Here is a 54,147-nt window from a genome sequence, read left to right on the forward strand (position 1 = left end):
GCTACCGAAACAAGCCCACCGCACCAGCCGCCCCGGCCCACGCCGGCATCAACCACAAAACCAACCAGCTGTCACAAACAGCTTGATTCATTCCGAACGGCCACTGACCTGGGGTAAATACCACCGTGAACGGGACGCTAAGGTGACCGGCGCCGTAGTTGCCCCCTGTTCGTGAATGTCCTGCGGTTGATCCTCACCGTCTGGCATTGACCCTGGCTCTAGCCAAAGGGACTGCCGCGGTCGCACGATGGCCCCGGTAGTTTCTCTAGACGACTGCTAGCCGGGCGTCTCGTTCTGCTCTCTTTGGGCCAGCCGCTGGAGTTGCCAACTGTGCACGTCGGGGAGCCAATCCAATGTGGCCGATGGACCGACCCGCGGGTCGTCGGGATCACTGCCGTCTCGCAGGGCCTGCACGTACGCGCGATCCTGTTTGAATCGTGCTCGTAGCTGCTCAGCTCCGCCGACAGAGCCGTGACCGGGGATGACGGCATCAACGTCGTCGGCCACGCTCTCGAGCAGCCCCAAGGTGGCGAGGTAGTCCTCGATCGGATTCGCGGCCTCTAGGTCGAGGAACGGCATCAGGATGTTAGAAAGCATGTCGCCGGCGACAAGGACGCCGCGCTCCTCGATCAACAGCGCCGCATGGCCTGGGGCATGGGCCTGGTGCTCGATGATCCGGACTTTGGGGCCATCCCAAGGAATCTGCGCAGCTTCGGCGGGCAGACCGGTAATGAGACCGAGCAGATCCATCGGGATCTCCTCGGCGTACTCCGGCGGGAGCCCCACGGCTATGCGGGCCTTCCAGTCCGCGTTCGACAGCAGATCCTGGATAGAGGCCGCGCAGCGGGCTGTACCGTAACGGGGCGCCGCACCGAGCTCGGCGTGCCAGAGCAAGTGATCCCAATGAGGATGCGTCGAGAAGCCTGCCACAACGGTCTGGCCCAACTCGCGAAGGTCGTTCGCGAGGGCCGCCATTTCATCGCCCGTTATACCGGGGTCGATGAGCAACACACCGTCCCGGCCCTGCACGACAACGGAATTACTCTGGATGAACTCGCTCTCGTGAACTAGAACACCCTCAGCGACTTCGTTCAGCATGAAATGCCTTCCGCTTGTGGGTTGCAACCGCTTGTCGAGACTGTAGTACTTGGCGGTGGCAGATTGCCAACAGTATGGGCGAAGCGGGTGAGCCGCGGTCGGGGTGCCCAGGTCGAGGCGTTCGGCGATCGGCGATCGGTGGACCGTGATCGTGCTCCGCGACATCGTCTTCGGAGGACCGTCGATATTTCCGAGGGATGCGGGCCGGCTCAGCGGAGGGGATCGCCTCAAATGTCGACGACGGCGGTAGGTGATGGCCTATCGGACAGCCTTATGGCCTGGGGCCCAAGCAACACAGGCTATTTGGGCCGATCCGGGTGTCAGTCTTTCTTCAGTTCCTGGGCGAGCATTACGAGGATTCCGCTGGGTCCGCGGAGATACGTGAGTTTGTAGACGTCACCGTAGGTCGCCACGCCGCGTAGCGGAGTACATCCGTGCTTCGCAGCTATCTCAAGGGCTTTGTCGATGTCGTCAACGGAGAAGGCCACGCGGTGCATTCCGATGTCGTTCGGACGAGTTGGGTTCGTCTCGATCGCTTCGGGGTGGATGTATTCGAAGAGTTCCAGTCGACCCTGACCATCCGGGGTTTGGAGCATCGCAATTTTCGCGTGGTTGCCATCAAGCCCGACGGCAGTGTCGGCCCACTCGCCGCTGACCGTATCACGGCCGACGACCGTGAGCCCGAGGTCGGTGAAAAAGGCGATTGTTGCTTCGAGGTCGCGAACGGCGATACCGACGTTCTCAAGTTTGATGGCCATGCGTTCAAGCTACCAAGGCGGACCGATTAGCTCCAGTGGCGAGCCGGGACTCGACTGAACAAGCTCCGGGAGCATTGGGGGCTCACTGAGGCAGCTTGAATTCACGGCGACTTACGTCGCAGGCGGGCCGTCCGCCGAACCCTCTGTGGCACGGTCCGCTTGGAGATCCCCCACAGGGCAGAAGCGCCCTCACAGGGCAGAAGCGCTGGTCCGCATGAGCCAATCTTTCACTAGCGCGGCAGTAAGATCCGGGCGCTCGAGATGAGCATTATGGCCAGCGGCGTCGAGCACCGCGTAGGTGCCCCGGACATAGTGGTTGCGGAGTTTCCACCCGTCCTCGTAGCCAGTTACATGGTCCTGACGCCCAAAAAGGTGCAACGAGGGCGCCTCGAAGGGGGCAGGATGCGCGACCTCCGGTTCTACGGAGAGCGCGTACTCCGCTGCAACGCGATCGAGAATGGTTTGGTTCGCTGTGCGAAGACCAGGAAGTGCATATCGGGTGAATGCCTCGAGCGTGGCCTCGCTCTGGACGACGGTCATCTCTTCGTAGTCATCCCTCACCTGTCCAGCCAAAGCCAGGACGGCGAGGTCCTCTCGGACAACCTGCCGGCGGGGAAGGCACCGCGCCCCATGGGTCGGCTCGTACACACCCGCAAGAGTAGCCAGGCCAAGGACCTGATCTCGAAGCTCGTGAGCAACGCACCGGGCAATCATGCCTCCGAAGGAGTTGCCGATCAGCGCGAAGGGCCGGTCTCCAAGATACGCATGGATGTCGTTCAGAGCCCCCTGCGCGACGTGGTCCGTGCTGGTGACGTTGATGTCAGCATTCCCCGCGGCCCACGGTAGGTCGATATAGATCCGTTGCCATCCGCACTCATCAATGGCGTCCTCCAACGGCAGCATGATCCGATGATCTACACCGAATCCGTGGATTACGACGAGCGGAACTCCTTCTCCTAAGATTTGAGCAATCACAAACCAGAGCCTACAGGCCCAGTTAGAGCCTTCAGCGTTCGCGTGGGGCGCGCATCGGTCCCGCCCATAAGCCGGTCAGCGAAGTAACCCTCCCCGGACGGTTTTCCATTGGACTGACTCGCGCCGCGCTGAAGGGCTGCGCGAACATCTAGCCTCGGGAAGACGAAATGGCTACCAAACGGCCTATACAGATACGAACACCAAGACTGCTGCATCCCAATTCCTTAGACCGGCATGGACCGATCGACGCTAGGCTGGGATTATGGGGCATTGGGGATTAGATAGGCAGCGCTCGGCTACATGGACAGGAGTAGCCGGATGCCTGCTCTTGGTGGGCTACGCAGTTGCCGGCGCGTTACAGGTTCTAGTGTGGAACCCTCTGGCTGCTGTCCCAGGCGCCACGCTGGCCGAAATCCACACAGCTATGGATAAGGCGAATGAATCACTTGCCGCGCCGACGGTTCTTGTATGGGCAGCCATTGGAACATCTCTAGCGGCAGCAGTTCTGATTGCTGCACTGAAGCATTCCATCTCAGGAAAAACCACGGCAGCCCTCAACCTATTGCTGCTCGTGTTAGCGGCTCCGTCACATTGGATGGCGTCCTTTGCCGCCGGGATGGGGCTCGCTGATGCCTTTGAAATATCGGGCGGGGATTACGCGCCCTGGGGCAAGGTTCTCTATATCGTCAGCGCCATGTCGTTGGTAGCACTGCTCGCGGTTGTCGTTCGAAGGGACCCCACCCCACACGCGCCAGCCGTCTGATGTTCCCGTCGCATTGCTTCCTACGCATTTGGGAGCGCCGCAGAGAGTGTCCATTGCCTGTGATAGGGACGTCGGGTTAGAGGAACCCTTACCGGGCGGAAGGTGGCGGTCCTGCTCATGGGTCCAATATTGCGGAGTCGCATGCGACCAAGATATATCTACCCGCCAAAGACGGCTGGTAAGGATTAGAGCGACACATCACGGGACGATGGTGATTCACGCCTAGGCGGACTCGTTTCGATCCCAAGTCGAAGGACTCAGTAGTACGAATTCTCGTCTGCGCGTAGCTTTATTTCATGGGGAAGCTTGTAGCGCTGGCGCAGGTAGGCCTTTTGGTGTCTGTTCTTGGAAGCGGGTGCAGCCTGATACCAGGGCCTGGCCCTGTACCAAGCGGTGGCGCCGCACCAAGCGGTGATCCTGTACCGGGCGGTGGCGCCGAAACGTGCGTTGAATGGGTCCGATTCGAGACCCCTCAAGACCAATACGACAAGGCCGGCGTGGTGCTCATTGGAAAGTCTGTAAGCCGGGCCGGTGAGACCAGCATTTACGGTTACAAGGCCACGACCCACCTTGTTGAAGTCGAGCAGGTACTCAAAGGGGACCCCCGAGATGGGAACCTCCGCGTCTCCTCCATGCCCCCGACCTGCACTGGAGGCGAGACCTACCCCGACGGCGATCCGCTCGATCCCAATCAGAGAGTCATCATTTTTGCGACCAGGCAGGGCGGCGACTGGTTCACCATGACGCCCTCCCAAGGAGTCTTGCCTTTCCCACAGGGCACAGAGCTTCCCTTCCACTAGTGCGGGTCCGGCCGAGTGGCCATTGGACTCGGATCACTGCCTTCGCCGGCCAGGACCGAACCCCTACCGGGACGAATCCTGGTCCTCCGACGAGTGGTAGTGGTCGCTCAGAGGATAGCGACCTTCATCGGGCAGCCAACCGGTCGTCCATGAGTTGACGAAGAATCGGTTTCCTTATGAAACCGGCGCTGCGTGGGTTGCGGATCGGCCAAAGGGGGCCGCCAGAAGGCCGTTTACTCAACGAAAGCGGGTCTCAACTTTTGGGCTTCACGGGGTGCCCGCATTTGTGGAATAGTGCCATCAATAGCCTTGGGGGTAGAACTGATGAAGCGCAGACGTTTTCTGGACATCGCAGTTGCCATTTTTCTTATGGCAGTTCCGCTCACTGGATGCGCGGGGCAGGAACCAGGACTCGAAAACCTACAATCGTTTGGTTCCATTGATGAGGCCTACGCGGCCGTCGATGACATCGTGGACTGCGACTCCAAACCCGTTGGCGATCCGGTAGTCCCTATGGGCGATGGGGTTCCACTCACTTCGGCGCGGAGACTCTGCTCCGAAAATGTTCAGATAGACCTCTACCCTAATCAGGACGCTCTTGAAGAGAGTTATCAAACGTGGGCCGCCTCAAGACAGGGAAAAATCCCGCTCGTTCGCGGCAGTAACTGGATGGTTGTTGACCTCAGCCAAATCGCGACTGGCCAGCAGTCAACGTTGAACATCGAACGCTTGGCCGAGAAACTGAACGGCGTGTACGCCGTTGTCGGCGCATAGTTGGATGCAACCCCAGGATGCGCCCGGCGGCAAGAGTTTGGTTCGGATAGCGCACAGCGGAGTTCATACATGGCAGTTGTCCGTTGCCACATGGTGACGGGGAGCGCCGCCCGGAGCTCGTCGTCGGCACGGTAGCCGTCAATGAAGGACGCTAGTGCCCGCGCCGCCTCAAATGGGTTCGCCGATGCGTCGTTTAGCGTGAATGCCTGTGCGGCGTAGGCGAGGTCCCATAGGCGCGTGCTCGGTGCGGCCGCGTCTCAGTCGATGAATACCCATCGGTCTCCGATGAGGAGATTCCACCGGGGCCAGGTCGTTGTGGCAGATCAGATCGGCTCTGGGAGCCGGAATGTGTGTGATCCAAGTTGAATCGGAGTCTGGCCCGTAGGCTGCACTGGCGTCGTGAATGGCGCGCACCAGGCGGCCGACCCGGGACAGCTCGGAGAGTGACAGTGGGCGCGAGTCCATGGCAAGGCACCTGGGGACAAACTCTGTCACTTGTCGGCCTGGGTGTCCTGTCCATAGACAACAGGCACATCAACGCCGGCGTCGCGCATGGCCCTCATGTACGCGAGCACACTTGGTGTAGCGGCCGTCCACGGTTTGCGGACCGTCGATCCGACGCGCACCACACCATCGGTGGCGTTGCCCCTAGTCAGGAGGATTTCTTCCATCCCACAAACCTAGCGCTCACGCCCGGGCACTCCGAAGAGCGATCCCGCACTGGCGGTCGCCCTCGGAGCGGGGTGGGTCGTCGGGTTCAGCTATGTCGTCGCGGACACCGCCGGTCTCATTCCCGTCGAGGTGGAGATCGCGGTCCTCCCGGCGCTCATGGGCGCCGTCTTCCTGATCGCCCTCGTCATCGGGAAGATCAGATACCGATGAGGAACCGCATCGCGGATCTCCGATCCGAACATGCCTGGACCCAGGCCGATGTGGCACAGCGTGTGGGCGTTTCCCGGCAGACGATCAACGCAATCGAGACTGGAAAGTTCGATCCGAGCCTTCCTGTAGCCTTCCGACTCGCCCGGCTATTCGAGCTGAAGATCGAGGAGATATTCCTCGACGAGCAGTGAGACGCATCCCAATCCCGGCGAGACAATGCTGCGCCTGCTGGTCAGCACAGGTGATCAATGCAGAGGTTGCAGTCCCCCGGGCTGGCCAATCTGGAGACTTTGCACTCTTATGTCGAACCGCCTTTCTTCGGCCGGCGAGGGTTCGGCTCTCGTCCAGTCGATAGCTATTCAAGAGCGTTGTAGCATTTAGTTGCGAAGGCCCGCCTGTCCCCCATAGGCGGGCCTTCGTTGTCCCTAGGACCTGATCTCCCATGAATCACGCTCAGCCGTTTACACACCTGATGATCTGCCGCCACTCGCCCGAAATTTCAGCCACCCCCTGCCATTGCAGGAGTCGGTGCAGACGGAAGTGATGGACTACGCCTTATGACACTAAATCGAAACCCGCTGGTTGATTCGTTCCTTGAGTCGCTGGACCATCCATTGAAGCCCGTGATCGAGCGCCTGCGGTTGGCTGTCCTCGACGCGGATGATGCGATATCGGAGCGTATCAAGTGGAGGGCACCAAGCTTCTGCTTCCATTCTGTTGATCGGGTCACGTTTAATTTGCGGCCGCTTCATCACGTTCAGCTAATTTTTCACCGCGGAGCAAAGACCATCGAGGATGACTTTCATTTTGACACCGCCAAGTGGACCGGGCTGCTGGAAATGATCGGGCAAGACCGCGGCCAAGTGATCTTTCCAAGCGCTGAGGTCGCCACCGCAAGGCAGGACGAATTCGTTGCGCTTGTCCGGGAATGGGTTCGAGCATAAGTCGACAACCGGACGCCGGGCTGGAATCCAGGCTCGGCTAGATGTCCCCAAGTGTCAGCGCCGGCGGCGAACCTCCGTCAATGTCCACTACGCCGAACTCCTTCGCTACCGCGGCGGCCACCAGCACCTGGCCCGTCCGCGCCATCAGGTTCGGATCGTGAAAAAGCGCGTCGATGACGCGGCCGATGAACACAGGGCTCTCACTGGTCGAGAGATCGAACATGCCACTTTTCGCCGCTGCCAGTACGGACTCGGTCCGAACCAGACCGGGGTAGAGCGAGATTACGGGGATATCGAACGGCTTCAGCTCGACGGCCATGTCCGATGTCATCTTGTCCGTCGCCGCTTTTGCGATGCCGTAGATCGTGTTGCCGAGGTGCCGCTGCGCCGCCCAGAAGCTGATGTTGATGATCAGGCCGCGCTGCCGTGGCGTCATCATGCGCGCCGCGTGCGCCGAAGACATATGCCGCGCGCACGCCGACATCCATCATGCCGGTCCAGCGATGCGGCGGTTGCTCCCAAAACGGTGCAGCCCAAGTGAACGCGCCGCCTTCGACCATCTTCTCGTAGCCGCCCCACGCGCAATTGACGAGGAGATCGAGGCTGCCGCACTCGGAACGGATCGTCTCAAACACGCATGCCGTCTCTTCGTCTTGGAGATGGTCGCAGCGCAGGCGCCGCATCTCCCGCGGCAGGTCCGCCTGTTCGATCGAGCGGCCCGAGCCGTAAACGCGGAACCCCGCTGCCAGAAGGCCAAGAGCGATACCGCGGCCGACGCCTCGGCTCGCGCCGGTAACGAGCGCCACGCTTCCCGTCTGCGCTTCGCTGCGTTTCCGATCGTTGGATGTGCTACCGGCCACCGGCCTGCCTTCCGTTCCGCGACCTCATGATACGCCGGAGCCGGCGCCTTGGACCAGCAGCGCAAGCAGCACCCATGCTGGCTCCATGGCCCCGGCCTTTTGGCCTTCATCGGGACGCTGGCCTCCCTGTCGGAGCTCATGTCACAGTACGGGTATGCGGCATCGCAGAATGCCGGTTGAAGCAACCGGATACTCTCCAGGGGGAATGGTCATGTGGGAATGGATCAGGTACCGGGCGCTCATCCTGGCCGCGGTGCCGTTCGTCCTTGCCGGTTCCCTCTGGTTGTTGTTCGAGAATGCTGGCGGGTGGGACAAACTGGGGTTCCTTTTCATACTCATCGTGGCGATGCCGCTATTGGCAGGGATGGCTGCTTTCTCAGTGATGTTCGCCTTTCGAAAGGACGATGACCTTCGCAAGCTGGATAGGACGTCGAAAGTGGGCAGCGTATTCTCGCTAACCGTGTTCGGCAGCCTGGTTCTGTTTGGCGCTATTGGAATCATCCAGTCTCTTTGGTTCTAGAGCGCCAGTTCCACGATCTGATTTTTCGCCGACGTTAGGGGTTGTGAGGATAACGAGTTGCTGGGTCGCACGTGTCATCGCGACATAGCGGTCGACCGCTCCTTCGATCCCCGTGCCGAACCCCTCCGGATCGACGAGGACCACCAGGTCGAATTCGAGCCCCTTCGACAGCTCCGGGGTCAGCCACCTGACGCGGGACGTTGCCTCGAACGAGCCGTCCCCGACGTCACTCGTGCCAATGACGCAGGCGATCCCGTCAGCATGCGTGGCGAGCCAGGTGTCCAGGATCGAGTTCAGCTCCAGCGTCGATCCGTGGACGACGGGCATGCCGCTGCTGCGGATGGACGTCGGCACGTTGGCGTCCGGGATCACGGCCCGGATGACCGGCTCGGCTTCCGCCATGATCTCCTCCGGCGTTCGGTAGTTGATACTGAGGGCCGCCAGGTTCACGTTGGTCAGTCCGAGGCGCCCGAGCCGTTCCAGCCACGACTCCGCGAACCCGTGCCTGGCCTGGGCGCGGTCCCCGACGATGGTGAAGCTCCGCGACGGGCAGCGGAGCTTCACCATCTGCCACTCCGCGTCAGTCAGCTCCTGCGCCTCGTCCACGACGACGTGGGCGAACGGGTCGGCCAGCGTGTCCGGGTCGGCGGTCGGCAGCGCGTCCTCGTCGACCAGCTTGTCCTGCATGTCCTGCCCGCGCAGCATTGACATCACCATCAGTTCGGAGTCGTCTGCCGCAATAAGGTCGTCCACCACCCTGTCCATGAGTTCCCGCTCAGCAGCCAGGGCGGCGTTCTGCCGACGCACGCGTCGCGACGCCTCGGGGTCGCCGAGCCGTTGCCGGGCTGCGTCCAGGAGCGGTAGGTCGGGTGCGGTCCAGGCCTTGGGATTCGGGCGCAGCAACTTCCTGACCTCTGCAGCGTTCAGCCAGGGCGCACACAGGCGCAGGTACGCGGGCACTGACCAGAGGTCGCTGACCAGGTCGGTGTAGTCGAGCAGCGGCCACGCTCTGCTGAATGTCTCCACCAACTCCGCATTCTGGGTGAGAGCCCGGCGGAGCAAGCCTTCCGGGACGTCGCCGCCGTCGAACTTGTCCACGAGGATGGTGAGCAGCTCCTCCCAGACCTCGTCCCGTGCCTCGTTGTGCGGGGTGCCGGACGCCGGCGCTTCGAACGCCTCGGCCCACTCGTCAGAGCTGAGCCAGACATCAGCCCACGGAGTCTCCACCTCCATGCCTTGGGCTGGCGGACTCTCGTAAAACCTGACTGCCGATTCGATCGACTTCACCATGCCCGCGGTCGACTTCAGCCGTGCCACGTCCGGGTCGGTCTCGATCGCTGCCGTGGCGCCCTCGGGGACGAGATCCCGCAGGGTGCAGGTCTGCACTCCTTCCTCTCCCAGGCTGGGGAGGACGTCGGCGACGTAGGCCAGGTAGGGCCGGTGCGGACCGATGAACAGAACGCCGCCCCGGCGGTGACCAAGGCGCGGGTCGGAGTAGAGGAGGTAGGCGGAGCGGTGCAGCGCAACGACGGTCTTGCCTGTGCCTGGACCGCCGTCGACGACGAGGGCACCGCGCGATGACGCCCGGATGATGGCATCCTGGTCCGCCTGGATGGTGCCGAGAACGTCTTGCATCCGAGCAGACCGGCTGCTCCCCAGACTGGCCATGAAAGCGGAAAGGTCCTCGAGGGACGCTTGCCCTTCAAACCCGTCCGGAGCGAACACTTCGTCCCAGTAGTCACTTACTCGGCCGCGGGTCCAGCGATATCTGCGGCGCTGCCCCAGCCCCATCGGGTTGGCGTACGTCGCTCCGAAGAACGGCTCAGCCGCGGGCGAGCGCCAATCGATGAGCAGCCGACGGCCCTCGCTGTCCGTGAGGCCAAGACGTCCGATGTACACGGGTTCGGGGGTGTCAGCACTGACGATGCGTCCGAGGCACAGGTCCAGACCGAAGCGACGCAGTGCGCGCAGGCGAGAGGTCAGCCGGCGGATCTCCACGTCCCGCTCCAGCGCCTCCTGGCCCATGCGGCCGGGGACCCTGCGCGCGGCATCGAGACGGTCGGACAGATCCGCGATCGACTGCTCGAGGCTCTCCGCGATTGCCGTGAAATGCTGCTCGTCGCCGGCGATCAGCTTCGGATCAGCCTTGGGCATGAGGTGGGCGGGCAGGTTGAAAGCGCTGGTGGTCAGGGGCACGTCATCAGTTCCTTTCTGGGCTGAGCGATGTCCCGAACCAGTTGGAGAGCGCTTCTCGTAGAGCGGGCGCGGCGGTCTAGGTGGACGCACATGTCGCTATCTCAATTCCGTTGGTCCTGACTTCGGCTCTCAATTCTGCGGCCCAACCCGGGTCTTGCGGCAAGCCCCCCTGTGCCCTATAGATTGAAAGTAAGGAGGAATGTGTTGCAGTGGGGTCAGATGGGAAGCCGTTGGAATCCGATGAGTATTCGCCAGACCATCGCCTTTTCGCTCACAATTGCTGTTGCCCTCGTGGCACTGCTGGTTCCGGTGTACGTCAACGTAAAACTGACTAACGACGGGCCAGAACAGGTCACCACCTCGACCCTGTTTGAGACTGGAGGACCCTCCGTCTTCGTGCCGTTGCTCATCCCCGTGGCCCTAACCGGGCTACCTCTTCTGCTAACGGGACGCGCACAACGATATGCGTCAGTCGCGACCACCGTCGCGCTTGCCATCTTCACCATCATTGCGTCTGCAACCATAGGCTGGTTCTACGTTCCGGCACTGGCCGCAGCGGTCGCCTCAGTAGTTGCCCGTCCGGAAAGTCGTAGCGACCCAGGCGGGAAAAACAGGTAGCGCCCACTCAAGCCGGATCCCGGCGTTAGGCATACAGTTTTTGTGAGAGGTCGTTTCCTTAGGAACTACTCTCGGCGGTAGCGGCGCCAGTGCCCGGAACAATGGTGACACCGGGCATTGGCGCGCTGGCCGGAAGGCCGCGCGCCAGAGCCTGCGACAAGAGGGCCGCGGCGGTCCAGCGCATCGAGGCGATGGCTTCTTCCCGGCTAAGGCCACCCACATCAGTCAGCCAGACCAGGGACTCGATTCCTATCGCACTCCGGATTGCCAGAACCAGTCGATGAATGTCCTGATCCGTCATTTTCTCCTTGAGCGGCGCAAGCGCCTCGGAGATCCAGGCAATCGCCCGACCCTGCCGGAGAGGGAGGTCACGCCCTTCACCGCTCGTCGGTTCAAGCGAAAGTCGCAGCATGGTGCGTTGCTGGGATTCAGTTTCGACAATCATCCTGGTGAACTCCACCACCACCGCATCCAGCCGTTCCGCCGCGCCATCAGGCGGAGACGCCGGCAACAGCGACGTCCGCGCGGTTTCCGGATGGGCCGCAGCCAGCAACGCCCGCTGCCCCGAGAAATAACGGTAGGCCGTGGCCCGCGCAATCCCGGCGGCCTGCGCCGCATCATCCACGGTCGGCGAAATGCCGGACGCAACCAACGAGCGTGCCGCCGCAACCAAGGCATCCAGTGTGCGGCGCTTCTGGCCCGTCCGGCCAATGTCCGCGTAAGGTCTTGACATACTTTTCATGATACCTGAGTCTTGTTATGGGACATCCGTCTCATAAGTCTTCCTACCACGCATCGGGGCGAGAATCATGGAGACGAAAAAGGCCGCATCAGCAATCGTCAGGCAACCGGGGGAAGGGGCCAGGCGTTGGTTCTTCGGCGGAGGGATGCACACGTGGAAGGCGACCGAAGAAGACACCGCGGGAGCGTTCCTCCTCTTCGAAGACGAGATGTCCCTCAATAAAGTCACGCCCATGCATACGCATCCGGATTCCGATGAAACCATGTACGTCCTGGCGGGGGAGATCCTGATGAACATGGACGGAACCGAACACCGGGTCGCTGCCGGCGGGGTGACCATCGCACCGCGCGGCGTACCCCACGCATTCAAAGTGCTCCAGGACAAGACCCGGGTGCTGTGCCTGCACACCCCCGGCACGGCGCAGGCGTTCTACGATGGCGCCAGCGAACCTCTCCGCCCCGGAAACGAGCCGGGGACGGTGAACTTTGACCGCATCCGCGAATCAGGACGGGTGAACGGCGGCATCGAGATCGTCGGCCCTCCCCCGTTTCCGGAAGCCCAGGACTGAGGCCGGGGCGCGCGCTAACGGCCAGCGCCGGTGTGGCGTGCGGCAAGGAAAGTTCCAGCGGTTGCCAGGACCGGCACAATGAGGAACGCAAGTGCTTCCACATGGGCCAGGCCGCCGGCGTTCATGTACGCCGTCATGCCGATCCACCAACAAAGAACCGAAACCAAGCCCGCGACGATGACTAGAAAGTCCCGCGTCGCCGGGCGATTCAACACGTGCAGGCTGGTGAGGCCACCGCGGCCGGACCGCTCCGGGGCAAGGCGCCTGCTGTGACGCCCTGCGACGGAGCGGCGGTGGCTACCGTGGCTGCGAGTACTCGCCGAAACCTCCACACCGGACACGTTCCGACGTCGCAGCGCGCGGTAAATTGCGAGAGTCGCCAACATGGGAACACTGAGGAACAAGACAAATCCGGCTCCGCCGCTCGCCAGGCCACCGGCGTGTACAAAGGCGGTCATTCCGATCCACCAGGAAAGGCCTGTCGCGAAAGCACCTGTGAGGAGAAGGACGTCCCGCGCGCGGGGAACGTCGAACGAATCGAGGGTTTGTTTCGTCGTCACGATGACTCCTGAAGCGGATTACCCCATGAACTGTCTGCTAGCCATCACAGCATGAATCGGCACCTTTGGCGAGACCCGGGATCGAAGCCGGATACGGGTGTGGAGGATCAGCCGGCAGCGGCGCTGACCGCGATGAAGCCCCCTTGGGGGTCACCGATCACCGCGCTGCGAAATCCCGGCGTGTTCATCGGCGCCATCAGGAGGGTGCCGCCCAGCGCGACGGCGTGCTGGGCGACGGTGTCCGCGTCGCGGACAGCGAAATTGACGCTCCAATGGGGCGGGACCGCGACGCCGTCCGTCGCCGTCACGACGGCCACGACCCGGCCCGCGCGCCGCCACAGCGAGAAGGCAGCGTTCGGCACCGACTCGAGCTGCCAACCGAACATGGCGCCGTAGAACGCCTGGGCTCGTTCGATATCTGGCGTATGCAGCGAGCTCATTGCCCAGGAGTTCGGCTCATTCGCCAGCTCATCGCCGTCGCTCTCGCCGTCCTGCCACAGGCAGAACGGGACGCCGGTGGCGTCTGCGACCACGGCAAGGACGCCATCCGAACCGGCACCAAAGGGGCCTGCCAGGCGCGTGCCTCCCGCTTGCCCGGCGCGGGCCAGGGACTCCCCGACGTCGTCGACGCGCACGTGGGTGTTCCACGTCGGCGGCGATGACGGCGGCGCTTGGCCGATCCCGGCCACCCGCCTCCCGCCGAGGCGCGCAGCGAAGTAGTCGCCCTCAAGGCCGGCCGGCATCGGGGTCGGATCGTCGAAACTCCAGCCGAAAAGCGGGCCGTAGAAGTCCATGGCGGCCCGGGGATCCGGCTGGAAAGTGTCGACCCTGCAGGGAGCGCCGGCGGAGTGGGTTTCACGGTTCGTCATTGGGGGTGCCCTTCTGTTGCTGGAGAACTTCTTTACCGGCTGCCCTTGATTTTCCGCCAGCCACCGGCGCGGTTGTTGGCGATGATTGCCTTGAACATTTCGCCGAGTGCCTGCTCATCTACAGCCTGGCCCTCGCGGAAGGCTACGGTGCGGGCTGTTTTGTTGTCGTGTCCGGCGGTGATGATGTTCTGCGGATCCGGGACGATGCCGCCGTCGTACAGGAAAACATTGACGTGATCCTTCGCCGCGAGGAGCGCGCAGATGTTGCCGTCCAGGACGAAGTAGGGCTGCTCGGAGCGTTTGATGACTTCCGCGACCTCGGGATCGGCGGCGTGGACGAGGTCGCGGACCTGTTGGCAGACGGCCTGCTGCCAGACGGGGAGGGATCCGATGTAGTGGTCCACGCGGGCGTCCTTGCTGTAGTCCATGCCATCACATTCGCACATTAGCCAAACACAAGGGAACATCAATTCCCTGTTGAATGAGCGTCTTGATGCGGTTCAGGAGGGAGGCGTTTGGTGCGAGGATGGTGCGTGTTTTCCCTCAGCTTTGATGGCGGCCGGCTTACGCCACGATGCGGCCTTGCTTCGCGCGTGCACGGTGTTTGCGGACGTTGTCACGGTTTGCGCAGCGCACGGAGCAGTAGCGCTGGCGACCGTTGCGGGTGACATCGACCACGACTGCCCTGCACGGATCGCCTGCGGCGCATCGGCTGAGCCTATGAGCGCCGCGAGTGCTGAGGTGCAGTGCTGTTCCGACACTGATCACGGCGAGCAATACATGCGGAAGAGCCTGGTCGAGGTCGCGGTAGTGAAGATGCCATCCTTCGCCGTCGTGATCGGTGAGGCGCGGATAGGCGGCGGCAGCAGCCATCTGGGCGTTCAACAGAGCGGCCCTGTTCCGTGGGTCGTGTTCATCGACGACTGAGAGCCACGCGTCAATGACGTCGCGGGTTTGCTCATGATCGTCTCCGACGGAGAGCTTGTAGTCCATCGTCATACCGAACTCACGAGTCCGCTGCACGAGAGCGTCCCTATCGGCTGGCCAATCGTTGGCCAACGAGGCGGCGAGGAGTACCGCGTACTCACCGTAAGGGTTGAGATGCATAAGGCTATTACATCATTGTTGGAGTCATGACGATTTTTCCTTGGACTGCCGATCCGCAGACACGATATTTGTATCCCGCGAGCAGGACGGTGCGCTCGTGATCGCGGCGACTGACTTCGGAACGGGGGTCTCGATGGCCGCGGCAAGCGGGATGGCCCTAACGGCACTCGGCATGGTACTCACGCCGGGCCCGAACATGGTCTACCTGGTCTCGCGCAGTGTGAGTCAAGGGCCAGTGGCGGGAATGATTTCTCTGGCAGGCACCTGTGCTGGCTTCCTTGTCTACATGACAATGGCGAACCTCGGGCTCGCGATGGTGTTCGTCGCGGTGCCGTGGCTTTTTGCCGGCATGAAAGCCGCGGGAGTCCTCTACTTGGCCTACCTCGCGTGGCAGGCACTTAAGCCCGGCGGTCGCGGCGTTTTCGAAGTTCGCGCAGTACCTAGCGATTCCGCACGCAAGCTCTTCCGCATGGGCCTCCTCACGAACCTGCTGAACCCAAAAACAGCCGTGATGTATCTCGCGCTCATTCCGCAGTTCATCGACACGGGCCGGGGAGGAACAATGGTCCAGGGCTTCTCCCTCGGAGCGATCCAGATTGCCGTGAGCATGTTTGTGAACGCACTGATTGTCCTCGGTGCCGGGTCGATCTCTGCATTCCTCTCCGCCCGGCCGAGCTGGACGAAGTGGCAGCAACGCGTCACTGGCTCGGCGCTCGGCCTGGTGGCGGTCCTCCTCGCGCGGGAAGTACCGGAAAAGGCACACATATAGCGATTCTGAGGATGAGAGCTCGCCAATTATTTTCTGAGCGTACCGCCGTACCGCCGAACCTCCTGACATGCGGCGGGAGGCATCACTCGAATCGTGTGGCAGTGATTGCGGTGCCCGCACGGATGAGACTGAAGGTTGATCCGACGGCGGCCAGCGCCAGAACCAGGCTAAGGCCCAAGGCTGCGAAGTAATCGGTCGCCGGCCACGCCACCCGGTAGGTGTCATCGATGCCGGTGACCATCAGCCAGGCCACGAGGAACCCGAGCGCTATGGAAAGCATCAGCACGCTCAGGAGCGGGACGGCCGCCTCACGCGTGATAATCCGGCGCAGGACGGACACAGGCATCCCCATCAGCCGCATCAGGCCGAGGACTCGTTTTCGGTCCAACACTGCGGAGGCGGTGGCGACGGCCAGGGAAAGGCCGGCGATGGCAATCGCCACGAACATGCCAAGGTACGCCAGCACCGCCAGGCCCTGAACCAGGCGGGCGGAGGACTGCAGTTTGGTGTCCAGCGGGGAGGTGGCCGGGATGGCGGTGACGCCGGAACCGTCCAGTGCCGTCCTGGCGCGGTCCATGGCCCCGGGCGTCCCGTCCGTGGCGACCACCATGACGACCGGAACCAGTCCGTCGAGGTTCTGGGCAGAAGCCCGGGTCAGCGCCAGTGGCTGCGTTGTCCAGTAGTGGAGGAATGACGAATCAACGGCGACGATCTCCGTTTCCGGGATGTCCTCGAATCCCAGGCCGGGAGCATCCGCGGCACGAAGGAAGATTTCAGGACCGGCGTCCCTTTGGTTAAGGGCTGCTGGTCCGTAGCCAATGGTTGCGCTCCGGATTCCCGGCAGTTGCCCAACCCGCCGCGCGGCCTCCGCCACCCGGTCCTGGCTGGCTCCGGCAGCCACCGTAGCGTGGAGGCTGGCGGGCTGGAGCAGACCGGGGCGTGCCGCGGGTGCCTCTGATTCCTGAATAATGCTGGATGCCCCGGCGAAGACGGAGACGACGAACACTGCGATCACCAGGCCGGAAACGGAACGGAACGTCGCCACCGGTGTTCGTTGGATCCGGCTGGCGGCGATGACTGCTGCCGCGCTGCGTGCCTGGCGAAGCCCTATCCGGCTCACGAGCTGCGTCAGCCAGGGACCGACGATCACTATGCCCACGAGGATCAGCGCAAATCCGCCGATGAGCAGCGGTGATTCAAGCCAGGCGAGCCGCACTTCCAGGACACGGATGAGGAGAACTGCCGTGATCATGGCAGCCAGTCCTGCCAGCAGCGGCACCATCCGCCACGCGTTGGGTGTTCCTTCTTGCATGGCCCGCGTCACCCCCAGGGGACCAATGCCTTCCCGGGAAGTTCGGTAGGCGGCCACAACGGACGATGCCGTCACAACCAGTACAACGACGGCGGTGGCCGCCACCCAGCCCGTGGCCAGATCCGCTTCGAACATCCTGGTGCCGTTGACCTTTATCTGGGCGGCGGCCGGCCTCAGCACGGCCGCGAGCACTACGCCGAACACTGCACCGATCAGACTGGGCACTGCGGTTTCGACGGCGGCGATGCGCGAGATCGTCCGTGGGGACGCGCCAATCAGCCGCAGGGTGGCGAAGCGCTCCCTGCGCTGGGCTGCTCCCAGAACGGTGACGATGCTGATCAGCAGCAGCACGGGGAAGAAGACCGCGATGGCGCCGATGAGCAGGACCGTGCCGTACGCGGCCGCGCTGGCTCCGTAGGGATTGGAGGTGAACCCTGACACCAGGAAAGCCCTCCCGCTCTGGCGGAGTTCCGTCTCCGTTGCACCGGTGACGACGACCAGGGAGTCCGGGCCCGGAAGTGCTTCTTCGCCAATCGTGCCGACGAACTGCCCGAAACGGTCACCCAGCTGGTCCTGCGGCGTAGTTTCGATCAGGCGTTGGAGGGCCGGTGATGCATAGTACTCGCCCGGCGCAGGCGGGCCCGCGATTCCGGGAATCTTGACCGTGCTCGCCCCGACTGCCGCGAAGTCGCGGCGGTTGATCAGCTGGTCACGGAAGACCTCCACCGGGTTTGTCCTCATGAGTACGGTGTCCGCAGTCAGCGGAACCGGGGTGGCCGGGCCAGACGCGGTCGGATCGCCGGCCGACGGCGCAATTGAGACTGAGGGGCTGCCGGTTTCGCGCAGCCAGGCACCGCGCTCGTCCCGGGCGTTGAGCCCGTTGGCGCCGCCCCACAGCAACAGCAGCAGGCAGACTCCGACGGCGACGCCGACCGAGATTCCGGCGAGCCTTCCGTAGGAGGACCGGCTGCCAACCACGGCGAGCTTCAGCAACCCCCGGTTCACAAGGACACCCGGTAGCCGGCGCCGATCACGCCGTCGCGAACTATTACTTCCCTGTCCGCATAAGCGGCAGTGCGCGCGTCATGGGTGATCATCACCACCGTCGTGCCGAACTCCCGGACCAGCTCGAGCATGATCGTCAGTACGTTCTCGGATCCGAGGGAATCCAGCGAGCCCGTGGGCTCGTCAGCGAACAACAAGGCGGGGGACGTAACCAGCGCACGGGCCACGGCGACGCGTTGTGCCTGGCCTCCGGACAGCTCACCCGGAAGCTTGGCGCCCAGACCCTCCAGTCCCAGGCGGTCCAGCATGTCCCCCGACCGGCGCCGCGCCTCGGACCGCTTGGTTCCGCCCAGGAGCATGGGGATGCTGACGTTGTCCACGGCACTGAGCTCCGGCAACAACTGGCCGAACTGGAAGACGAACCCGAAATCGGTCAGCCGCAGCCGGGCCCGCTTCGGCTCGCTGAGGGCGCTGATCTCCACTGGCTGCCTGGCCGCTACCGGGGACTGCCCGGCGGAGGGGCCGTAGGTCACGCTGCCCCTTGTCGGGACCAGAACGCCGGCCAGGCAGTGCAGAAGGGTGGACTTGCCTGATCCGGACGGACCCATGACAGCCAGGACTTCGCCCGGGTGGACGTCGAGGTCGATGCCGCGCAGCGCTTCCGTCTGGCCGAAGGAGTGACGAACCCCGCGGGCGCTGAGAATGGGTGACCGGGTATCAATCGTGCTCATGCGCCCTGGAGCTCCTTCTTGAGTTCGGCGAGGCGGGCCATGGTGAGGTCGATCCACCGCAGGTCTGCCTCGATGTGGAACAGGCCGTGGTCGCACATGAGCACCTGCAGCAGGTCGGCATCTTTCTTCAGCCGCGTCAGTTCACGCATCCTGGCCATGTGCTCAGAACGCTGCACGTCCAGCAGCCGGTCGGCGTCGTCGTCGATCAGCAGGGCGACAACGGTCTTGGCGAACAGCTCGCTCTGCAGGGCCTCGGACGGAGTGTCGGGGGTATACAGCCACTGATGGACCCGGGCTTTGCCGGACGGAGTGACTTCGTATTTCTTGCGGTCCGGACCGCCGCCTGTCTCCTCGCCCAGTGCCCGGATCAGTTCATCCCGGACCATTCTGGCAAGGGTGGAATACACCTGGCCGAAGGCCAGAGCCTTCTGCGTTCCGAAATAGCGGTCGTAGGAATGCTTGAGGTCGTAGCCGTAGCTGGGCTCCCGGCTCAGCAGTCCCAGAAGGGTAAGTGTGTTGTTCACACCTCATCTATACACTCAGTACATAGTTACGTCCAGCTCCGCCATGCATTCCGAGAAAAAGGATTGGCTCGGCTCCTTTCGGCCGCCCGGTGATGGCCCGGACGATAGGCTCTGCCCATGTCATTACTTGGGGGAAGACATTCGATTCGGGGGACGGCATTGCTGCTGGCCTGCTTGGCCGCCGTGACAACCGAAAATCGGTCAGGGCATTGGACAAGGGGTCATACACGGTCACCGCGGCCTGCATCGGCATTCCGAATGCGGTGCTTCATATCTCCCAGAGCAATCTTCGAGGAGGGACCACGCACGAGCTGGCCCTGGACTGCGGCACGACTGCGACCACCACGCTCGAATTGGAAGACGGCCCGGTCCTTGCCCAGGGGATTCGCATGACCCCGGAGCCCGGGGCAGGCTCAGTGGTCGGCTTCTGGATCGTCCCGGCCACTTAATCCACGGGGGTAGCGCGGACAACAGCACCGGCCGAATTGCCGGAGCCTAGGGGCGTTCGTACCAGTCAAGCACCCGCAGCGCCCTGAGGGTGTTCCACCGGCTCGGGAGTCCGTCGCCGTCTTCCATGGCGAAATGGATCCGGCCGGGATGGGAGTTTTCCAGAAGCCAGGTGCCATCAGGCTGCCGTTTAGAACGCAACACCTCCACCGCCTCGGCGATGCGTTCGTCCGGGCGGTTGCCGGTGGCGCGGAAGTAGTCGAGGCCGCGCAGTACGTCGTAAAACCAGCGTGTCGGGTATGAGAAGTCCAGCCAGTCGCTGTCGATCACCTCACCGGTGCTCCTGCGCCGAAGGAGCCCGCGCTCGAGCAGGTACTCCTCCGCGCGCTGCCGTGCCTTGAGCGAGGCGGGTGAGCCGCCGGTGGCGTGCTCGTACTCCAGAAGGCCCTCCAGTACGTTGATCGTGGTCCCGAACGACGAACGTACGGAGCCTCGTTCCACCTCACAGTTCCACCCGCCGTCGTCGAGCTGCTCACCCAGCAACCGGGCCACCACGCCGTCGACGTTCTCTCCGAAGTAGGCGCCGAGCGTCACGGCCATGCCGTTGACGCACGGCTCCACCTCCCCTTCGAAGAAAGGCTGGCCGCCCTCCTCCCAGCGGCTGTTGTCGCGGACGAGGGCGACGGCGGTGCGGGCCTCATCGCTGCGAGGGTCGAGCCCGAAGTCGCGCAGCAGCAACAGGCTGTACGTGGTTGCAGTCCAGGGCTGGCCGTCCTCGGAGTCGTCGAACGGCGACGGGAAATAGGTGCCGCCGTCCCATTGACCGTTTTTGTCCTGCAGCGCGAGCAGGCGGGCGCCCCAGCCTTCTGTGGCCACGCGCGCCCGTTCGGCCCGTACCTCCGGGGCCGGCGCGTCCGTGAGGTCGCGAAGGGCCTGCCAGCGGATCGCAGGGTCAGAGTCGAGCAGCCAGTCGAGCACGTCCATCCGCAAAAGCTAACACGCCTGCGTTGGGGTTCGACAGGGAGCCCGGTGTCCCGGAGCTACTTCTCCAGCTTCGTCCGCTTCGACGTCCAGCCCTGATTGTGGAAACGCCCGAACCCGTCAAGGAGGAGGTCCAGCGCGAACTCGAACTCAAACTGATCGTCGCAGCCCTGCCCGACCACCGGGCCGTCGTCGTGTTTTGCCGCCATGGCGACTTCCAGAATGTTCGGATATCGCGTTGCCATTTCCTGGAACATGGCCGCCTGGGTTTCCGCCGTTACAGGGGCCGGGGCCGCGTTGGCTGAGTCGTCGAACAGCTCCTGGGTGAATCCCCACATGCGGCTGCCGAGTGCGTGCATGACGTGGTGGGTGAGATCCACGGAGAAGCCCCCGGCCAGGAACATCCCGATGAACGAGTCCATGTATCCCAGAACTGCCTGCGTCCTGTTGGTGCGGGATTCGAGCACCTGGCGCGCCCAGGGATGCCGCAGCAGCGACCTCCTCGCCGAGAGGATCCTCAGCCGGACCGCGTTCTTCCAGTCGGCACCGCTGACAGGAGGATCGATCTCGCCGACAATGACGTCCACCATGCCGTCGAGGAGTTCCTCTTTGTTGGCGACGTGCTTGTAGAGCGCCATTGGCACCACACCAAGCTCCTGCGCGAGCCGTCTCATGCTGAGTGATTCGATGCCCGCCTCATCGGCGAGTACGACGGCGGCGCTCAGCACGCGGTCCCGGTTCAGCGGGGTCCGGCGTGTGGCTTCCTCCACTTGCTGAGTCATGCGGCCGCCTTTCGTTTTGCCGTTTCCTACCGGCAAGTGTACTCCGTACACCTGTCGGGACGCCGTTGTGGGCCCGGTGTGCTTCTCACACCTTCGGAGGCAGGCGTACGACGCCGGATGGGCGGCCTTTAGCGTCCGGCGCGGGCAGTATTACTAGTGGGCGTGATCCCCTCGGCTGTACTCGAACACCCAGCCGATGAGCGCAACCAGGGCGAATCCGGCGCTGATGTAGAGGATCCAGAATCCGACGGCCAGTCCCAGGAACCCTCCGGCGGCGGAAAAGCCCACGGCGATCGGCCACCAGCTCCACGGGCTGAACTGGCCCTGCTCGCCTGCGCCTTCGTGGATTTCCGCGTCCTGACGGTCTTCGGGACGCATCCCGACCCGTTTGCCGGTGTAGCCGAGGTAGCCGCCGATCAGCCCGGCCAGGCCGCCCACCAGCCACAAGGCCAGGAAGCCCACCGGCTCGGTCCAGCCGGTGACAAAGCCGTAGACCACCCCAACGGGCACGAAGAACATGGCCAGGCCTCCGAAAATCCAGGATTCGATCTTCATGGCTTCTCCTTCTGCGGCGAATCACTTGGGAGCTACTCCCCCACAGTTCCCCGTGAATCAACTGTGATCCCCACGCGGTTGCGGCGTAAGGGACAAAGGACCCCACTCTGACAACGGATACAAACCACCTGTTCCAACGGATCCTTGAGTGATTCACTGAAACATACGACGGCGGCCCCGCCCGATGCCCGCCCAGCCACGGAGGTAGCACCATGCGGAAGATCATCCTGATGATGTCTGTGTCCATTGACGGATTTTTTGAAGGACCGGACCGGGACATCAGCTGGCACCTTGTGGACGAAGCGCTGCACCAACATTTCAACGATGAGTGCCGGGCGATGGGCGCGTTCCTGGACGGAAGGATCACGCACGAGCTGATGGCCGATTTCTGGCCCACGGCCGACCAGGATCCGGACAGCACGGCGGCCATGGCCGAGTTCGCCGGGATCTGGCGTGACATGCCCAAGTTCGTCTTTTCCCGGACCCTCACCACGGCGGAGTGGAACACCAAGGTGATCCGCGACGTCGTGCCTGAAGAAATCGCGCAACTGAAGGCGCAGCCCGGCGGCGACCTGGGGCTGGGCGGCGCCAACCTGGCCGCAACCTTCATGCGGCACGACCTCATCGACGAATACCGGCTCTACGTCCACCCCGTGGTGCTGGGCCAGGGGCATCCGTTGTTCCAGTCACCGGACGTCAGGATGAACCTCAAGCTGGCCGGGACGCGGACCTTCGGCAACGGAGTGGTCCAGCTCCGCTACGAGCGCAGCCAGGACTAGCAGGAATCAGCGGAGCTTCCCTGCGGCGGTGCGCTAAGCCCCGGGCATGTCCAGCCCGTCAGCGTCCCAGGTGAGGCGCGCCCCCTCACTGATCTGCAGGGCTTCAACCCCCGGCGCCCCCACCAGTTCCGCAATCAGGGCTGAGCTCCCGGCCACCACTGTCGAATCAAAATCGATCTCTGTGACCAGCACCCAGGACCTGTCCTCAGGCCAGAGCAGGCTTGGCGACTGTGGCCAGCGCGGATCATGGTGCCATGGCGCGGTAAGGGTCCAGGCAGGGTCGGTGAACCCGACCGGCCCGGCCGAAAAAAGGATATGGCCCCGGCCGGGCAGTTCGAGACGGGGACCGTCCACCACGCTCGCCGGCAGCAGCCCCGTTCCCGGACTTTCGGCCTGGCTCCACATCGTGGTTCCGGTCTCGTCATCAGGCGCAACGAAGGTCAACTGCGCATACCCCGCCGCACTGGTGAGGCCGCCCCACCCCTCCCAGACGGCCGCCACCCCCGCGTCGGGAGTCGCCGTGTGGCGGCACAAAACGGCCGCAGCCGCCGCCAGGACGTCCACATCGAGGTTTCCCTGCTGCGGGTCGCAGTACCGCCACCCGTCAGCATCGAGGACTTCGCCGTAGGGACCGGACGGCGGGCCCACCAGGCGGTGGAACTGCGCCAAAGGGTGCATGGTTTTGCCGAACGCCGCAGCGACGGTTGACCACGGAGCCGGCTCGCTGTCCATCTCGACGAACAACGACCGGTCCTGCGAATGCCAGGACAACGTCCCGGCAGGCCTGTCCCGGGTTGCCGGATGGAACACCCGGGCGTACGCGGGATAGCCATGGGGCACAACGAAATGCATGTCCCGCGCGGTCGGATCCAGCAGGGGGCGTAGCCAGGCACCCCGTTCCGCATCGGCTATCGGGTCCACTCAAACACCTAGGAGCCCGCCCGGACGTCGGCCGCCCTGGCAAGGGCCTCGAGATGGGCGGCGGAGGCTTCGGTGGCCGTAGCGATCCGGTTCAGTGCGCCGATGACGCTGATGGTGCCGAAAAACATGACCAGAAGGATGATTACAAACACCCACGTGATATCCATCGGGCAACCCTACTGAGCGAAGCTCAAGCCCGGGGCCCCGGCCGCCCGGACTCAGCCCCGCAGACCGTCAGACAAATGCCGACTTCCCAGTCACTGCACGTGCCACGATCAGCGAGTTGATCTCGTAGCTGCCCTCGTACGTGTAGAGAATTTCGGCGTCGCCAAATAGCTTGCCCATCTCGTAGTCGCTGCTGATGCCGTTGCCGCCCATCAGGGACCTGCCCATGGCCACCGAGGCACGCGCCAGGCGGGTGGTGGTGGACTTGGCCATGGCGGCCTGCACCATCTCCAGCTTGCCGTCCTGCTGGATCCGGGCCAGCTGGGCCATGAGCGCCAGGGAGGCGCTGGCATTGCCCAAAATTTCGGCCAGCTGCTGCTGAATCAGCTGGAACCTCGCCAGCTCCTTGCCGAACTGCTTCCGTTTCAGGGCATAGGAACGGGCGACGTCGAACGCGGCCAGCTGAATCCCGGCACCTTGCCAGCCCACCCAGGCACGCGAGTCGCGGAGGAGGTCGTTGGCTTTGGAAAAGTCCGTGGCGCCCGGCAACAGATTGGATTCGGGGATCCGCACGTCATCCAGCCGGATGTCCGCATTCTGCATGATCCGCAGGCCGATCTTGTTGGAAATCTTCGTGGCGGTATAGCCGGGACGGTCCGTTTCCACGATGAAGCCCTTGATCTGCCCGTCCGCCTCATCGCGCGCCCAGACCAGCGCGAAATCAGCGATGGTACCGGCGCCGATCCAGCGTTTCGTCCCGTTGATCACCCACTCGCCGCGCTCCAGCCGGGCCGTAGTTTCGAGGCCGCCGGCGATATCGGATCCGTGGTCCGGCTCCGTGAGTGCGAAGGCCCCCAGCTGGGTGAAGGCTGTCAGTCCGGGAAGCCACCGCTGCTTCTGCTCCTCCGATCCGAGTTCGTCGATCATCCCGACGATCAGCTCATTGTGGATGCCTACCAGGGCAGAAAGGGACACGTCGGCGCGGGCCACCTCCACGTACATCAGGCCCTTGAAAAGCGCGGACGTCCCGTCCGTCTGCAACCCGCCCAGCCCGTACTTGCCCATTTCAGCCAACAGTCCGAAGGGGAATTCCTCGCGGTTCCAGTACTCGATGGACGCGGCACGGATGCGGGACTGCAAGAAGTCACGCACCTCCAGATAGCGCGATCGCTCCACCGCAGGCAGCAGATCCACGATGTACATGAGGTCCGCATCCGGGAACGGCGGCTGCTCCGGTCCCGGGGCAACCGCTTCCGCCGGTAGCCCGGGCTCTGTTTCGGGCGATCCGCTGGCACGTCCCTGTGTCTGCACGGGCATGTATCCCTTCGTCGTCCGCCGGCCACGCCATCGCGCCGGCTCTTCCAAACCCTTGGATGTCCTAGTATATTGCACAGTGATGTGGATCACTAGGCGAAAGGGCCCCCATGACAGTCACCGACGACTTCCGGGCCGCGAGGGACAGGCTACTGGCCCTGCGCGAGAACTACGGCCAGGCACGGAGTGAATTCCAGTGGCCCCGCTTTGACGAGTTCAACTTCGCCCTCGACTGGTTCGACCAGATCGCTGCGGACCCCGGCAAGGGCGCCAAGCCGGCCCTGGTCATCGTTGAACAGGACGGCAGCGCCACGCGGCGAACCTTCGCGGAGCTGGCCGAGCGCTCCAACCGGGTGGCCAACTGGCTCCGGAGCCAAGGGGTCCGCCGCGGCGACCGCATGATCATCATGCTGGGCAACCAGGTGGAACTATGGGAATTGATGCTGGCCGGTATCAAGCTGGGCATCGTGATGATTCCCACCACCACCCTGATGGGCCCGGCGGACCTGACCGACCGGGTGGAGCGCGGCGAGGCGGGCTGGGCCGCCGTCGGAAGTTCCAACATCGGCAAGTTTGCCGACGTTCCGGGGAACTACAAACTGATTGAGATCGCGGACAGCGGCCCTGCCGCAGTTCCGGCAGCCGGCGCTGCCCAGTACACGGACGCAGCCGGCGCCCCGGGCGGTTTCGCGCCGGACGCCCCGACGAAGGCTGACGAAACCCTGCTCCTCTACTTCACGTCCGGGACCACGTCCAAGGCCAAGTTGGTGGAGCACACGCACACCTCGTACCCGGTGGGCCACCTCTCCACCATGTTCTGGATCGGGCTGGAACCCGGGGATGTGCACCTCAATGTGGCGTCTCCGGGTTGGGCAAAACACGCGTGGTCCAACGTGTTCACGCCCTGGATAGCCGAGGCCTGCGTGTTCATCTACAACTACAGCCGGTTCGACGCCAAGGCCCTCATGGAACAGATGGACCGCGAAAGGGTGACCAGCTTCTGCGCCCCGCCCACCGTGTGGCGCATGCTGATCCAGGCCGACCTCACCGTCCTCAAGAACCCGCCCACCAAAGTGGTGTCCGCCGGCGAACCGCTCAACGCCGAGGTGATCGACCAGGTGCAGCGCGCCTGGGGCCAGACCATCAGGGACGGTTTCGGCCAGACCGAATCCACGGTTCAGATCGCCAACACCCCCGGCCAGCCGATCAAGATCGGCGCCATGGGCAAGCCGCTCCCCGGCTACGACGTGGTGCTGGTTGACCCCGCGACAGGGGAAGAAGCCGACGACGGCGAGCTCTGCCTCCGCCTGGACCCCCGGCCCGTGGGGCTGATGAAGGCGTACTACGGCGACGCCGAAAAGACCGCGGACGCCTTCCGGGACGGCTATTACCACACGGGGGACATGGCCAGCAGGGACGAACGCGGCATCATCACCTACGTGGGCCGCGGCGACGACGTGTTCAAATCCTCCGACTACCGGCTGTCCCCGTTCGAGCTGGAAAGCGTCCTGATCGAGCACCCGGCGGTGGCCGAAGCGGCCGTCGTGCCGTCCCCGGATCCGCTCAAGCTGTCCGTGCCGAAAGCGTTTGTGGTCCTGGCCGCGGGGCATCAGGCCGGCCCCGAACTCGCCGAAGAAATCCTGCAGTACTGCCGCGACCATCTGGCCCCGTTCAAACGCATCCGGCGGCTGGAATTCGCGGAGCTTCCGAAGACCATCTCGGGCAAGATCCGGCGCGTGGAACTCCGGCACAGCGAAGAGCTCCGGCACGGCAGCGGGCCCTTGCCGGAGGGCCTGGGGACCGAGTACTCGGAGGCGGATTTCCCGGGTTTGAAAAGCTAGGCTGGAGCAACCCATATGTCAGGAGGTGCCATGGGAAACCCGCTCCCGCGCGATCCCATTGCCGACGCCCAGCGCAACTGGGAACGGCACGGCTGGGGTGACGTTGCCGCGCCCATGGCCGCCATCACGGCCATCATGCGGACCCAGCAGATCCTGCTGGCCCGGATCGAGGGCGTCCTCAAGCCCTTCGGCCTGACCTTCGCCCGTTACGAACTCCTGGCGCTGCTGAGTTTCGCCCGCAGCGGCGCACTGCCCATGAACAAGGCGAGTGCGCTCCTGCAGGTCCACCCCACCTCGGTGACCAACGCCGTCGACCGCCTCCAGGATGCAGGGTTGGTGGTCCGCTCCCCGCATCCGACGGACGGCCGCACCACCCTGATCGAGCTCACCGCCGAGGGACGCACGCTGGCGAAAAGTGCGACGGCGGCACTCAACACCGAGGTGTTCGGCCAGTCCGGTTTCGCCGGCCAGGACGTGGACCAGCTGATCGGGATCCTGGGGAAATTCCGCCGGAACGCCGGAGACTTCGCCGACTGACCCCGTGTTGCCGCAGACAAGTCGGCGGGCAGCCCTAGACTTCGAGGGAACGGACCTGAAGCTGGACCTGAGGAGAGCGCAATGATTCCGGAAATCAACATCTGGGCCGTACTGCTGGCCACCCTTTCCAGCATGGTGGTGGGCTCGGTCTGGTACACCCCGAAAGTCTTCGGCAATTACTGGATGAAAGTCGCGAAGGTTTCCCCCAGCGGCGAAGCGAAGGACGCGGTCAAACCCATCCTGATCACGCTGGTGGTCAGTTTCGTGAGCGCCCTGGTGCTCGCCGGATCGGCCGCCATCTCGCAGCATTTCTACGGCGGCAACTTCCTGGCCAACACGCTGATCACGGCCGTCATCCTCTGGGCCGGGTTCACGGCAGCCCGCTTCATCACGCATGACGCTTTCGAGGGCCGCCCGGCCGGGCTGACCGTCCTGAACTGCGCTCACGAACTGGTCACCCTGGTGGTCATGGGCCTGATCATCGGGCTGTTCGGCATCAGCGCCGCTTAGCTGCGCCTAAGAGCCTGGAGGCTTGGCCCGGACGTGCATGCGTTCGCCCTGGCGCCCGAACAGGCTAATGAATTCCACCGGCCGCTCGTCCGCCCGGCCAAACCAGTGTGGGGTCCGGGTGTCGAACTCGGCCGCCTCACCCGGGGGCAGCACGATGTCTGTGTCACCGAGGACCAGGCGCAGCCTGCCGTTGAGCACATAGATCCACTCGTATCCCTCGTGGACCTGCGGCGCCGGCTCCTCGGGGCCGCCGGCATTCAGGATGAGTTTGTACGCCTGCACCCCGCCGGGCCTCCGGGTCAGCGGAATGATGGTCATTCTTTTGTTGACGATGGGCCGCAGATGGACCCTGGGGTCGCCGGTGGTGGGCGCGCCCACTAGTTCATCCAACGGAACCTGGTGCGCTTTCGCCAGGGGCAGCAGCAGTTCCAGGTTCGGCCGGCGCTGGCCGGACTCCAGCCGTGAGAGCGTGCTGACGGAGATCCCCGTCGCAGCCGAAAGGGCAGTCAGGGTGGTGTCGCGGCTGATCCGCAGCGCACGAAGCCGCGGACCCACCGCCGCCAGCACGTCGTCAAGTTCATCCATGCCCCAAGTTTGCCACTTTGGCAAAGATGTTTGCCACTTTACGGTCAGCCTTCGACGATGGATGCGGAGGTAAGAAAAATGACTGAAGAGAACAACACATTGGTGGACGTCGTCATTGTTGGTGGCGGAGCAGCGGGACTGAATGCGGCCCAGATGCTGGGCCGGGCACGCCGGTCGGTAGTGGTGGTCGACGGCGGGGAGCCCCGGAACGCCCCCGCCCAGGGAGTGCACGGCTTCCTGTCGCGTGACGGTATCAGCCCGGCGGAGCTGTACGGGATTGGCCGCGAGGAGGCGGAATCGTACGGCGTCCGGATCATCAGCGGCCAGGTGCTTGGCGCTCTGGGTGCCAAGGGGGCCTTCGCGGTGGAACTGGCGGACGGCACCGTGGTCCGGGGCCGCAGGCTCCTCATCGCCACGGGATTGGTTGACCAGCTCCCGGACATCCCCGGGCTGCAGGAACGCTGGGGCAAGGACGTGCTGCACTGCCCCTACTGCCACGGCTGGGAAGTCCAGGACCAGGCCCTCGGGATCCTGGGCACCGGCCCGTTCGCGGTCCACCAGGCCCTGCTATTCCGGCAGTGGAGCGCAAACATCACGCTCTTCCTCAATGACGCCATGGAACCCACGGACCTGGAGCTGCACCAGCTCGCCGCCCGCGGCATCACGGTGGTCGACGGCCCCGTTGGCTCCCTGCGGGTGGACCACGGCAAGCTGACCGGCGTGGTCCTGGCCGACGGCGGCCTGGTGCCTGTGGATGCCGTGGCCGCAGCGCCGCGGTTCGTGGCACGGACCGCAGCCTTCGCCGGCCTTGGGCTCACGGCTGTCCAGCATCCGATGGGGATGGGCGAATTCCTCGAAACAGACGCCGACGGCGCCACCGGCGTGCCCGGGGTATGGGCCGCCGGCAACGTCACCGACCTCCGCGCGCAGGTGCTGTCCTCAGCTGCGGCCGGAGCCTGGACCGGCGTCGTCATCAACGCCGACCTCATGGCCGAGGAACTGGAGGAAGCCCTCACGGCGTATCGTGGCAGTGTCACGGCGTAGCGTGGGCCGTCCCTGACGGCACGCTGCCCGGGACCTGAAGCACGGGCAGCGAGGAGACCAGGGATGAAGTTTGACGAGTCGTTCTGGGATGAGCGCTACCGCCAGCACGGGTCGGTGTGGAGCGGCAATCCGAACCCGAACCTGCTGGCCGAGGCTGCCGGGCTCCGTCCGGGTTCGGCGCTGGACGTGGGCAGCGGCGAGGGCGCCGATGCAATCTGGCTGGCACTCCAGGGATGGCGGGTGACGGCCGTGGACATCTCCTCGGTGGCGTTGGCCCGGGCAGCCGAAAGGGCGTCGCAGGATTCGGCGGCGTCCGGGCGGATCACCTGGGCCCACCACGACCTCACCGCATCGCCTCCGCCGGCGGGCACGTTCGACCTCGTATCCGCCCAGTTCATGCACCTGCCCCTGGCCCAGCGAACCGAGCTGCACCACCGGCTCGCGGCCTCAGTGGCCCCCGGCGGAACCCTCCTGATCGTGGGCCACCACCCCTCCGACCTTGAAGCGGGAATCCGCCGCCCCAGCGAGCCGGGCCTGCTCTTCACACCGGAGGAAATCGCCGCAGGGCTGGATCGGGACGAGTGGGAAATCGACGTGTGCGAAGCACGCCGGCGCACCGCCCCGGACGAGGAGGGCAATGCCGTCACCGTCACGGATTCAGTGCTCCGCGCCCACCGCCGGCCGCCGCGCCCTTAGGGCCGATGCCCTGAGAGGCCGGGCTCCTAAGGAGCCGAACGCCTTAGCGGTGCTTGAATTCCGGCTGGCGCTTCTCCGTGAAGGCAGCCATGCCTTCCTTCTGGTCCTCGGTGGCGAACAGCGAGTGGAAGATCCGCCGTTCGAAAAGGACGCCCTGCGCCAGCCCGGTTTCAAACGCCGCGTTGACCGCTTCCTTGGCCACCATCGCCACCGGCTTGGACTTGGAGGCAATCACCTCGGCGGCTTTCAGTGCTTCTTCCACGACATCAGCGGCGGGGACCACCCTGGACACCAGGCCGGCGCGTTCCGCTTCCTCGGCATCCATGAAGCGCCCGGTGAGGATCAGGTCCATGGCTTTGGACTTGCCCACGGCGCGGGTGAGGCGCTGCGAACCGCCCATGCCCGGCAGTACGCCCAGGTTGATTTCCGGCTGCCCGAACTTGGCGTTGTCCCCGGCGATAATGAAATCGCACATCATGGCCAGCTCGCAGCCGCCACCCAGGGCAAAGCCCGAGACGGCCGCCACCACGGGGATGCGCAGCCTGGTGAAGTCCTCCCAGCCGCGGAACCAGTCCGCGGCGTACATATCCATGTAGCCCTGGGCGGCCATCTCCTTGATGTCCGCCCCGGCAGCAAACGCCTTTCCGGACCCCGTGACCACCACGGCGCCCACTTCAGGGTCCGCGTCCATGGCCGTGACGGCAGCCACGAGTTCATCCATGGTGTCTTTGTTCAGCGCATTCAGCGCTTCGGGCCGGTTCAGCGTCACCAGCCCCACGCGTCCGCGCCGCTCCACCAGAATGTTCCCGTACTGTTCCGTCATGCCTGACTCCTCACGTGGTTCTGCTTCGAATACTGCTGCCGCGCCTAATGCGCCGACTTGTCCCGGATGTCCGTGATGATGCCGGAGAAGTCACGGCCCGCGCCGCCCTCCGCCGCAAACGTATCGTAGATCTCCGATGCCAGCGGCCCCATCCGGGCGGCCACTCCGGTGCTCTGCAGCGCGTTCAGGGCCAGTTTGAGGTCCTTCGCCATCAGCGCCCCGGCAAATCCCGGCTGGTAATCCCGGTTGGCCGGACTGGTGGGCACGGGCCCGGGGACCGGGCAGTTGGTGGTGAGCGCCCAGCATTGCCCGGACGCCGCGGACGCGACGTCGAACAGGGCCTGGTGCGTCAGCCCCAGCTTCTCGCCGAGCACGAAGGCCTCGCTCACCGCGATCATCGAGACGCCCAGGATCAGGTTGTTGCAGACCTTGGCGGCCTGGCCCGCGCCGTGGGCGCCGCAGTGGACCACGCGCTTGCCCATCACTTCCAGCAGGGGCCGCACGGCGTCGAAGTCTTCGGGCAGGGCGCCCACCATAAAGGTGAGGGTTCCGGCTTCGGCCCCCACAACACCACCGGAGACGGGGGCGTCGACTGCCCGGTGGCCGGCGGCAACGGCGAGCGCGGACGCCTCCCGGGCCTCGTCAACGTTAATAGTGGAGCAGTCCAGGAACATGGTGTCCGGCCCGGCAGCGTCCAGCAGCCCAGGCTGGCCGTCCGTTCCGCGGTAGGCCTCGAGGACGTGCTGGCCGCTGGGGAACATGGTGAGCACCACGTCCGCACCGGCAACAGCTTCGGCGGGTGTTGCCACGGTGGGAATCCCGTGCTCCCGGGCCGCATCCAGCGCCGCGGGCACAACGTCGAAACCCGCCACCGTGTACCCGGCCTTGACCAGGTTGACCGCCATGGGACCGCCCATGTGCCCCAGCCCCAGGAACGCGACGTGCGCCATTTTCCCGGGTCCTGTTGCTTCAGACATTGCGGTTGCTTCAGACATTGTCGGCCTCCTTTGACTTCAGATTGAGCTCCCGCTCCCCCAGCGGCTCGAAGAACCTCCCGACGTCGGCGGCGGATACCTCGTGCAGCGTGGCCGGCTTCCACTGCGGGTTGCGGTCCTTGTCCACCACCTGCGCCCGGATGCCCTCGCGGAAGTCCGGTCCGGCCAGGAACCGCAGGCCCACGCGGTACTCCTGCTCCAAAGCTTCCTCCAGCGTCAGATCCTTGGCGCGGCGGAGCGATGCCAGCGCCACCTTCACCGCGGTGGGCGACTTCGCCTCGATCGTGTCGGCCGCGTCCGTGGCCTCCCCGGACGCGTCTCCGGCAAAGGCGCGCAACCGGCGGAGAATCTCCTCGACGTCGTCACCTGCATAGCAGGAGTCGATCCAGTGCCGCTGCCCGGCCAGCGCCGAAGCCGGCGGCTCTTCGGTGAAGCGTCCGACGGCGGCTTCCGCCGTTTCGCTTTCCAATGCCGCCGCCAGGGCGGGAAGGTTCGCCGAGGCCACAAAGTGGTCGGCCATGCCCAGGAACAGGGCGTCCGCTCCGCTCAGGTGGGCGCCGGTCAGGGCCGCATGGGTGCCCGCCTCCCCGGGCGAGCGGGACAGCAGCAGGGTGCCGCCGACGTCGGGCACGAATCCGATGGTGGTCTCCGGCATGCCGGTGCGGGTGCGTTCGGTGACCACACGCACGGAACCGTGGGCCGAGATCCCCACACCGCCGCCCAGCACCAGGCCGTCCATAAAGGCCACGTACGGCTTCGGGTACCCGGCGATCAGCGCATTCAGCTGGTATTCGGTGCGCCAGAAGTCCGCCGTTGAATCACCGCCCGTCAGCATGTCCTCGTAGATGGCCACGATGTCGCCGCCGGCGCACAGCCCCCGCTGACCGGAACCGTGCACCAGGACGGTGGCCACGCTGTCGTCGTCCGCCCAGGCGGCGAGCCGCTCCAGCATGGCGGCGGCCATGCCGGCGGTGAGGGCGTTCACGGCCTTGGGCCGGTTCAGCGTGATGACGCCGAGGTGGCCGCGCCGCTCAAACAGGACTTCGTCAGTGGGGCTTGCTGTGTTCGTACCTGCGGTAGGTCCTGCGCTCATCAGCTGCCTTCCGGCATCACGTAGCTGGCGCCCTGGCGGATGCCGGAGGGCCAGCGGCTGGTCACGGTCTTGGTCTTGGTGTAGAAACGGAACGCATCGGCGCCGTGCTGGTTGAGGTCTCCGAAGCCGGAGGCCTTCCAGCCCCCGAACGTGTAGTAGGCGATCGGCACCGGGATGGGCACGTTGATGCCCACCATACCGACCTGCACGCGGCTGGCGAAGTCACGGGCGGCGTCGCCGTCGCGCGTGAAGATGGCCACGCCGTTGCCGAACTCGTGCTCGCTGCAGAGCCGGAGGGCCTCGTCATAGTCGGCGGCGCGCAGCACGCTGAGCACCGGGCCGAAGATCTCCTCTTTGTAGATCTTCATGTCCTTGGTGACGTTGTCGAAGAGCGTGGGACCCACCCAGAACCCGCCGTCATAGCCGTCAACGGTGAGGCCGCGGCCGTCCGCCACGAGGGTTGCGCCCTCGTCGAAGCCGGACTGGATGTAGCCCTCGATCCGTTCCTTGGCGGACGCCGCCACCACCGGTCCGAAGTCCGAATCCTTGTCCAGGCTGTGGCCCACCCTGAGATGCTTCACGCGTTCTTCCAGCTTGGAAACCAGGGCGTCGGCAGTGTCCTTGCCCACGGGGACTGCCACCGAGATGGCCATGCAGCGTTCGCCCGCGGATCCGTAGCCCGCGCCCATCAGCGCATCCACGGCCATGTCCAGGTCCGCGTCCGGCATGATCACCATGTGGTTCTTGGCCCCGCCGAAGCACTGGGCGCGCTTGCCGTGGGCGGCCGCGGTGGCGTAGATGTACTGGGCGATCGGGGTGGAACCCACAAAGCCGATGGCCTTGACGCGCTCATCCTCAAGCAGGGCGTCTACCGCCTCCTTGTCCCCGTTGACCACGTTGAAGACGCCGTCCGGCACCCCGGCTTCGGTGAACAGCTCGGCCAGCCGCAGCGGCACGGACGGGTCCCGTTCCGAGGGCTTCAGGATGAACGCGTTGCCGGCAGCCAGGGCCGGGCCGGACTTCCAGAGCGGGATCATCGCGGGGAAGTTGAACGGGGTAATGCCGGCCACCACGCCCAGGGGCTGGCGCATGGAGTGAACGTCGATGCCGGACCCTGCATCGTCGGAGAACTCGCCCTTGAGCAGGTGCGGGGCGCCGGCGCAGAATTCCACCACTTCGATGCCGCGCTGGATGTCGCCTTTCGCGTCCGGCAGGGTCTTTCCGTGCTCGGAGGAGAGCAGCGCGGCGAGTTCGTCCAGGTGCTCGTTCACCAGGTCCACGAACTTCAGCAGGATCCGGCCGCGGCGCTGGGGATTCATCGCACCCCATGCCACCTGGGCCTTCTCTGCGCTGGCGATGACATTGCGGACCTCTTCGGCACTGGCCAGCGGCAACCTCGCCTGGACCTCGCCGGTGCACGGATCGTAGACGTCGCTGAAGCGCCCGGAGGTGCCTTCTACCCGCTGTCCGTCTACGTAATGGGAAAGCTCGCGAACCATGGCGGAATGCTCCTTTGCATGTGACCTACATCATCCTTGTTGCTGAATATACTCGGACTTCCTACTAAATTCCAGAGCGTGCGAGGGCCCCGCCCTGGCCGGGCACCGCCGTCGGGCCCGGCCGTCGTGGGGCACTTTGACGTGGATTCTGCTGGATTGGGTCTTATTTGGCGGCGTGTCCGCGCCGAAGTGCCCCGTTTCGGCCGCGATGCCGGGCGCAAAGCCGACCTCGCCGGAGCGCCAGTCCGCTATGCCGGGCGCCCAAGTTCGGTAAGTTAGGAACTGTGAAGATTGCTACCTGGAATGTGAACTCCCTCCGTGCCCGTGCCGACCGTGTGGAGGCCTGGCTGCAGCGCAGTGACTGCGACGTCCTGGCCATCCAGGAAACCAAGTGCAAGGACGACAACTTCCCGTGGGATCTTTTTGAGCGCATGGGCTACGAGGTGGCGCACTTTGGCGTGAACCAGTGGAACGGCGTGGCCATCGTTTCCCGCGTAGGGCTCGAGGACGTGGAACGTTCCTTCCTGGACCAGCCGGTCTTCGGTAAGAACGGCAAGGACCCCGTCCAGGAGGCCCGCGCCATCGGCGCCACGTGCGGCGGCGTCCGGGTGTGGAGCCTCTATGTTCCCAACGGCCGGTCCCTCGACGACGAACACATGCCCTACAAGCTCAGCTGGCTGGACATGCTGAAGACCCATGCCCAGACCTGGGTCACCGAAGACCCCGAAGCACAGATTGCCCTGATGGGTGACTGGAATATCGCCCCGCAGGACGACGACGTCTGGGACATCGACTTCTTCCGCGCCAACGCAATGACCCACGTCAGCGAACCCGAGCGCGCCGCGTTCCACGCCTTTGAGGGGGCAGGATTCACCGACGTCGTCCGTCCGCACACCCCCGGCCCCGGCGTCTACACCTACTGGGACTACACGCAGCTCCGGTTCCCCAAGAAGGAAGGCATGCGGATCGACTTCGTCCTCGCCTCCCCCGCGCTGGCCTCCCGGGTGACCGGGGCGTCCATCGACCGCGAGGAGCGAAAAGGCAAGGGCGCTTCCGACCACGCGCCGGTCATCGTGGAGCTGGCCGACTGATGGGTCCGCGATGACGGGCAACATCTACCGGGGCCAGGCGGGCCTGCCCTTCTCGTCCGCGCTGCGCATCTACGAGCCGCTGTCCGCGTTCCCCGAGGAGCAGCGCGCCGCGCTGCGGACGGCAGGCGCCCGGACGGCGTCCCGTGCTGCCGTGGAAAACGCGGAACTGCAGGCGTCCCTCGGCCGGATCACGCGCCCCGGCGGAGATCCCTTCCCCACCGGTCGGACCGATCTGGTGCGGATCGTACCGGCTCCCCCGGAGCCGGAACAGCCGCGCGGGCACACGTCCTCCGGCGCGTCGGACGCTCCCGGGACGTCCGACGCCGGCGGGCCGGGATCCGAAGCCGCCCCTGCTGCCGCCGACAACGGGCCGGCACTGCTGTATTGCCCCAGCCAGCTGGTGCTGCGGGCGGGGCTTGCCGCCAACGCCCTCATGGAAGGCATCCACGGACCGCTGGCGGAGCTTCTGATTCCGGAGGAACAGCGGGACAAGCACCAGGAACGAATTGACCTGGTGAAGGCCCGCGAGGGCTCAACCCGCGTCCACACCCGCGCGTCCACGTGGGGGATCCCCTTTAGCTGGTTCTCGCTTTTCCAGGAATCCGACCACCAGGACGTGGTGGAATCGGGCGGACGGATCGTCACGGTCCGGGTCTGGGCACGGATCGGGGAAGCCCTGGAACGGGTCCGCTATGCCGTGGCCAACCTGGCCCTGGCCGCCCCCGACCTGGACATGCTGGACGACATGACCCAGCTCACCGAGTGGCTGGAACTCTTCCATCCCGGCTCTGTGGTGGAACTGGACTACGGCGCCGTTGCGGACAAGGTGTATCCGGACGATTCACCCATGGATGTGCGTCTGGGCATCGAATGCCTGGCGGAGGGAGACATGACCGGGGCCGCTGCGGCCTATCGCCGGCTTGCCTCGCGCTGGATTCCCATCAGGCAGCTCGCACGCGCGTCCTAGGCTGCTAACTGGCGTTGTCCGCGGCAGGGGGCGGCGCCGTCGTTCTCCTGACGATCAGCTGGTGCGGCGCCACCGTTGAGCGGACCGAACCGATGGCACCGTCCAGCTCATCCAGCAGCATTTTGGTGCCGAGTTCAGCCTGTTCGTCAGGCCGCTGCCGCACGGTGGTCAGTCCCATGGCGTCCGAGAAATCGTGGTCGTCGATCCCGATGACGGACAGGTCTTCAGGCACGCGGACGCCCACTTTGTGGGCTTCGAAGATCACGCCCATGGCCATCTCGTCCGAAGCGCAGAAGATGGCGGTGGGTTTCGGTCCGGGCCGGGCCCACATCCGGGTGAAGGCATCCTGCCCGCTGCGGACTGTGAAGTCGCCCCACTCATCCCATTCCGGACGTGCCGTCAGCCCGGATCCCGCCATAACGTCGTGGAAGGCCTTGATGCGGACGCGGGGAACGTCGAAGTTGAGGTCGGTTTCGTCGTCGCCGTGCAGGAGGGCGATGTCCTTGTGGCCCAGGCTGATCAGGTGCCGCACGGCGGTGGACGCCGCGGCATAGTCGTCGATACCGATGTAGGGGCACTCCTCCACATGGCCGCCGACCACCACCAAAGGAATGTCGATCTTTTGCAGGTGCTCGATTTCGTCGTGGGTCAGCGCCATACAAAGCACCAGGAGGGCATCGATCTGCTTGTAGACCATGGTCTTGCTGAAGAGACGCTCACGGTTGCTGCCGTGCCCGCCCAGGTTGAACAGGGAGAGGTTGTACCGGCGGGCGTGCAATTCCCGGTCCGCGCCCTCGATGGCCTTCGAGAAGAACCAGCGGCTCACGAACGGCGCCAGCACGCCGATGGTCTTGGTCCGCCCGGTGGCCAGCCCCGAGGCGGACGAGGATGCCACGTAGCCCAAGGCGCCGGCCACCTCGAGAATTTTTTCCCGGGTGGCCGGTGAAACCCTGGGGAGTCCGCGGACTGCGCGCGAGACGGTGGCGGTGGAAACCCCCGCGGCTGCGGCAACATCCTCAATGCTGACGCCGGAATGGCCGCCCCGTTGAGCCCTGTCAGATGTGCGTGCCACGGTATTTCCCCTTGTCAGCTGTCCGCAGAATCTTGATACCTGGTGTTCTGCGGCAACAAACCAGTCTATTCCGCTCAGCCTTTGAGCTCTTGGTCAGCTCCTATTTCTTACGCGTAGCGGTCCTGGCGGGCAGCCCGCGGCGAAGCCGGACCATCCCGTAGAGGGCCAGCAGCGTGGCCAGCAGGCCCAGCGCCCAGCCGAGCGCCGGCTGGGCGGTCACCTCCATCCAGACGGTGACCGCCAGCAGCACGACGGCCCAGAACCCGAGGAATCCGATGATGATGTCAAAGTCTTCCCCGGAGCGGGCCCGTTTGTGCTCACTCCGGACGAATCCGTGGTTCTGTTTGCCTTCAGCCGAACCTGTCACTTGACGGCTCACTTGACGGCGCCGGCGGTGAGGCCGGCAACAATCTTGCGCTGGAAGACCAGCACAAGGATCACCAAAGGAATGGTGACGATGGTTCCGGCCGCCATGATGGCCGTGTACGGGATCTGGTTCGGCTGGGCACCGGCGAAGCTGGCGATAGCCACCGTCACCGGCTGGGTCGCGTCGCTGGACAGCTGGCTGGCGATCAGGAACTCGTTCCAGGACGAAATGAACGCCAGGATCGCTGTGGTGAAAATGGCCGGTGCCGCCAGCGGCATAATCACCTTCCGGAAGGCCTGGCCCTGCGTGCAGCCATCCACGCGCGCCGATTCCTCCAGTTCCCACGGCATTTCGCGGAAGAAGGAGGTCATGGTGTACACGGTCAGCGGCAGCACGAACGAGATGTTCGGGATGATCAGCGCCTGGTAGGTGCCCATCCAGCCGATGTTGGTGAACAGCTGAAACAGCGGCGTGATGAGGGCGACGCCCGGGAACATGGACGCGCCCAGGATGAAGCCCAGCACCAGGTACTTGAACCGGAAGTTCAGGCGGGCCAGCGCGTACGCGGCGAAAACACCGATCAGCAGCGACACAACCGTGACGACGACGCCGATGAAGATGCTGTTGAGCAGTGCCTGCCCGAACCTGTTGCCGAAGGACGTATCGAATGCCGTGTTGAAGTTATCCAGCGTGACATGCGTCGGCAGTATCGAGGTGTCATAGGTGAAGCCCACATCGCGGAAAGCTGTCACCACCATCCAATAAGCCGGCGCCAGGCACCAGATCAGGACGACGACGGCGCTGATGTAGGTGCGCCCCTGCGCCCATTTCTCCCGGTTCTGCGAGGCTTTGCGGCCCTTGTCCTGTTCTGCCCTCAGGGCAGTCGCGGCTGACGCGGTGCTCATTTCTTCCCCTTACCGGTGGCTCCGCTTTGCTCCACGACATTCGCCCCGAGGAAACGTACAAAGATGAACGCGACGAGGAAGATGATGATGAATGTGATCGTGGACAATGCTGCCGCTGCGTTGAACCCTTGTCTGATCTGATTGATCACCAGGATGGACAGCGTGGTGGTGTTGTTGGCGCCGCCCGTCAGAATGTACGGGAGGTCGAACATACGCAGTGCATCCAGGGTGCGGAAGAGGACAGCCACCATCAGCGCCGGCTTTACCAGCGGCAGGGTGATCATCCGGAACCGCTGCCAGGTGGTGGCGCCGTCAACCTTTGCAGCTTCATAGACCTCGGCCGGGATCATCTGCAGCCCGGCCAGGATGAGCAGCGCCATGAACGGCGTGGTCTTCCAGACGTCGGCGATGATCACGGCCCACTTGGCCGGCCACTCACTGCCCGTCCACAGGATGGTGGTGTTGAACAGCTTGTTGGCGATGCCTTCGAAAGCGAAGATGAACAGCCACAGCTTGGCGGTCACGGCGGTGGGAATGGCCCACGGAACCAGGACGGCTGCGCGGACCAGACTGCGGCCGCGGAACGTCCTGGCCATGATGAGAGCCATCCAGAAACCGAGCACGGTCTCCAACGTCACCGTGACCACGGTGAAGAAGAACGTTGTTGCCGTGGCTGACCAGAACTGGCCACCGAGGGTTCCGGGCGGGCAAGCCACCGTTCCGCCTCCGGGTGCCGCGCATTGCTGGGCAAGCCAGTTCACGTAGTTCTGGACGCCGGCCGGGCCGCCGGCTGTGAACAGTCCGGTGACCGGATCCAGCCCGGCGTCCTTCTGGAAGGACATGACCATGGCGCTGATGATCGGATAAACGATCACAATGGCCAAGGCGATGATGGTGGGGGCAAGGAGCCAGGAAGCCCACTTGCCCTGGCTCAGGATCTTGTTGTCCTCACCGACGCCCTTAGGGCCGTGATGGACCGGGGTACCGCCCGACGCCGGTGATTTTACCGGCGTCGGGCCCAATTCGGTTGCCATGAGTGGCTACTGTCCCGCACTAGCGGACTCGATGGACTTTTGCATGTCTGACAAAGCAGATTCCACGGTTTTCTCCCCCTTGATGGCAGAGTAGGCGTTTTCCTGGATGGCCTTGGTAACCGCCGGGTAGAACGGCGAGACCGGACGCGGCACGGCATTCTCGATGGAGGTCTTCAGGACCGGAAGGTACGGCAGCTTGGCCACGAGCTCCTTGTCCTCGTACAACGAGCCCAGAACCGGGGCGAGCGAGCCCTGGGTGGCGTAGAACTTCTCGGTTTCTTCCGAGGTCATGAACTTCAGGAAGTCCAGGGCCGTGGCCTTGTTCTTCGAGTAGACACTCACGGCGAGGTTGTGGCCGCCGAGCGAGGAGGCGCCCGGGCCGTCCTTGCCCGGAAGGGCAGTCATGCCCAGGGCGTCCTTGACCTTGGAGGAACCTTCAGTGGTAGCCAGGTTGTAGACGTACGGCCAGTTGCGCAGGAACAGAAGCTTTCCGTCCTGGAATGCCTGCCGGCTCTCTTCTTCCTTGTACGTGATGGCTTCCTTCGGGATGTTGCCGTCAGCGTATGCCTTCGCGAGGTTTTCCAGCCCTGCCTTGGCATCGGCCGTGTTCAGGCTGGGCTTGCCGTCCTTGTCCAGCACGGAGCCGCCCGAGGAGTTGATGGCCTCGGAAGCATTGACCGTCAGGCCTTCGTACTTGCTGAACTGGCCCGCGTAGCAGCCAATGTTGTTTGCCTTGGCGATGGAGCACATGCCCATCATTTCGTCCCACGTCGTGGGCGCGGTGGGAACCAGGTCCTTGCGGTAGTAAAGGATGCCACCGTCTGAGGTCTGCGGGGCCGCATACAGGGTCCCCTTGTAGGTTCCGCTGTCCACCGTCGGCTTGAGCATGGCGGAGGTGTCCAGCGCCATCTTGTCCTTGAGCGGCTGGAGCCAGCCCTTGGCCGCGAACTCGGCCGTCCAGACCACGTCGACATCGACGACGTCGTAACCGGCGTCCTTGGCCTGGAAGTGCTGGACCAGGTCATCGTGCTGCTGGTCGGCCTGGTCGGTCTGTTCCTTGAAGGTGACCTTCTCGTTCGGGTGGTCGGCATTCCACTTTTCGATCAGGGGACGGACAACGTTGCTGTTGTCCTTGCCCTGGACGTACGTGATGGGGCCGCGGCCGTCGAGGCCCTGTTCGGCGTCGCCGCCGCCTCCGCCGCCGGTGGTGCCGCCTCCGCCACCGCAGGCGGAGAGGGTTAACGCCAGAACACCGGCGGCAGCGGCCGGCAAAAGGAACTTAGGGGATTTCATAAAAAGAGACTCCTCGCTGAGTGTCGAGCAAGATCGGGGGTGCGGTTGAAGTGGTGCCCATCACACTAGTAACGTTGCGGTGAGAAATGCAAGCGTTTACACCGAAGTTTATGGAAAGGATATCTGTGGCATACAGCCCAGTCCCCACTGCCGGCTCCTCGATCCGGGCCTGGTGGGCCAGCGCCGTTGTTTACCAGGTCTACCCCCGGTCCTTCGCCGACGCGAACGGGGACGGGATGGGCGATCTCCGCGGTGTGACGGCGCATTTGGACCATTTGCACAAGCTCGGGGTTGATGCCGTCTGGCTGTCCCCCTTCTACAAGTCACCACAGGCCGATGCCGGGTACGACGTCGCCGACTACCGCGAAGTGGACCCGCTGTTCGGCACCCTGGCGGACTTCGACGAAATGTTGCAGAAAGCTCACGGCCTGGGGCTCAAGGTGATCGTTGACCTGGTCCCCAACCACACCTCGGACGAACACACCTGGTTCCAGGAGGCCCTTGCAGCGGCCCCGGGGTCCCGTGAACGGGACCGGTACATGTTCCGGCCCGGCAAGGATTCAGTTCCCGGTTCCGGCGACGGCGACCTGGCACCGAACAACTGGAAGTCCATTTTCGGCGGCCCGGCCTGGTCCCGCGTGACGGAGGCCGACGGCGGGCCCGGCGAATGGTACCTCCACCTGTTCGACACCAAGCAGCCGGACCTGAACTGGGAAAACGCCGAGGTCAAGGAGGAAATGCGCTCGGTGCTGCGGTTCTGGCTGGACCGCGGCGTGGACGGGTTCCGCGTGGACGTGGCCCACGGCATGGTCAAGGAAGCGGGACTGCCCGACTGGGAAGGCTCCGCGGCCATGGTGGAAGGGGCCACCGAACTGCCCGGCGATGCCCACGGCGGGCATACCGAAGCGGAGGAACCGCACCGCGCCCACGCGGCTGCCGCCGGTAGCCCTGCCGCTGCCGGCGCCGCCGTCACCGCAGCCACAACCGGCGAAGGTGACGGGCACCAGCCGGTCTCGCCGCTCTATCCGCCGTCGCCGTTCTTTGACCAGGACGGCGTCCACGACATCTACCGTGACTGGAACAGGGTGCTGGCCGAATACGACGGCGACCGCATGCTGGTGGCCGAGGCCTGGGTGGAGCCGGCCGAGCGGCTGGCCCGGTATGTCCGGCCGGATGAAATGCAGCAGGCATTCAACTTCGACTTCCTGCTGGCCGGCTGGGATGCCGCACGGACTGCCGTGGCCATAGAGGATTCACTGCGCGCTGCCGCCACCGTGGGTGCCACCACCACGTGGGTGCTCAGCAACCACGACACCGTCCGGCACAGCACACGCTTCGGGCTCAAGGACCCCACCACGTTCCCGAAGGGCATTGCCGCCGAGGATGAGCAGCCGGACGCCGGACTGGGCCTGGCACGTGCCAGGGCCGCCACCATGGTTTCGCTGGCCCTCCCGGGTTCGGCCTACCTCTACCAGGGCGAGGAACTGGGCCTACCCGAGCACACCGCCGTCCCGGCCGAAGCCCGCCAGGACCCCACGTTCTTCCGGACCAACGGCGTGGAACGCGGCCGCGACGGCTGCCGTGTCCCGCTTCCGTGGAAGTCCGGGGAACCGGGCTACGGGTTCGCGTCGGCAGCCCGAACAGGAGCAGGAGCCGGAGCAGCCAACGCGCCGGCCGCCCCCTGGCTCCCCCAGCCCAAGTCGTTCGGTGTATTGGCCGCGGACCGTCAGGACGGCGTCGCCGGTTCCACGCTGGAGCTGTACCGTGCCGCACTGGCCCTCCGCCGCGAACACCGGCTGGGCGTAGGGAGCTTCGTCTGGGCAGATTCGCACGAGCCTGCCGACGGTGTCCTCGCCTTCCGCAACGGGGACGTCCTGGTGATCGCCAACATGGGCATTGCCGCAGCCCCGCTGCCGGACGGATACCGGGTCGCCCTGGCCAGCACGCCGGAGGCTGTGACGGGTGGCGGCGCCGAAGCGAAGACGGACCCGGCCGGCGCACGGAAGCTGGCACCGAACTCCGCCGCGTACCTCCTCGCCGACTAGAGCACACGGCTCAAACACACAGCTCAAGCGCACAACGCAGCAGGGGCGCTCCCTTCCGGAAGGAAGGGAGCGCCCCTGCTGCGTTGCGGCTCTTCGCGCTTGGCCCTGCCGGGCTTGGGCCCTGCTGCCGGGCCCGCCTGTCAGCGGACGCGTTCGGCGCGGCTGAACCGTGAACGGGCACCCGCACTGATGTGGATCAGCACGGGCGTGCGTTTGCCGACCACGGCGTCCAGCGCCTCCACGAGGGCGGAAACATCCGCGGCAAGGAGGTGCGGGGCCACGCCGTGGCGGGGCTGCAGCCGGATCTTCAACGCGGGCTCGCCGCGGATCTCGTAGGTGGCTACCGTGGCGCCGGCGAGGTCCTGCCGTTCGGCCAACGCCGCCCGCAGCGCCTGCTCGGCCACGCCGCCGCCGATCCGCACGTTGCCGGGGAAATCGCCGGCGTCGTCCTCGGCGACAATCAGGCCGGAGCGGCCTTTGCCCTGCTGAGCCACCCACGCAACCATCGCGGCAATGACCCCGACCAGCAGCAGTGCGAGCACGGCCCACAGCCAGCTTTCCTCACGGCCCGGAACTCCGGTGTGCTGGAAGAGCTGGCTCATTCCGCTCCACACGCCGGCGGACCACTGCTGCCACCACGGACCCGCGGCCGGCACGGTGGCTAGTGTGACCAGGAGGAGTCCGATGACCAGCAGTTTCAGGCCCAGGATTCCGATCAGGATCCGGTTAAGTACTCTGGGGGTGTTGTTCATGCCCCGATCACCCCGGACGTGGCCACGCTGACGCGTACTTCGGGCATGGGAGCGGGAGCCATCTCCCGCAGTTCGTCCAGCACCGACGCCAGCACGGCGTTTTCGCTGACCGGCACCCCGGACGTGGGACGCACGCTGACGGTTACCTGCCGCTGCGAAACCACCACCATCACCTGTTCCGGGGTGACGTTCGCGGCCAGCCGGGCACGTCGGGCAAGCGCGGAGGCGATCACTTCGTCGTCAACCACCACTCCGGCGCGGGGATCCGAGAGCAGGTGCCTGGCCCGCCGTCCGGGCAGCACCGCATTGAGGAAGAAGAACAGCCCCACCATGGCCGTGACGGCTCCGATGACACCGAGCAGCAGGGGCGGGATGCCCTGCGGCAGGGCGATGATGCGCTCCGCGGCAGTCTCCGGATCGATGAGCCACGGCGGCTGCCCGATGGCACGCACCGCGGCTTCGAGGAGGCCGTAGCCGCACAGGAGCACCACCAGGACCGCGGCGATGCCGGACACTCCGGCGCGGGAAGAGCGCGTTTCACGGTCCAGGATCCGCCGCATCCCGGCGCCGCGGGAATCCGCGGCCGGGCCAGCTGAGGCGGCATCCGCGCCGTGTCCCGCTGCGTGGCTGCCCTTTGGGCGGACGTCCGTCGCGTCGTTCACTGGACCCTTCCCCCTTCGCTGATGGCGGCGCCGCTGATCCGGATGTCGACCCGGCTCAGCTGCGCCCCGCTAAGTTCCGCAACGCGGTGCAGGATCACGGCTTTAGCCGCGACGGCGCGCTCCCAGATGGATCCGCCGAACCCGGCCACGCGGCCCGGATCGCGCAGGACAGTTGTTAGTGGCGGGATCCTGATAGGCAGGACGAGCGACAGGGCCAGCAGGCCGTCGTCGTCGGACCAGTCAGCCCGGACGTCGTGCGCCGGGACCCCCAGGGCCTCAGCGGCAGCGGCCCTGGCAAGGCTGGTGAGCGCCTGCGTACTGATGCGGTTGTGTCCGGCCATCACGGAGCCACCGGCCACGGTTCCGGCCGCGCTGCTCATGACGACGAGCGCCGGCCAGTGATGGCATCGAACACGCTGCGCAGGTCAAGTTTCCCTTCCGCGGCCCGGCCAAGAAGGGCGCCGATCCCCATGAACAGCAGCGAAACCAGGAAGCCCCAGACGCCGAACTGGAACGACATAAAGGCCACGAAGGCGCCCACTGCAATTCCCACCACGGTCAGGTTCACTGGATGGCCTCCCTTTCAGTCCGGGCTTCCACGGGCAGGCCGGGCTTTGCCGGACCTGCCACGTAGACGTCGTTGATCTCCACGTTGACCTCGATGACCTGCAGGCCTACGAGCTCTTCCACGGCGGTATAGACGGCGGCGCGGACCTGGTCCGCCAGGGAGTGCAGCGGCGTCCCGTAGACGGCCACGAGGTTGATGTCCACTGCCACCTGCGTCTCGCCGACTTCCGCGTGGACTCCGGCGGCGTGGTCCGAGCTGCCCACGGCGTCCCGGATGGCTCCGAGGGCACGGGACGGTCCGGTGCCAAGCGAATAGACACCCGGCACGGCGCGGGCGGCAATGCCGGCTACCTTGGCAACTGCCGTTTCGGAAATGACGGTACGTCCGGTGCCGGCCGGCAGGGCACTGCCTGGTTCAGCGTGGGCCCCCGGCGCGGGATGTGGATTCTGGTATTCCATCAGGCACTCCCCTTCTCTTGAACACCACCCTATCCCTTGGCCGGGAGAAGCGGCTGAACGCCAGTGGAAATTGCTCAGCCGAAATCCGCTACTTGCAGTTGGCCGCGAGCCAGGCCGTAACCGGGGTCATGGCGGCGTCGAACTTTCCGCTCGAGTACACCGTCTGGTCGCTCAGCCCGGCGACGGCCACCTCGTTAAGGTTGGCGAAATCTGCTTTGAGCTCGTCCGGAACCCGTTCGGCGGTTTCGCTGAGCTCAGCCTTGAGCTGTTCCAGCTCCGCCGTTTTGCCCTGGGCGGCCGAGAGCGGGAACAGCGAGGCGCCGGTGGCCTGCTGGGAGATGGTGGTGCACGCCTCCGCTGCGGAAGGGAAGTCCCCGTACGGCCCGGAACTCTTGCTGGGTGTCGCCGTTGCCGAGGCGGTCGCGGGAGCGGACGACGACGGCGCTCTGGCGGCTTCGGGCGCGGAGCATGCGGTGAGTGCCAGTGCGGCAAAGAGGGCGGCTGCGGTCAGAGGGCGTGCAAGGTTTTTCAAAAGTCACTTTTCTGGTTGAGATTGCGCCGCCCGCTCCGTTCCTGCAGCTGGCGGCATTGGCGTTCTGTCCCCGGCGTGCGAGTCTAGCCCGGATGACGTGCGGGATTCCACGCGGGACCGCTGACGCTTCCCTTTGAAAGAGGCGGGCTTCCCGTTTTCGGCCGCAGATGCATCCGTATATAACGGGACCGCTGACGCTTCCCTTTGAAAGAGGCGGGCTTCCCGTTTTCGGCCGCAGATGCATCCGTATATAAGAGGCACAAAAAGGAGCAGGGGCGTCCGGATAATTCCGGACGCCCCTGCTGCTGCGGGTGTGAAGCTACCCGGCGGTGTTACTTGTAGAGACCTTCGCCGCCAACCTTGAGGTTGGTGGGCAGGTAGCCGAACGGGCCGAGGCCGTTCTTGCCAAAGCTGCGGTCCACCTGGGACACGCCGTCACGGAAGTTGATCTTCACGGTGGGCGAGAGCGAGCCGCCGCGGACGCCGTTCACGTTATCGATGAAGGACTGCACCAGGCCGCCCGGCTGCACATAGTGCGAGTAGGCCTGGAACTGGCGGCCGTTCTGGAGCGGGTTGGGACCTTCCGGAGCGTTGGCCGGCATGTTCAGGTCCGTCGGTGAACCCAGGGCCAGGCCGCTGTTGTTCATCGGCTGGTAATCGGAACGGACGCCGTCGCCCACGAAGCCGTAGACGCCGTCGGGGCCGCGCATGCCTGCTGCGTAGGTGAACTGGTGGCTGATGGTGAACAGGTAGTACTTGTTCTTGCCGTTTTCGTTCTGGATGAAGATCTGCGGACGCTCGGTCTGGTCGTTCACGCAGTTGGCCGAGAGGACCGGCGGCAGGAAGGACCACTTGGTCAGGTCCTTGTTGTCCGCGACGGCCAGCCCGACGTTGGCGGTCTGGTAGTAGGCGCCGCTGCTGTTGACCTCGTTGAGTTTCTCGGCGTTGGGGTCGCCGGGCTTGTAGCCCAGGTCCTCGGGCTTGCACTCGTATTCGCCGCGCTTACCGCCGGTGTTGCCTTCGAAGACCATGAAGGTCTTGCCCGGGTGGGCCGGGTCCGCGAACGTGTAGGGGTCGCGGAAGGCGAAGCCCGGGTTCTGCGCCTTGTTCTGGTACATTTTCCCGTCCGGCTCAAGCAGCTTGGTGTGCTGGAAGCCGTCGAACGTGACGCCGTTCTTGTCGGCGTGGATGTTGCCCAGCGCCTTTGCGATGGCTGCGTCCGGCGCGATGCCGCCGCCGCCGGCGTTCCGCTCGGCCACGTCGTAGAACGTGGTGGCCGTGTAGAACACGTTGACGTGGTTGCCCTGCATCAGGCGGGTGGAGCCGGACCATTCGGTGTTGCCGATGGAGGTGTTGTCCAGGAACAGGTGTCCGCCGTAGTTCCACTTGTCCTTGGCCGGGTCGGCGTTGGTCTTGCGGAAGAAGTAGCCGATCCGGGCGTTCCAGTGGCGCTGGTCGAAGCCGTAGCCGGCGTGCCGGTCGGCGACCAGGGAGAAGATGACGTCGTAGCCCTTGTAGCTGATCTGGTTGGCGTTCTCGTCAGTCAGGGACCAGGTGTCCCAGACCCAGACGTCGTCGTTCATGGCCGGGAAGTCCTCAGGGATTTCCGGCATGGTGACGTCGGGGCTCATGGAGTTCTGGCCGGGCGCCACTGTGGAATCGCTCTGCGCCATGATCTGCTTGGCGTCGGCACGGGTCCATTTGGAGGTGAAGTCCGCCGCCGGGTCGTAGGCCTTCTGGCTGTGATCGGTGGGCAGCGGGAAGCCGGGGGTGGGGGCAGGCATCTGCTCAGCAGCGGGCGGGTCCGAGGGTTCGTTGGCCAGGGCCGACGGAACCGCAAGGAAGGCCGAGGCCGCCACGGCCGCTGCCAGTGCTGCGGCGGCGGGGCGCCACCGCAGCATCCGGGGTGTGTTGGGGTGCTTGTGCATATTTTGCTCTTCTCGCGGAGTAAGACCATTCGTGGAAGACGGGCATATGCCCTTTTCCCGAAACTCCGGCGTTTCCCGATGACACGGCAGGCGTCATCGAGGACGCCTTTGTGTCGAGGGGTTCGGGGCTTGGGTGGGGCCCCGGGAGGCGATCCGGAAGATGATCTCTTCCGGCGCCGGTTTCCACGCTAGGCGGGCCGCGGCCTGCTTATCAAACCGTGTTTCGGGCCGCCAAAAACCGAGTTTCGCTCCATTTGTGCAAGCGCTTACATTGCCCATTGCGCGCGCGTGCCACAGGGAATTTTCCACGTCAAATGTTGCACTTTAAATCAGATTTAGTGTGAAATGTCACCCTCCGGCCACCAACGGTTCACCTTCCTCCACGGCTTGGATCACGCTTATCCGGAGCCTGTCACCAGCACATCCTGATACGCTGCCCGGCCGTCGAACACGTTCAGCCCCACTCTTCCGGAGGCCAGCGAGGCGTCATCGACGGCCAGGATTTCGGCGCCGTCGAGCGTCACGGTCAGCCGCTCCCCTGCGGCCTGGGCCTCCAGGCTGTAGCTGACGCCGTGGCTCAGCAGCAGCGGGACACTGGCGAGGATGCTGCTGGCGGGATTGAAAACGCCGTCTTGGAGCTTGAAGATCCGCGCCAGCCGCAGGTTCGGGTCCAGGTTGACGTAATACGCCGTAGAGCCGTCGGCAGAGGCACGCAGGAGCACCGAACCGGCGCCTCCGCGGACGGCGCCACATCCTCGCCGGTGGCCAGATCGAAGAGCCGGACCCGGTCAAGGTTCGGATCGATGGTGGCCGCGTAGCCGCTGCTGGCATCGGCCGCGCCGCGGAACACCAGCGCTCCCAAGGCGTGGGGGCTGCCCGGGTCCACGGACACTTCGGCCGTATACCTCGCGGTCCCGCTGATGCGCTGTTCACCGATGGCAGCGGCGTTCTGCTCCGGGGGGCGACGGCGGACTGGCCGCCGCCCGCCGGCCGGGTCCAGCTTCCGCTGACGGGCACCACATCGGGCATGGGGCTGGTGCTGGTGCCCAGCGTGATGGGCCCTGTTCCCGGAACAGCACGGGCGGGCGGGGCCATCATGGCCGGGGCCAGAACCGAACCCGCAGCCAGCGTGCCAAGGCCGAGCGCGGCCACGGCAAAACCCTGCAACTAACCTTTTGGACATTCAGATCGCCTTTGATCTTGGAAGATGCTTCAGGATGGATCGATTTGGCCCATCGGTTGCTCCCCACCGACCCCCTCGCCTCGCAAGCTCGGCCAGGGAACCCTGTCGGCGTGGGCCCACGGCCGTTATGAAGCCCCAAAAGGGCCGTTACGGAGCAACCGACGATGGCAGTGCTAGGGGAACAGCGGGCGCGGGCCGCCGAAGACTCCCTCCATGCGCCAGGCGTCCAGCTGCTGCAGCCGGACCGTTCCAGCCGCCGACAGCCGGACGGACTCCCCGCCGAGGGTTGGATACACCCGGGCCGTCAGCGGCTTCCCGTTGGCGAAGATCTCCAGCGCCGATCGGTCCACCAGGACACGCAGGTGCAGCCTGCCGCCGGGCAGCTGCACCGGGCCGGATTTCTGCCCGGCATCCACGGTCCCGTCCAGGCTGCTGGGCTCGCGGTCCAGGAGCACATAGGACTGCGGGAAGCCGCCGCTGCCGACGTCGTATCCGACCTCGATGACTGTTTCCTCGGCCCCGGTAGCCAGGATCCCCAGCCGGAAGATGCTCCCCGGCTCCATCTCAAGGTTCAGCTCAAGGTCCAGCTGGTTTCCCGAAACCCCTGCGAGCACCTCGCTCGCGCCAACGGTGCGGGGACCGATCCGGACGTGGTCACGCCGCAGCGACTCCACCTCCGGCACAGGAGCGAACGACAGTTCCCCGTCCGGGTCGAGGGTGGCCACCCGGGGCAGGCTCATCACGCCCGACCAGCCGGCCTCCACCATGGCGGCCTCCGTCCGGCCCTCCTGCAGCCAGCCGAACATGACCCGGCGGCCGGATCCGTCCGCAAAGGACTGCGGGGCGTAGAAGTAGCGTCCGCCGTAGTCGAGCCGGTGAAGTTCCCGGGGCGTGTACGAATCCCCGGCGTAGCGGCCCGTCCAGTAGAGCGGGTGGCGGGTGTCGCCGTCGTGCCAGGCTGAGAAGACGAACACGTCGGTGCCGTGTGTCCGGTCACCCACAGCGCCGGCCCCCAACGTCCCCGCGCCCGCGCGGAACAGGTCCACGCACTCCCACATGGTGCCCTGCCAGTCTGTGGCCGCCTGGTCGCCGGAGGCGGCATCGCCGATGAACAGGGGGCCGATGTACTCCCAGCGGCGGAGGTCGGCGGACTCGTACAGGAAAGCCGTCCCCCCGCGGCCGCGGATTCCGGATCCCACGAGCTGGCGCCAGACCGTGCCCTCCCGCCAGACGCAGTGGTCACGGTAGGCGGTGATGTCCACCCCGGCCGGCGGCGCCGGAATCACCGGGTTTTCGGGTGCTTTAGTCCAGGCCAGGAGGTCGGGCGAGCCGACCGCCACGCAGGGCAGTTCGTGCTCCCCGAGCCGGCCGGAGTACACCAGGGTGGGCGTGCCGCCGTCGTTCACCAGCACACCGGACCAGCAGCCGTCGGCGTCCGGGCCTTCGGAGGGCTCCAGTGCCACGGGCTGGTCGGTCCAGTTGACCAGGTCCGTGCTGGTGGCATGGCCCCACTGGATGCGGTGGTGGAAGGCGCCCTCCGGGTTGTACTGGTAGAAGAGGTGGTAGGTCCCGTTCCATTGGCTCACCCCGTTGGGATCGTTGAGCCAGCCTGCGGGTGAGACGAAGTGGAAGCGCGGCCGGTGCGGGTCTGCCTCGGCCCGTGCCACGAGCTCATCCCGTGGCACGGTGGCCAAGGGGTGGGTCAGTTCGGTCATGCGGAAGCCTTGTTTTCTGTGCGGGAGTCGTCGGCTGGCGACGCGTCGAGAGGTGTCGGGAGCGCGGATTCGAGGGGCTCGGCGGACAGGGCATGGCTGGCTGCCGTTGCCGGTGGCCGGTACAGGTGGCAGCGGACCCAGTGCTCGTTGGCGGGATCGCCCACGCGGTGCCGGACGGGTTCGGTGGCGGAACAGCGCTGCTCCGCGTCGCCGTCGAACGCGCACGACGCCGACTCCATCACCGCGGCGCGCAGCGCCGCACGCTCATGCGGGTCATAGGACCCGGTGCGGGCGGGATCCGGCACGGCCGAGACCAGCAGCCGGGTGTAGGGGTGGGCCGGGTTCGCCAGCAGGTCCAGCGATTCGCCTTCCTCCACCAGTTCCCCGGCGAACATCACGGCGATCCGGTCCGCCAGGTAGCGGGCGGAGGCAAGGTCGTGGGTGATGTAGAGCATCGAGATGCCTTGTTTGTCCCGCAGTTGGCGCATCAGGTTCAGGATGCCGATCCGCACGGAGACGTCCAGCATCGAAGTGGGTTCATCCGCGAGGATCACCTCGGGTTCAACGGCGAGCGCCCGGGCGATGGCCACGCGCTGCCGCTGCCCGCCGGAGAGTTCGTGCGGGTAGGAGTTGAGCATGTCCGGGGTGAGCCCCACCGTCGTCATCAGCTCATCCAGGCGGCGGCGCAGCTGATCCGGTGTCCCGGCCTTTCCGTGCAGCGTCAGGGACCGGGTGAGGAAGTGTTCGATCCGGTGCACCGGGTTGAGCGAGCCGAACGGATCCTGGAACACCATCTGCAGCCGGGACCGGTATTCCCTGGATGCCTGGAACCGGTCGCGTTTGAGGACGTCCGTTCCGTCGATCAGGATCTGGCCGGCGGTGGGCTTCTCCAGCCGCGCGATGCAGCGGGCCAGGGTGCTCTTGCCGGAGCCGGACTCCCCCACGAGCGCCACGATCTCGCCTTTCCTGATGGCCAGGTCCACGCCGCCCAGCGCCCGGACCGAGGCCCGTGAGAACAGGCCGCCGCTGTGGAAGTCCTTGACCAGGCCTTTCACTTCGAGGGCGGGAGCTCCCGTTTGGGTGAGGTCCTGCTCCTTGGCTGCCGGTGCCGGCCGTGCTGAAACCGGGGTGCTCATGGCTGTGCTCCTTGGAGGGCTGGAAGGGGGGATACGAAATGCGCGGGCGACACTTCCTGGAGATCGGCGATGTTGCTGAACTTCACGCCGTCGGCCAGGCCCGTCAGGGGAACACGGGGGCCGGTGAGCGGCGGGAACGCGCCCATCAGTGCCTGCGTGTAGGGGTGGAGCGGGGCTGCGTGGATGTCCTTGGCTTTGGCAGTCTCCACGATCCGGCCGCCGTACATCACTGCCATCCGGTGCGAGAGCTCCACCATGAGGGACATGTCGTGCGTGATGAACAGGACGGAGAAGCCCAGTTCGCGCTGCAGCTCCTTGATCTGGGCCATGATCTCCTGCTGCACCACCACGTCCAGCGCGGTGGTGGGCTCGTCCAGGATCAGCAGTGAGGGCTTGAGCGCGACGGCCATCGCAATCACGGCGCGTTGCCGCATGCCGCCCGAGAGCTGGTGCGGGTAGGACTTCAGCCGGGCGGGGTCGATCCGGACGAGTTCGAGCAGTTCGGCTGCCCGCCGCAACGACTCCTTCCGGGTGTAGCCGGCATGGGTGGTGTAGATATCCACGATCTGGTCGCCGATGGTCATCACCGGGTTCAGCGAGTTCATGGCGGATTGGAAGACCATGGCCACGTCCTGCCAGCGGAAGCGGCGCAGCTCTTCCGGCCTCATGGCCAGGACGTCCTTGCCGCCGAAGCTGATGCTGCCGCCGGCGATTTCCGCCGGGTCCCGCAGCAGCCGCATGATGGCGTTGGCAATGGTGGATTTACCGCAGCCGGATTCGCCGGCCAGGCCGAAGATTTCGCCGACGCCGATGCTGAAGGAGACGCGGTCGACGGCGGTGGTGGAGCGGGTGTCGCCGCGGTACTTCACGGTGAGGTCCTTGATTTCCAGGACCGGTTCGTGGGAACCGAAGGAGGTCTGGGAGACGGTCATGCCGATGCTCGCTTTCCGGGTTTTGCAGGCGTGGCCTTGCGGATCTTCCTGAGGCGGGGGTTGGTGACCTCGTCCACCGCATAGTTGATCAGCGACAGCGAGAACGCCACCAGCGCGATGCACAGGCCGGAGGGAATAAACACCCACCAGCTGCCGGTGAGCAGGGCGCCCTCGTTGCCGGCCCAGTAGAGGTTGTTGCCCCACGAGACCGTGCTGACGTCACCGAGGCCCAGGAACTCAAGCCCGGCCTGGGCGCCGATGCCGTAGATGATGCAGGCCAAAAGCGTGCCCATCACGATGGAGGCCATGTTGGGCAGGATTTCGCGGAACATGATCCGCAAGGGCCGTTCACCCGTGACTACGGCCGCGGCCACGAAGTCCTTGGACCGGATGGACAGCGCCTGCGAGCGCAGCACCCGCGCCGAGCCGGCCCAGCCGGTGACCACGAGGACCAGGATCACGGTGCCCAGGCCCGGCGGCAGGAACGCGGCCAGGATCACCAGGAGCGGCAGCCCCGGCAGGAGCAGGAACACGTTGGTGGTGAGGGACAGGGCCTCGTCGATGA

60 protein-coding genes and 1 pseudogene (1 of these 61 only partly in view) are annotated in these 54,147 nt (G+C 65.2%); 18 read left to right on the top strand and 43 right to left on the bottom strand.

The window, feature by feature from the left end; genetic code table 11:
- Positions 1-276: 276 nt before the first annotated feature.
- The 3 genes from AB0N24_RS09720 to AB0N24_RS09730 all read right to left on the bottom strand — a co-directional run bounded on the left by AB0N24_RS09720 (position 277) and on the right by AB0N24_RS09730 (position 2,831).
- A complete protein-coding gene (locus tag AB0N24_RS09720) occupies positions 277-1,098 on the bottom strand; it encodes an MBL fold metallo-hydrolase (protein ID WP_364123240.1) in 822 nt (273 codons plus the stop codon).
- Between the two features lie 320 nt (positions 1,099-1,418).
- Positions 1,419-1,856 (bottom strand): VOC family protein, encoded by a 438-nt coding sequence (locus AB0N24_RS09725; RefSeq protein WP_364123242.1) that lies wholly within the window; start codon positions 1,854-1,856, stop codon positions 1,419-1,421.
- A gap of 189 nt (positions 1,857-2,045) precedes the next feature.
- The gene (locus tag AB0N24_RS09730) at positions 2,046-2,831 is read right to left on the bottom strand and encodes an alpha/beta hydrolase (protein ID WP_364123244.1); all 786 of its coding nucleotides are present in this window, start codon (positions 2,829-2,831) and stop codon (positions 2,046-2,048) included.
- A 424-nt stretch (positions 2,832-3,255) separates the two neighbouring features.
- Between AB0N24_RS09730 and AB0N24_RS09735 the strand changes: the two genes are divergently transcribed.
- Both AB0N24_RS09735 and AB0N24_RS09740 read left to right on the top strand, forming a co-directional pair.
- On the top strand, positions 3,256-3,594 hold the full coding sequence (locus AB0N24_RS09735; protein ID WP_364123246.1) for a hypothetical protein: 339 nt from the start codon (positions 3,256-3,258) through the stop codon (positions 3,592-3,594).
- A 1,124-nt stretch (positions 3,595-4,718) separates the two neighbouring features.
- Complete coding sequence (locus AB0N24_RS09740; RefSeq protein WP_364123248.1) at positions 4,719-5,168, top strand: hypothetical protein; 450 nt, start codon at positions 4,719-4,721, stop codon at positions 5,166-5,168.
- A gap of 491 nt (positions 5,169-5,659) precedes the next feature.
- Here the strand turns inward: AB0N24_RS09740 and AB0N24_RS09745 are convergent, their stop codons facing one another.
- The gene (locus AB0N24_RS09745) at positions 5,660-5,839 is read right to left on the bottom strand and encodes a hypothetical protein (protein ID WP_364123250.1); all 180 of its coding nucleotides are present in this window, start codon (positions 5,837-5,839) and stop codon (positions 5,660-5,662) included.
- A 207-nt stretch (positions 5,840-6,046) separates the two neighbouring features.
- Between AB0N24_RS09745 and AB0N24_RS09750 the strand changes: the two genes are divergently transcribed.
- Together AB0N24_RS09750 and AB0N24_RS09755 are read left to right on the top strand one after the other, a co-directional pair.
- A complete protein-coding gene (locus AB0N24_RS09750) occupies positions 6,047-6,241 on the top strand; it encodes a helix-turn-helix transcriptional regulator (protein ID WP_364123252.1) in 195 nt (64 codons plus the stop codon).
- Between the two features lie 366 nt (positions 6,242-6,607).
- A complete protein-coding gene (locus AB0N24_RS09755) occupies positions 6,608-6,994 on the top strand; it encodes a DUF1801 domain-containing protein (protein WP_364123254.1) in 387 nt (128 codons plus the stop codon).
- A gap of 37 nt (positions 6,995-7,031) precedes the next feature.
- Here AB0N24_RS09755 and AB0N24_RS09760 read toward each other — a convergent pair whose 3' ends face one another.
- Together AB0N24_RS09760 and AB0N24_RS09765 are read right to left on the bottom strand one after the other, a co-directional pair.
- The gene (locus AB0N24_RS09760) at positions 7,032-7,457 is read right to left on the bottom strand and encodes an SDR family NAD(P)-dependent oxidoreductase (protein WP_364123256.1); all 426 of its coding nucleotides are present in this window, start codon (positions 7,455-7,457) and stop codon (positions 7,032-7,034) included.
- Between the two features lie 61 nt (positions 7,458-7,518).
- Positions 7,519-7,854: pseudogene (locus tag AB0N24_RS09765) on the bottom strand (SDR family NAD(P)-dependent oxidoreductase); the annotation flags it as partial.
- 169 nt (positions 7,855-8,023) lie between these two features.
- On the opposite strand from AB0N24_RS09765, the gene AB0N24_RS09770 reads away from it, so the two are divergent.
- Positions 8,024-8,374 (top strand): hypothetical protein, encoded by a 351-nt coding sequence (locus AB0N24_RS09770; RefSeq protein WP_364123258.1) that lies wholly within the window; start codon positions 8,024-8,026, stop codon positions 8,372-8,374.
- Here the strand turns inward: AB0N24_RS09770 and helR are convergent.
- On the bottom strand, positions 8,309-10,570 hold the full coding sequence (gene helR / locus AB0N24_RS09775) for an RNA polymerase recycling motor ATPase HelR (protein ID WP_364123260.1): 2,262 nt from the start codon (positions 10,568-10,570) through the stop codon (positions 8,309-8,311). The genes AB0N24_RS09770 and helR overlap by 66 nt on opposite strands.
- Positions 10,571-10,810: 240 nt before the next feature.
- Between helR and AB0N24_RS09780 the strand changes: the two genes are divergently transcribed.
- Complete coding sequence (locus tag AB0N24_RS09780) at positions 10,811-11,188, top strand: hypothetical protein (RefSeq protein WP_364123262.1); 378 nt, start codon at positions 10,811-10,813, stop codon at positions 11,186-11,188.
- A 58-nt stretch (positions 11,189-11,246) separates the two neighbouring features.
- Here AB0N24_RS09780 and AB0N24_RS09785 read toward each other — a convergent pair whose 3' ends face one another.
- Positions 11,247-11,861: a TetR family transcriptional regulator gene (locus tag AB0N24_RS09785; protein WP_364123264.1), complete on the bottom strand. Its 615-nt coding sequence runs from the start codon at positions 11,859-11,861 to the stop codon at positions 11,247-11,249.
- A 136-nt stretch (positions 11,862-11,997) separates the two neighbouring features.
- Between AB0N24_RS09785 and AB0N24_RS09790 the strand changes: the two genes are divergently transcribed.
- Entirely contained in the window at positions 11,998-12,498 is a 501-nt protein-coding gene (locus AB0N24_RS09790; RefSeq protein ID WP_364123266.1) for a cupin domain-containing protein, read from the top strand.
- 14 nt (positions 12,499-12,512) lie between these two features.
- On the opposite strand, the gene AB0N24_RS09795 is transcribed toward AB0N24_RS09790, so the two are convergent.
- From AB0N24_RS09795 to AB0N24_RS09810, 4 genes are all read right to left on the bottom strand, one after another.
- The gene (locus tag AB0N24_RS09795; protein WP_364123268.1) at positions 12,513-13,058 is read right to left on the bottom strand and encodes a hypothetical protein; all 546 of its coding nucleotides are present in this window, start codon (positions 13,056-13,058) and stop codon (positions 12,513-12,515) included.
- Positions 13,059-13,165: 107 nt separating this feature from the next.
- Positions 13,166-13,927: a VOC family protein gene (locus tag AB0N24_RS09800; protein ID WP_364123270.1), complete on the bottom strand. Its 762-nt coding sequence runs from the start codon at positions 13,925-13,927 to the stop codon at positions 13,166-13,168.
- Positions 13,928-13,959: 32 nt separating this feature from the next.
- Entirely contained in the window at positions 13,960-14,355 is a 396-nt protein-coding gene (locus tag AB0N24_RS09805) for a DUF1801 domain-containing protein (RefSeq protein ID WP_364123272.1), read from the bottom strand.
- 136 nt (positions 14,356-14,491) lie between these two features.
- Positions 14,492-15,034, bottom strand: a complete 543-nt coding sequence (locus AB0N24_RS09810) for a CGNR zinc finger domain-containing protein (protein ID WP_364123274.1) — start codon at positions 15,032-15,034, stop codon at positions 14,492-14,494.
- A gap of 97 nt (positions 15,035-15,131) precedes the next feature.
- Between AB0N24_RS09810 and AB0N24_RS09815 the strand changes: the two genes are divergently transcribed.
- A complete protein-coding gene (locus AB0N24_RS09815) occupies positions 15,132-15,803 on the top strand; it encodes a LysE family translocator (RefSeq protein ID WP_364123276.1) in 672 nt (223 codons plus the stop codon).
- Positions 15,804-15,885: 82 nt separating this feature from the next.
- Here AB0N24_RS09815 and AB0N24_RS09820 read toward each other — a convergent pair whose 3' ends face one another.
- Genes AB0N24_RS09820 through AB0N24_RS09830 form a run of 3 tightly spaced genes read right to left on the bottom strand, consistent with a single transcriptional unit; the run spans position 15,886 to position 19,375 of the window.
- Positions 15,886-18,120 carry an FtsX-like permease family protein gene (locus AB0N24_RS09820; RefSeq protein ID WP_364123278.1) on the bottom strand — a complete coding sequence of 745 codons (2,235 nt, stop codon included), beginning with the start codon at positions 18,118-18,120 and terminating at the stop codon, positions 15,886-15,888.
- Positions 18,117-18,851, bottom strand: a complete 735-nt coding sequence (locus AB0N24_RS09825) for an ABC transporter ATP-binding protein (RefSeq protein ID WP_364123280.1) — start codon at positions 18,849-18,851, stop codon at positions 18,117-18,119. The genes AB0N24_RS09820 and AB0N24_RS09825 overlap by 4 nt, the downstream gene beginning before the upstream one ends.
- Positions 18,848-19,375, bottom strand: a complete 528-nt coding sequence (locus AB0N24_RS09830; protein ID WP_364123282.1) for a PadR family transcriptional regulator — start codon at positions 19,373-19,375, stop codon at positions 18,848-18,850. The genes AB0N24_RS09825 and AB0N24_RS09830 overlap by 4 nt, the downstream gene beginning before the upstream one ends.
- Before the next feature lie 92 nt (positions 19,376-19,467).
- Between AB0N24_RS09830 and AB0N24_RS09835 the strand changes: the two genes are divergently transcribed.
- Positions 19,468-19,824 (top strand): hypothetical protein, encoded by a 357-nt coding sequence (locus tag AB0N24_RS09835; protein ID WP_364123284.1) that lies wholly within the window; start codon positions 19,468-19,470, stop codon positions 19,822-19,824.
- Between the two features lie 46 nt (positions 19,825-19,870).
- On the opposite strand, the gene AB0N24_RS09840 is transcribed toward AB0N24_RS09835, so the two are convergent.
- From AB0N24_RS09840 to AB0N24_RS09850, 3 genes are all read right to left on the bottom strand, one after another.
- Positions 19,871-20,806: a hypothetical protein gene (locus AB0N24_RS09840; RefSeq protein WP_364123286.1), complete on the bottom strand. Its 936-nt coding sequence runs from the start codon at positions 20,804-20,806 to the stop codon at positions 19,871-19,873.
- 56 nt (positions 20,807-20,862) lie between these two features.
- Positions 20,863-21,585 (bottom strand): TetR/AcrR family transcriptional regulator C-terminal domain-containing protein, encoded by a 723-nt coding sequence (locus tag AB0N24_RS09845; RefSeq protein WP_364123288.1) that lies wholly within the window; start codon positions 21,583-21,585, stop codon positions 20,863-20,865.
- Between the two features lie 153 nt (positions 21,586-21,738).
- Complete coding sequence (locus AB0N24_RS09850) at positions 21,739-22,140, bottom strand: cytochrome c oxidase subunit 4 (protein WP_364123290.1); 402 nt, start codon at positions 22,138-22,140, stop codon at positions 21,739-21,741.
- A 212-nt stretch (positions 22,141-22,352) separates the two neighbouring features.
- On the opposite strand from AB0N24_RS09850, the gene AB0N24_RS09855 reads away from it, so the two are divergent.
- On the top strand, positions 22,353-22,919 hold the full coding sequence (locus AB0N24_RS09855) for a dihydrofolate reductase family protein (protein WP_364123292.1): 567 nt from the start codon (positions 22,353-22,355) through the stop codon (positions 22,917-22,919).
- Between the two features lie 33 nt (positions 22,920-22,952).
- On the opposite strand, the gene AB0N24_RS09860 is transcribed toward AB0N24_RS09855, so the two are convergent.
- From AB0N24_RS09860 to AB0N24_RS09870, 3 genes are all read right to left on the bottom strand, one after another.
- Positions 22,953-23,840, bottom strand: coding sequence for a hypothetical protein (locus tag AB0N24_RS09860; RefSeq protein ID WP_364123294.1), 888 nt, complete (start codon positions 23,838-23,840; stop codon positions 22,953-22,955).
- Positions 23,841-23,848: 8 nt separating this feature from the next.
- Positions 23,849-24,007: a hypothetical protein gene (locus AB0N24_RS09865; RefSeq protein ID WP_364123296.1), complete on the bottom strand. Its 159-nt coding sequence runs from the start codon at positions 24,005-24,007 to the stop codon at positions 23,849-23,851.
- A gap of 67 nt (positions 24,008-24,074) precedes the next feature.
- Positions 24,075-25,208 (bottom strand): acyl-CoA dehydrogenase family protein, encoded by a 1,134-nt coding sequence (locus AB0N24_RS09870; protein ID WP_364123641.1) that lies wholly within the window; start codon positions 25,206-25,208, stop codon positions 24,075-24,077.
- A 221-nt stretch (positions 25,209-25,429) separates the two neighbouring features.
- Between AB0N24_RS09870 and AB0N24_RS09875 the strand changes: the two genes are divergently transcribed.
- From AB0N24_RS09875 to AB0N24_RS09885, 3 genes are all read left to right on the top strand, one after another.
- Positions 25,430-27,160 carry an AMP-binding protein gene (locus AB0N24_RS09875; RefSeq protein WP_364123298.1) on the top strand — a complete coding sequence of 577 codons (1,731 nt, stop codon included), beginning with the start codon at positions 25,430-25,432 and terminating at the stop codon, positions 27,158-27,160.
- 30 nt (positions 27,161-27,190) lie between these two features.
- On the top strand, positions 27,191-27,697 hold the full coding sequence (locus AB0N24_RS09880; RefSeq protein WP_364123300.1) for a MarR family transcriptional regulator: 507 nt from the start codon (positions 27,191-27,193) through the stop codon (positions 27,695-27,697).
- A gap of 81 nt (positions 27,698-27,778) precedes the next feature.
- The gene (locus AB0N24_RS09885) at positions 27,779-28,207 is read left to right on the top strand and encodes a DUF1761 domain-containing protein (protein ID WP_364123302.1); all 429 of its coding nucleotides are present in this window, start codon (positions 27,779-27,781) and stop codon (positions 28,205-28,207) included.
- Between the two features lie 6 nt (positions 28,208-28,213).
- Here the strand turns inward: AB0N24_RS09885 and AB0N24_RS09890 are convergent, their stop codons facing one another.
- On the bottom strand, positions 28,214-28,792 hold the full coding sequence (locus tag AB0N24_RS09890) for an XRE family transcriptional regulator (protein WP_364123304.1): 579 nt from the start codon (positions 28,790-28,792) through the stop codon (positions 28,214-28,216).
- 78 nt (positions 28,793-28,870) lie between these two features.
- On the opposite strand from AB0N24_RS09890, the gene AB0N24_RS09895 reads away from it, so the two are divergent.
- Both AB0N24_RS09895 and AB0N24_RS09900 read left to right on the top strand, forming a co-directional pair.
- A complete protein-coding gene (locus tag AB0N24_RS09895) occupies positions 28,871-29,836 on the top strand; it encodes an NAD(P)/FAD-dependent oxidoreductase (RefSeq protein WP_364123306.1) in 966 nt (321 codons plus the stop codon).
- Positions 29,837-29,899: 63 nt separating this feature from the next.
- A complete protein-coding gene (locus tag AB0N24_RS09900; RefSeq protein WP_364123308.1) occupies positions 29,900-30,532 on the top strand; it encodes a class I SAM-dependent methyltransferase in 633 nt (210 codons plus the stop codon).
- A gap of 43 nt (positions 30,533-30,575) precedes the next feature.
- On the opposite strand, the gene AB0N24_RS09905 is transcribed toward AB0N24_RS09900, so the two are convergent.
- The 4 genes from AB0N24_RS09905 to AB0N24_RS09920 are packed head-to-tail and all read right to left on the bottom strand — an operon-like array spanning position 30,576 to position 34,942.
- On the bottom strand, positions 30,576-31,355 hold the full coding sequence (locus AB0N24_RS09905; RefSeq protein WP_364123310.1) for an enoyl-CoA hydratase: 780 nt from the start codon (positions 31,353-31,355) through the stop codon (positions 30,576-30,578).
- Between the two features lie 44 nt (positions 31,356-31,399).
- Positions 31,400-32,350, bottom strand: a complete 951-nt coding sequence (gene mmsB / locus AB0N24_RS09910; protein WP_364123312.1) for a 3-hydroxyisobutyrate dehydrogenase — start codon at positions 32,348-32,350, stop codon at positions 31,400-31,402.
- Positions 32,343-33,443: an enoyl-CoA hydratase/isomerase family protein gene (locus AB0N24_RS09915; RefSeq protein WP_364123314.1), complete on the bottom strand. Its 1,101-nt coding sequence runs from the start codon at positions 33,441-33,443 to the stop codon at positions 32,343-32,345. The genes mmsB and AB0N24_RS09915 overlap by 8 nt, the downstream gene beginning before the upstream one ends.
- The gene (locus tag AB0N24_RS09920; protein WP_364123316.1) at positions 33,443-34,942 is read right to left on the bottom strand and encodes a CoA-acylating methylmalonate-semialdehyde dehydrogenase; all 1,500 of its coding nucleotides are present in this window, start codon (positions 34,940-34,942) and stop codon (positions 33,443-33,445) included. Before AB0N24_RS09920 ends, AB0N24_RS09915 begins: the two co-directional genes overlap by 1 nt.
- Before the next feature lie 284 nt (positions 34,943-35,226).
- Here AB0N24_RS09920 and AB0N24_RS09925 point away from each other — a divergent pair, with 284 nt between their 5' ends.
- Both AB0N24_RS09925 and AB0N24_RS09930 read left to right on the top strand, forming a co-directional pair.
- A complete protein-coding gene (locus AB0N24_RS09925; protein ID WP_364123318.1) occupies positions 35,227-36,033 on the top strand; it encodes an exodeoxyribonuclease III in 807 nt (268 codons plus the stop codon).
- A 10-nt stretch (positions 36,034-36,043) separates the two neighbouring features.
- A complete protein-coding gene (locus AB0N24_RS09930; RefSeq protein ID WP_364123320.1) occupies positions 36,044-37,000 on the top strand; it encodes a hypothetical protein in 957 nt (318 codons plus the stop codon).
- Positions 37,001-37,004: 4 nt separating this feature from the next.
- Here the strand turns inward: AB0N24_RS09930 and AB0N24_RS09935 are convergent, their stop codons facing one another.
- The 5 genes from AB0N24_RS09935 to AB0N24_RS09955 form a co-directional block, all read right to left on the bottom strand.
- Positions 37,005-38,072 (bottom strand): LacI family DNA-binding transcriptional regulator, encoded by a 1,068-nt coding sequence (locus AB0N24_RS09935; protein WP_364123322.1) that lies wholly within the window; start codon positions 38,070-38,072, stop codon positions 37,005-37,007.
- 100 nt (positions 38,073-38,172) lie between these two features.
- Positions 38,173-38,439: a hypothetical protein gene (locus tag AB0N24_RS09940; RefSeq protein ID WP_364123324.1), complete on the bottom strand. Its 267-nt coding sequence runs from the start codon at positions 38,437-38,439 to the stop codon at positions 38,173-38,175.
- A gap of 8 nt (positions 38,440-38,447) precedes the next feature.
- Positions 38,448-39,344: a carbohydrate ABC transporter permease gene (locus AB0N24_RS09945; protein ID WP_214954463.1), complete on the bottom strand. Its 897-nt coding sequence runs from the start codon at positions 39,342-39,344 to the stop codon at positions 38,448-38,450.
- The gene (locus AB0N24_RS09950) at positions 39,341-40,378 is read right to left on the bottom strand and encodes a sugar ABC transporter permease (RefSeq protein WP_214954461.1); all 1,038 of its coding nucleotides are present in this window, start codon (positions 40,376-40,378) and stop codon (positions 39,341-39,343) included. The genes AB0N24_RS09945 and AB0N24_RS09950 overlap by 4 nt, the downstream gene beginning before the upstream one ends.
- A 6-nt stretch (positions 40,379-40,384) precedes the next feature.
- Entirely contained in the window at positions 40,385-41,671 is a 1,287-nt protein-coding gene (locus tag AB0N24_RS09955) for an ABC transporter substrate-binding protein (RefSeq protein WP_364123327.1), read from the bottom strand.
- A 236-nt stretch (positions 41,672-41,907) separates the two neighbouring features.
- Between AB0N24_RS09955 and AB0N24_RS09960 the strand changes: the two genes are divergently transcribed.
- Positions 41,908-43,716, top strand: coding sequence for an alpha-amylase family glycosyl hydrolase (locus AB0N24_RS09960; RefSeq protein WP_364123643.1), 1,809 nt, complete (start codon positions 41,908-41,910; stop codon positions 43,714-43,716).
- Between the two features lie 140 nt (positions 43,717-43,856).
- Here AB0N24_RS09960 and AB0N24_RS09965 read toward each other — a convergent pair whose 3' ends face one another.
- The 12 genes from AB0N24_RS09965 to AB0N24_RS10020 all read right to left on the bottom strand — a co-directional run.
- Positions 43,857-44,468, bottom strand: coding sequence for a hypothetical protein (locus AB0N24_RS09965; RefSeq protein WP_364123329.1), 612 nt, complete (start codon positions 44,466-44,468; stop codon positions 43,857-43,859).
- On the bottom strand, positions 44,465-45,028 hold the full coding sequence (locus tag AB0N24_RS09970; protein ID WP_364123645.1) for a hypothetical protein: 564 nt from the start codon (positions 45,026-45,028) through the stop codon (positions 44,465-44,467). Before AB0N24_RS09970 ends, AB0N24_RS09965 begins: the two co-directional genes overlap by 4 nt.
- A 98-nt stretch (positions 45,029-45,126) precedes the next feature.
- Entirely contained in the window at positions 45,127-45,510 is a 384-nt protein-coding gene (locus AB0N24_RS09975) for a hypothetical protein (protein WP_104173700.1), read from the bottom strand.
- On the bottom strand, positions 45,507-45,698 hold the full coding sequence (locus tag AB0N24_RS09980) for a hypothetical protein (protein ID WP_104173701.1): 192 nt from the start codon (positions 45,696-45,698) through the stop codon (positions 45,507-45,509). The genes AB0N24_RS09975 and AB0N24_RS09980 overlap by 4 nt, the downstream gene beginning before the upstream one ends.
- On the bottom strand, positions 45,695-46,156 hold the full coding sequence (locus AB0N24_RS09985) for an Asp23/Gls24 family envelope stress response protein (RefSeq protein ID WP_364123331.1): 462 nt from the start codon (positions 46,154-46,156) through the stop codon (positions 45,695-45,697). Before AB0N24_RS09985 ends, AB0N24_RS09980 begins: the two co-directional genes overlap by 4 nt.
- An 88-nt stretch (positions 46,157-46,244) precedes the next feature.
- Positions 46,245-46,688, bottom strand: coding sequence for a hypothetical protein (locus AB0N24_RS09990; protein ID WP_364123333.1), 444 nt, complete (start codon positions 46,686-46,688; stop codon positions 46,245-46,247).
- A 332-nt stretch (positions 46,689-47,020) separates the two neighbouring features.
- On the bottom strand, positions 47,021-48,616 hold the full coding sequence (locus tag AB0N24_RS09995; protein ID WP_364123335.1) for a glycoside hydrolase family 68 protein: 1,596 nt from the start codon (positions 48,614-48,616) through the stop codon (positions 47,021-47,023).
- Between the two features lie 398 nt (positions 48,617-49,014).
- Entirely contained in the window at positions 49,015-49,338 is a 324-nt protein-coding gene (locus AB0N24_RS10000) for a hypothetical protein (protein ID WP_364123337.1), read from the bottom strand.
- A gap of 634 nt (positions 49,339-49,972) precedes the next feature.
- The gene (locus tag AB0N24_RS10005) at positions 49,973-51,514 is read right to left on the bottom strand and encodes a glycoside hydrolase family 32 protein (protein ID WP_364123339.1); all 1,542 of its coding nucleotides are present in this window, start codon (positions 51,512-51,514) and stop codon (positions 49,973-49,975) included.
- On the bottom strand, positions 51,511-52,650 hold the full coding sequence (locus tag AB0N24_RS10010) for an ABC transporter ATP-binding protein (RefSeq protein ID WP_364123341.1): 1,140 nt from the start codon (positions 52,648-52,650) through the stop codon (positions 51,511-51,513). Before AB0N24_RS10010 ends, AB0N24_RS10005 begins: the two co-directional genes overlap by 4 nt.
- Complete coding sequence (locus tag AB0N24_RS10015) at positions 52,647-53,582, bottom strand: ABC transporter ATP-binding protein (protein ID WP_364123343.1); 936 nt, start codon at positions 53,580-53,582, stop codon at positions 52,647-52,649. The genes AB0N24_RS10010 and AB0N24_RS10015 overlap by 4 nt, the downstream gene beginning before the upstream one ends.
- Positions 53,579-54,147, bottom strand: partial view of an ABC transporter permease gene (locus tag AB0N24_RS10020; RefSeq protein ID WP_364123345.1) — the 3' portion only. 457 nt of this gene lie beyond the right edge of the window; the window shows 569 of its 1,026 coding nt (coding positions 458-1,026); its start codon lies beyond the right edge, outside the window; it ends in the stop codon at positions 53,579-53,581. Before AB0N24_RS10020 ends, AB0N24_RS10015 begins: the two co-directional genes overlap by 4 nt.

This window comes from Arthrobacter sp. NPDC093128, assembly GCF_040683875.1.
GTDB lineage: Bacteria > Actinomycetota > Actinomycetes > Actinomycetales > Micrococcaceae > Arthrobacter.

What these genes read in the sequence shown, in the direction of transcription:
- AB0N24_RS09880 (WP_364123300.1), top strand. Translation starts at nt 27,191, where the DNA reads ATGGGAAACCCGCTCCCGCGCGATCCCATTGCCGACGCCCAGCGCAAC.
- AB0N24_RS09900 (WP_364123308.1), top strand. Translation starts at nt 29,900, where the DNA reads ATGAAGTTTGACGAGTCGTTCTGGGATGAGCGCTACCGCCAGCACGGG.
- AB0N24_RS09735 (WP_364123246.1), top strand. Translation starts at nt 3,256, where the DNA reads ATGGATAAGGCGAATGAATCACTTGCCGCGCCGACGGTTCTTGTATGG.
- AB0N24_RS09725 (WP_364123242.1), bottom strand. Translation starts at nt 1,856, where the DNA reads ATGGCCATCAAACTTGAGAACGTCGGTATCGCCGTTCGCGACCTCGAA.
- AB0N24_RS09885 (WP_364123302.1), top strand. Translation starts at nt 27,779, where the DNA reads ATGATTCCGGAAATCAACATCTGGGCCGTACTGCTGGCCACCCTTTCC.
- AB0N24_RS09720 (WP_364123240.1), bottom strand. Translation starts at nt 1,098, where the DNA reads ATGCTGAACGAAGTCGCTGAGGGTGTTCTAGTTCACGAGAGCGAGTTC.
- AB0N24_RS09805 (WP_364123272.1), bottom strand. Translation starts at nt 14,355, where the DNA reads ATGGACTACAGCAAGGACGCCCGCGTGGACCACTACATCGGATCCCTC.
- AB0N24_RS09870 (WP_364123641.1), bottom strand. Translation starts at nt 25,208, where the DNA reads ATGTACATCGTGGATCTGCTGCCTGCGGTGGAGCGATCGCGCTATCTG.
- AB0N24_RS09915 (WP_364123314.1), bottom strand. Translation starts at nt 33,443, where the DNA reads ATGAGCGCAGGACCTACCGCAGGTACGAACACAGCAAGCCCCACTGAC.
- AB0N24_RS09865 (WP_364123296.1), bottom strand. Translation starts at nt 24,007, where the DNA reads ATGGATATCACGTGGGTGTTTGTAATCATCCTTCTGGTCATGTTTTTC.
- AB0N24_RS09855 (WP_364123292.1), top strand. Translation starts at nt 22,353, where the DNA reads ATGCGGAAGATCATCCTGATGATGTCTGTGTCCATTGACGGATTTTTT.
- AB0N24_RS09790 (WP_364123266.1), top strand. Translation starts at nt 11,998, where the DNA reads ATGGAGACGAAAAAGGCCGCATCAGCAATCGTCAGGCAACCGGGGGAA.
- AB0N24_RS09780 (WP_364123262.1), top strand. Translation starts at nt 10,811, where the DNA reads ATGAGTATTCGCCAGACCATCGCCTTTTCGCTCACAATTGCTGTTGCC.
- AB0N24_RS09930 (WP_364123320.1), top strand. Translation starts at nt 36,044, where the DNA reads ATGACGGGCAACATCTACCGGGGCCAGGCGGGCCTGCCCTTCTCGTCC.
- AB0N24_RS10015 (WP_364123343.1), bottom strand. Translation starts at nt 53,582, where the DNA reads ATGACCGTCTCCCAGACCTCCTTCGGTTCCCACGAACCGGTCCTGGAA.
- AB0N24_RS09945 (WP_214954463.1), bottom strand. Translation starts at nt 39,344, where the DNA reads ATGAGCACCGCGTCAGCCGCGACTGCCCTGAGGGCAGAACAGGACAAG.
- AB0N24_RS09955 (WP_364123327.1), bottom strand. Translation starts at nt 41,671, where the DNA reads ATGAAATCCCCTAAGTTCCTTTTGCCGGCCGCTGCCGCCGGTGTTCTG.
- AB0N24_RS10005 (WP_364123339.1), bottom strand. Translation starts at nt 51,514, where the DNA reads ATGACCGAACTGACCCACCCCTTGGCCACCGTGCCACGGGATGAGCTC.
- AB0N24_RS09905 (WP_364123310.1), bottom strand. Translation starts at nt 31,355, where the DNA reads ATGACGGAACAGTACGGGAACATTCTGGTGGAGCGGCGCGGACGCGTG.
- AB0N24_RS09895 (WP_364123306.1), top strand. Translation starts at nt 28,871, where the DNA reads ATGACTGAAGAGAACAACACATTGGTGGACGTCGTCATTGTTGGTGGC.
- AB0N24_RS09950 (WP_214954461.1), bottom strand. Translation starts at nt 40,378, where the DNA reads ATGGCAACCGAATTGGGCCCGACGCCGGTAAAATCACCGGCGTCGGGC.
- AB0N24_RS09995 (WP_364123335.1), bottom strand. Translation starts at nt 48,616, where the DNA reads ATGCACAAGCACCCCAACACACCCCGGATGCTGCGGTGGCGCCCCGCC.
- AB0N24_RS09845 (WP_364123288.1), bottom strand. Translation starts at nt 21,585, where the DNA reads ATGACTCAGCAAGTGGAGGAAGCCACACGCCGGACCCCGCTGAACCGG.
- AB0N24_RS09740 (WP_364123248.1), top strand. Translation starts at nt 4,719, where the DNA reads ATGAAGCGCAGACGTTTTCTGGACATCGCAGTTGCCATTTTTCTTATG.
- AB0N24_RS10010 (WP_364123341.1), bottom strand. Translation starts at nt 52,650, where the DNA reads ATGAGCACCCCGGTTTCAGCACGGCCGGCACCGGCAGCCAAGGAGCAG.
- AB0N24_RS09750 (WP_364123252.1), top strand. Translation starts at nt 6,047, where the DNA reads ATGAGGAACCGCATCGCGGATCTCCGATCCGAACATGCCTGGACCCAG.
- AB0N24_RS09875 (WP_364123298.1), top strand. Translation starts at nt 25,430, where the DNA reads ATGACAGTCACCGACGACTTCCGGGCCGCGAGGGACAGGCTACTGGCC.
- AB0N24_RS09760 (WP_364123256.1), bottom strand. Translation starts at nt 7,457, where the DNA reads ATGTCTTCGGCGCACGCGGCGCGCATGATGACGCCACGGCAGCGCGGC.
- AB0N24_RS09825 (WP_364123280.1), bottom strand. Translation starts at nt 18,851, where the DNA reads ATGAGCACGATTGATACCCGGTCACCCATTCTCAGCGCCCGCGGGGTT.
- AB0N24_RS09970 (WP_364123645.1), bottom strand. Translation starts at nt 45,028, where the DNA reads ATGCGGCGGATCCTGGACCGTGAAACGCGCTCTTCCCGCGCCGGAGTG.
- AB0N24_RS09965 (WP_364123329.1), bottom strand. Translation starts at nt 44,468, where the DNA reads ATGAACAACACCCCCAGAGTACTTAACCGGATCCTGATCGGAATCCTG.
- mmsB (WP_364123312.1), bottom strand. Translation starts at nt 32,350, where the DNA reads ATGTCTGAAGCAACCGCAATGTCTGAAGCAACAGGACCCGGGAAAATG.
- AB0N24_RS09985 (WP_364123331.1), bottom strand. Translation starts at nt 46,156, where the DNA reads ATGGAATACCAGAATCCACATCCCGCGCCGGGGGCCCACGCTGAACCA.
- AB0N24_RS09960 (WP_364123643.1), top strand. Translation starts at nt 41,908, where the DNA reads ATGGGCGATCTCCGCGGTGTGACGGCGCATTTGGACCATTTGCACAAG.
- AB0N24_RS09835 (WP_364123284.1), top strand. Translation starts at nt 19,468, where the DNA reads ATGGCCCGGACGATAGGCTCTGCCCATGTCATTACTTGGGGGAAGACA.
- AB0N24_RS09810 (WP_364123274.1), bottom strand. Translation starts at nt 15,034, where the DNA reads ATGCATCTCAACCCTTACGGTGAGTACGCGGTACTCCTCGCCGCCTCG.
- AB0N24_RS09840 (WP_364123286.1), bottom strand. Translation starts at nt 20,806, where the DNA reads ATGGACGTGCTCGACTGGCTGCTCGACTCTGACCCTGCGATCCGCTGG.
- AB0N24_RS09920 (WP_364123316.1), bottom strand. Translation starts at nt 34,942, where the DNA reads ATGGTTCGCGAGCTTTCCCATTACGTAGACGGACAGCGGGTAGAAGGC.
- AB0N24_RS09745 (WP_364123250.1), bottom strand. Translation starts at nt 5,839, where the DNA reads ATGGAAGAAATCCTCCTGACTAGGGGCAACGCCACCGATGGTGTGGTG.
- AB0N24_RS09890 (WP_364123304.1), bottom strand. Translation starts at nt 28,792, where the DNA reads ATGGATGAACTTGACGACGTGCTGGCGGCGGTGGGTCCGCGGCTTCGT.
- AB0N24_RS09850 (WP_364123290.1), bottom strand. Translation starts at nt 22,140, where the DNA reads ATGAAGATCGAATCCTGGATTTTCGGAGGCCTGGCCATGTTCTTCGTG.
- AB0N24_RS09755 (WP_364123254.1), top strand. Translation starts at nt 6,608, where the DNA reads ATGACACTAAATCGAAACCCGCTGGTTGATTCGTTCCTTGAGTCGCTG.
- AB0N24_RS09975 (WP_104173700.1), bottom strand. Translation starts at nt 45,510, where the DNA reads ATGAGCAGCGCGGCCGGAACCGTGGCCGGTGGCTCCGTGATGGCCGGA.
- AB0N24_RS09800 (WP_364123270.1), bottom strand. Translation starts at nt 13,927, where the DNA reads ATGACGAACCGTGAAACCCACTCCGCCGGCGCTCCCTGCAGGGTCGAC.
- AB0N24_RS09770 (WP_364123258.1), top strand. Translation starts at nt 8,024, where the DNA reads ATGCCGGTTGAAGCAACCGGATACTCTCCAGGGGGAATGGTCATGTGG.